At 68.5% G+C, this 54,588-nt stretch carries 46 protein-coding genes, 1 pseudogene and 1 riboswitch; of the genes and pseudogenes, 26 read left to right on the top strand and 21 right to left on the bottom strand.

The window, feature by feature from the left end; all coding sequences use genetic code 11:
- The 3 genes from A5712_RS12545 to pks2 all read right to left on the bottom strand — a co-directional run.
- Nucleotides 1-117 (bottom strand): glycosyltransferase (locus A5712_RS12545; protein WP_156766532.1); only part of this gene is annotated, 117 nt, incomplete at its 3' end.
- A 49-nt stretch (nt 118-166) separates the two neighbouring features.
- On the bottom strand, nt 167-1,612 hold the full coding sequence (locus A5712_RS12540; RefSeq protein WP_082973410.1) for a condensation domain-containing protein: 1,446 nt from the start codon (nt 1,610-1,612) through the stop codon (nt 167-169).
- 58 nt (nt 1,613-1,670) lie between these two features.
- Entirely contained in the window at nt 1,671-7,913 is a 6,243-nt protein-coding gene (gene pks2 / locus A5712_RS12535; RefSeq protein WP_231982114.1) for a type I polyketide synthase, read from the bottom strand.
- A 1,037-nt stretch (nt 7,914-8,950) separates the two neighbouring features.
- Between pks2 and A5712_RS12530 the strand changes: the two genes are divergently transcribed.
- The 6 genes from A5712_RS12530 to A5712_RS12505 all read left to right on the top strand — a co-directional run bounded on the left by A5712_RS12530 (nt 8,951) and on the right by A5712_RS12505 (nt 16,589).
- A complete protein-coding gene (locus tag A5712_RS12530) occupies nt 8,951-9,514 on the top strand; it encodes a carboxymuconolactone decarboxylase family protein (protein ID WP_156766535.1) in 564 nt (187 codons plus the stop codon).
- 39 nt (nt 9,515-9,553) lie between these two features.
- A complete protein-coding gene (locus tag A5712_RS12525) occupies nt 9,554-10,678 on the top strand; it encodes a nitronate monooxygenase family protein (protein ID WP_068104995.1) in 1,125 nt (374 codons plus the stop codon).
- A complete protein-coding gene (locus A5712_RS12520; protein WP_068104992.1) occupies nt 10,675-11,316 on the top strand; it encodes a TetR/AcrR family transcriptional regulator in 642 nt (213 codons plus the stop codon). The genes A5712_RS12525 and A5712_RS12520 overlap by 4 nt, the downstream gene beginning before the upstream one ends.
- 94 nt (nt 11,317-11,410) lie before the next feature.
- Nucleotides 11,411-11,580: riboswitch (M-box (ykoK) riboswitch) on the top strand.
- Between the two features lie 285 nt (nt 11,581-11,865).
- Nucleotides 11,866-12,096 carry an Rv1535 family protein gene (locus A5712_RS12515; RefSeq protein ID WP_068104990.1) on the top strand — a complete coding sequence of 77 codons (231 nt, stop codon included), beginning with the start codon at nt 11,866-11,868 and terminating at the stop codon, nt 12,094-12,096.
- Between the two features lie 342 nt (nt 12,097-12,438).
- Nucleotides 12,439-15,564, top strand: a complete 3,126-nt coding sequence (ileS, locus tag A5712_RS12510; protein ID WP_068104988.1) for an isoleucine--tRNA ligase — start codon at nt 12,439-12,441, stop codon at nt 15,562-15,564.
- 125 nt (nt 15,565-15,689) lie between these two features.
- Nucleotides 15,690-16,589, top strand: a complete 900-nt coding sequence (locus A5712_RS12505) for a hypothetical protein (RefSeq protein WP_068104987.1) — start codon at nt 15,690-15,692, stop codon at nt 16,587-16,589.
- Between the two features lie 61 nt (nt 16,590-16,650).
- On the opposite strand, the gene A5712_RS12500 is transcribed toward A5712_RS12505, so the two are convergent.
- Nucleotides 16,651-17,133, bottom strand: coding sequence for a hypothetical protein (locus A5712_RS12500; protein ID WP_068104985.1), 483 nt, complete (start codon nt 17,131-17,133; stop codon nt 16,651-16,653).
- Entirely contained in the window at nt 17,133-17,702 is a 570-nt protein-coding gene (locus A5712_RS12495) for a class I SAM-dependent methyltransferase (protein WP_068104983.1), read from the bottom strand. Before A5712_RS12495 ends, A5712_RS12500 begins: the two co-directional genes overlap by 1 nt.
- Before the next feature lie 49 nt (nt 17,703-17,751).
- Here A5712_RS12495 and A5712_RS12490 point away from each other — a divergent pair, with 49 nt between their 5' ends.
- Complete coding sequence (locus A5712_RS12490; protein WP_197519374.1) at nt 17,752-19,140, top strand: DNA polymerase IV; 1,389 nt, start codon at nt 17,752-17,754, stop codon at nt 19,138-19,140.
- Here the strand turns inward: A5712_RS12490 and A5712_RS12485 are convergent.
- Nucleotides 19,105-20,076: an asparaginase gene (locus tag A5712_RS12485; protein ID WP_068104980.1), complete on the bottom strand. Its 972-nt coding sequence runs from the start codon at nt 20,074-20,076 to the stop codon at nt 19,105-19,107. The genes A5712_RS12490 and A5712_RS12485 overlap by 36 nt on opposite strands.
- Before the next feature lie 26 nt (nt 20,077-20,102).
- Here A5712_RS12485 and lspA point away from each other — a divergent pair, with 26 nt between their 5' ends.
- Nucleotides 20,103-20,693, top strand: coding sequence for a signal peptidase II (lspA, locus tag A5712_RS12480; RefSeq protein WP_369830388.1), 591 nt, complete (start codon nt 20,103-20,105; stop codon nt 20,691-20,693).
- Complete coding sequence (locus A5712_RS12475) at nt 20,693-21,619, top strand: RluA family pseudouridine synthase (RefSeq protein ID WP_068104978.1); 927 nt, start codon at nt 20,693-20,695, stop codon at nt 21,617-21,619. Before lspA ends, A5712_RS12475 begins: the two co-directional genes overlap by 1 nt.
- A 90-nt stretch (nt 21,620-21,709) precedes the next feature.
- Here the strand turns inward: A5712_RS12475 and A5712_RS12470 are convergent, their stop codons facing one another.
- Nucleotides 21,710-22,468 (bottom strand): class I SAM-dependent methyltransferase, encoded by a 759-nt coding sequence (locus tag A5712_RS12470; protein WP_068104975.1) that lies wholly within the window; start codon nt 22,466-22,468, stop codon nt 21,710-21,712.
- 78 nt (nt 22,469-22,546) lie between these two features.
- Between A5712_RS12470 and A5712_RS12465 the strand changes: the two genes are divergently transcribed.
- Nucleotides 22,547-22,927, top strand: coding sequence for a YciI family protein (locus tag A5712_RS12465; RefSeq protein WP_068104973.1), 381 nt, complete (start codon nt 22,547-22,549; stop codon nt 22,925-22,927).
- 13 nt (nt 22,928-22,940) lie between these two features.
- Entirely contained in the window at nt 22,941-24,146 is a 1,206-nt protein-coding gene (locus A5712_RS12460; protein ID WP_231982113.1) for an RNA polymerase sigma factor, read from the top strand.
- Here A5712_RS12460 and A5712_RS12455 read toward each other — a convergent pair.
- Nucleotides 24,143-24,547: a group 1 truncated hemoglobin gene (locus tag A5712_RS12455; RefSeq protein ID WP_068104970.1), complete on the bottom strand. Its 405-nt coding sequence runs from the start codon at nt 24,545-24,547 to the stop codon at nt 24,143-24,145. The two genes, A5712_RS12460 and A5712_RS12455, sit on opposite strands and share 4 nt — an antisense overlap.
- A gap of 222 nt (nt 24,548-24,769) precedes the next feature.
- Here A5712_RS12455 and A5712_RS12450 point away from each other — a divergent pair, with 222 nt between their 5' ends.
- From A5712_RS12450 to A5712_RS12440, 3 genes are all read left to right on the top strand, one after another.
- The gene (locus A5712_RS12450; protein ID WP_068104965.1) at nt 24,770-25,789 is read left to right on the top strand and encodes an SDR family NAD(P)-dependent oxidoreductase; all 1,020 of its coding nucleotides are present in this window, start codon (nt 24,770-24,772) and stop codon (nt 25,787-25,789) included.
- Between the two features lie 4 nt (nt 25,790-25,793).
- Nucleotides 25,794-26,597 carry an SDR family oxidoreductase gene (locus A5712_RS12445; RefSeq protein WP_068104963.1) on the top strand — a complete coding sequence of 268 codons (804 nt, stop codon included), beginning with the start codon at nt 25,794-25,796 and terminating at the stop codon, nt 26,595-26,597.
- A 141-nt stretch (nt 26,598-26,738) separates the two neighbouring features.
- Nucleotides 26,739-27,170: an SRPBCC family protein gene (locus tag A5712_RS12440; RefSeq protein ID WP_068104961.1), complete on the top strand. Its 432-nt coding sequence runs from the start codon at nt 26,739-26,741 to the stop codon at nt 27,168-27,170.
- Here A5712_RS12440 and A5712_RS12435 read toward each other — a convergent pair.
- The 3 genes from A5712_RS12435 to A5712_RS12425 all read right to left on the bottom strand — a co-directional run bounded on the left by A5712_RS12435 (nt 27,118) and on the right by A5712_RS12425 (nt 31,224).
- Entirely contained in the window at nt 27,118-30,054 is a 2,937-nt protein-coding gene (locus tag A5712_RS12435) for an RND family transporter (protein ID WP_068104958.1), read from the bottom strand. The two genes, A5712_RS12440 and A5712_RS12435, sit on opposite strands and share 53 nt — an antisense overlap.
- A complete protein-coding gene (locus A5712_RS12430) occupies nt 30,051-30,479 on the bottom strand; it encodes an MmpS family transport accessory protein (RefSeq protein WP_255404405.1) in 429 nt (142 codons plus the stop codon). The genes A5712_RS12435 and A5712_RS12430 overlap by 4 nt, the downstream gene beginning before the upstream one ends.
- A gap of 136 nt (nt 30,480-30,615) precedes the next feature.
- Complete coding sequence (locus A5712_RS12425) at nt 30,616-31,224, bottom strand: TetR/AcrR family transcriptional regulator (protein ID WP_068104955.1); 609 nt, start codon at nt 31,222-31,224, stop codon at nt 30,616-30,618.
- A gap of 100 nt (nt 31,225-31,324) precedes the next feature.
- On the opposite strand from A5712_RS12425, the gene dnaE reads away from it, so the two are divergent.
- Nucleotides 31,325-34,870, top strand: a complete 3,546-nt coding sequence (gene dnaE / locus A5712_RS12420) for a DNA polymerase III subunit alpha (protein ID WP_068104953.1) — start codon at nt 31,325-31,327, stop codon at nt 34,868-34,870.
- Between the two features lie 106 nt (nt 34,871-34,976).
- On the top strand, nt 34,977-38,156 hold the full coding sequence (locus tag A5712_RS12415) for an adenylate/guanylate cyclase domain-containing protein (protein ID WP_068104951.1): 3,180 nt from the start codon (nt 34,977-34,979) through the stop codon (nt 38,154-38,156).
- Nucleotides 38,157-38,185: 29 nt separating this feature from the next.
- Here the strand turns inward: A5712_RS12415 and A5712_RS12410 are convergent, their stop codons facing one another.
- On the bottom strand, nt 38,186-39,133 hold the full coding sequence (locus tag A5712_RS12410) for an MBL fold metallo-hydrolase (RefSeq protein ID WP_068104949.1): 948 nt from the start codon (nt 39,131-39,133) through the stop codon (nt 38,186-38,188).
- A complete protein-coding gene (locus tag A5712_RS12405; RefSeq protein ID WP_068104946.1) occupies nt 39,130-39,576 on the bottom strand; it encodes a PPOX class F420-dependent oxidoreductase in 447 nt (148 codons plus the stop codon). The genes A5712_RS12410 and A5712_RS12405 overlap by 4 nt, the downstream gene beginning before the upstream one ends.
- Nucleotides 39,577-39,636: 60 nt before the next feature.
- Between A5712_RS12405 and A5712_RS12400 the strand changes: the two genes are divergently transcribed.
- Genes A5712_RS12400 through ilvA form a run of 6 tightly spaced genes read left to right on the top strand, consistent with a single transcriptional unit; the run spans nt 39,637 to nt 46,066 of the window.
- A complete protein-coding gene (locus A5712_RS12400) occupies nt 39,637-40,038 on the top strand; it encodes a helix-turn-helix domain-containing protein (RefSeq protein ID WP_068104944.1) in 402 nt (133 codons plus the stop codon).
- 17 nt (nt 40,039-40,055) lie between these two features.
- A complete protein-coding gene (locus tag A5712_RS12395; protein WP_068104942.1) occupies nt 40,056-40,529 on the top strand; it encodes a VOC family protein in 474 nt (157 codons plus the stop codon).
- Between the two features lie 39 nt (nt 40,530-40,568).
- Nucleotides 40,569-42,395 (top strand): fatty acid--CoA ligase FadD11, encoded by a 1,827-nt coding sequence (fadD11, locus tag A5712_RS12390; protein ID WP_068104939.1) that lies wholly within the window; start codon nt 40,569-40,571, stop codon nt 42,393-42,395.
- 14 nt (nt 42,396-42,409) lie between these two features.
- Nucleotides 42,410-44,293 (top strand): lysophospholipid acyltransferase, encoded by a 1,884-nt coding sequence (locus A5712_RS12385; protein WP_156766534.1) that lies wholly within the window; start codon nt 42,410-42,412, stop codon nt 44,291-44,293.
- 31 nt (nt 44,294-44,324) lie between these two features.
- On the top strand, nt 44,325-44,762 hold the full coding sequence (locus A5712_RS12380; RefSeq protein ID WP_068104933.1) for a nitroreductase family deazaflavin-dependent oxidoreductase: 438 nt from the start codon (nt 44,325-44,327) through the stop codon (nt 44,760-44,762).
- 23 nt (nt 44,763-44,785) lie between these two features.
- Entirely contained in the window at nt 44,786-46,066 is a 1,281-nt protein-coding gene (ilvA, locus tag A5712_RS12375; RefSeq protein WP_068104930.1) for a threonine ammonia-lyase, read from the top strand.
- A 43-nt stretch (nt 46,067-46,109) separates the two neighbouring features.
- Here ilvA and A5712_RS12370 read toward each other — a convergent pair whose 3' ends face one another.
- Nucleotides 46,110-46,799 (bottom strand): pyridoxamine 5'-phosphate oxidase family protein, encoded by a 690-nt coding sequence (locus tag A5712_RS12370; RefSeq protein ID WP_068104927.1) that lies wholly within the window; start codon nt 46,797-46,799, stop codon nt 46,110-46,112.
- 40 nt (nt 46,800-46,839) lie between these two features.
- Between A5712_RS12370 and A5712_RS12365 the strand changes: the two genes are divergently transcribed.
- The gene (locus A5712_RS12365; protein WP_068104924.1) at nt 46,840-48,153 is read left to right on the top strand and encodes an aminotransferase class I/II-fold pyridoxal phosphate-dependent enzyme; all 1,314 of its coding nucleotides are present in this window, start codon (nt 46,840-46,842) and stop codon (nt 48,151-48,153) included.
- Here the strand turns inward: A5712_RS12365 and A5712_RS12360 are convergent.
- From A5712_RS12360 to A5712_RS31335, 4 genes are all read right to left on the bottom strand, one after another.
- The gene (locus tag A5712_RS12360; protein ID WP_068104920.1) at nt 48,131-48,736 is read right to left on the bottom strand and encodes a mismatch-specific DNA-glycosylase; all 606 of its coding nucleotides are present in this window, start codon (nt 48,734-48,736) and stop codon (nt 48,131-48,133) included. The two genes, A5712_RS12365 and A5712_RS12360, sit on opposite strands and share 23 nt — an antisense overlap.
- 56 nt (nt 48,737-48,792) lie before the next feature.
- Entirely contained in the window at nt 48,793-49,326 is a 534-nt protein-coding gene (locus A5712_RS12355) for a hypothetical protein (RefSeq protein ID WP_068104917.1), read from the bottom strand.
- Complete coding sequence (locus A5712_RS12350) at nt 49,323-49,898, bottom strand: hypothetical protein (RefSeq protein ID WP_068104915.1); 576 nt, start codon at nt 49,896-49,898, stop codon at nt 49,323-49,325. Before A5712_RS12350 ends, A5712_RS12355 begins: the two co-directional genes overlap by 4 nt.
- A gap of 74 nt (nt 49,899-49,972) precedes the next feature.
- Nucleotides 49,973-50,128, bottom strand: coding sequence for a DUF6131 family protein (locus tag A5712_RS31335; protein ID WP_173817425.1), 156 nt, complete (start codon nt 50,126-50,128; stop codon nt 49,973-49,975).
- A 103-nt stretch (nt 50,129-50,231) separates the two neighbouring features.
- Between A5712_RS31335 and A5712_RS12345 the strand changes: the two genes are divergently transcribed.
- Nucleotides 50,232-50,882 carry a response regulator transcription factor gene (locus A5712_RS12345; protein WP_068104914.1) on the top strand — a complete coding sequence of 217 codons (651 nt, stop codon included), beginning with the start codon at nt 50,232-50,234 and terminating at the stop codon, nt 50,880-50,882.
- Here A5712_RS12345 and A5712_RS12340 read toward each other — a convergent pair.
- Nucleotides 50,879-51,781: a class I SAM-dependent methyltransferase gene (locus tag A5712_RS12340; protein ID WP_068104908.1), complete on the bottom strand. Its 903-nt coding sequence runs from the start codon at nt 51,779-51,781 to the stop codon at nt 50,879-50,881. The two genes, A5712_RS12345 and A5712_RS12340, sit on opposite strands and share 4 nt — an antisense overlap.
- A gap of 87 nt (nt 51,782-51,868) precedes the next feature.
- Between A5712_RS12340 and A5712_RS12335 the strand changes: the two genes are divergently transcribed.
- Both A5712_RS12335 and A5712_RS12330 read left to right on the top strand, forming a co-directional pair.
- Nucleotides 51,869-52,078: a type II toxin-antitoxin system VapB family antitoxin gene (locus A5712_RS12335; RefSeq protein ID WP_068104905.1), complete on the top strand. Its 210-nt coding sequence runs from the start codon at nt 51,869-51,871 to the stop codon at nt 52,076-52,078.
- Nucleotides 52,078-52,482, top strand: coding sequence for a PIN domain nuclease (locus tag A5712_RS12330; RefSeq protein ID WP_068104902.1), 405 nt, complete (start codon nt 52,078-52,080; stop codon nt 52,480-52,482). The genes A5712_RS12335 and A5712_RS12330 overlap by 1 nt, the downstream gene beginning before the upstream one ends.
- 6 nt (nt 52,483-52,488) lie before the next feature.
- Here the strand turns inward: A5712_RS12330 and treZ are convergent, their stop codons facing one another.
- Both treZ and A5712_RS12320 read right to left on the bottom strand, forming a co-directional pair.
- Nucleotides 52,489-54,222, bottom strand: a complete 1,734-nt coding sequence (treZ, locus tag A5712_RS12325; RefSeq protein ID WP_068104899.1) for a malto-oligosyltrehalose trehalohydrolase — start codon at nt 54,220-54,222, stop codon at nt 52,489-52,491.
- Nucleotides 54,215-54,588: pseudogene (locus A5712_RS12320) on the bottom strand (malto-oligosyltrehalose synthase); the annotation flags it as partial. The pseudogene A5712_RS12320 and the gene treZ, both read right to left, overlap by 8 nt.

The raw sequence follows: 54,588 nt of genomic DNA, 5'->3' as shown, positions 1-54,588 counted from the left end.
CAGGTTGGGCGGCACCGCCATTCGGACATCGTGGCCCCGGCGCCGGAGTTCCACGCCGACCGTGGCACCGGGCTCGATGTCGCCGCGGGTACCGTGGGCCGCCAAGACAAACTTCATCGACGGAGCTCAGCCTTCCACTTCGCTCGCGGGCGAAGCGCTTCGCAGCTTACCTGGCTACGCGAACCGGCAACTCGGCCAGCTTGCCCGCGACGACCCGGTCGAACACCGACTTCAAGGCCTCCGTGTAGCGAATCACGGATTCGCGGGCGACCGGGTTGTTCGGGTAGGACACCATGATCGAGACCTCGTCGAACAGCCGGAATACCGTCGAGTACATGTACGCCGGGCTGCGGCCATCGGTGAACGCGGTCGCGTTCACGCCGTCCAGGGCAGTGGCGACGATGCCGGACAGGGGAGGAAGGCCCGCGTCCATGTAGCTCATCATGGTGAACTGGGGTCCGTGCTTACGTAGCCAGGGCGCCAATTCCAGCACGCGGTCGAACGGCACGTTCGCCAGATCCATATTCGCGTCGAAGGAGGCCTGCGCGGCGCGGGCCGTTTCCTCGAACGAGTTCGGGTCGACGGGAACGGTGAATGGCACCACGCCGGTGAACCAGCCCACCGTCATGAAGTCCGCCGGGCTCTTCCGCTTGTCGGTGGGGGTAAGCCCGTAATACGTTTCCGCGCCGGTCAATTCGTATTGAGCCAGGGCGGCGCAGGCGAACAGGCCACCGCTGAACCGGGCCCCCGCCTGCCGGCACAGCGCCTCGAACTGGGCCGTTTGGTCGGGGCCGAGCAACCGCTCGACATGGGTGTCGCCGCCGCACGGAATCGACTGGTCGCCCAGCGGCAGCGGGAAGTCGGGCAGGGTCCCGCCGTTGGCTTCGGCGAACTCGATCCACTTGCGCACCTCCGGCGACTCCAGCGTCATCCCCGACACGATGTTGTGCTCCCGCATGCAGAAGTCGTCATAGCTGGCCGCCGGCGGCAGCGAGACCGGCGCCTTGCCCTCGATGAGCGCGGTGTAGTTCATCAAGATCTCGACGTACAGCCCGGCGAGCAACATCGGATCGCAGTGCAGGTGGTCGACGACCGCATACAGCGCGAAGTGGTCGTCGTGTTGGACGATGCCGAACCGGAAGCAGTCCCACTGCAGCGGATCGGGCGTGGCGAGCACGTGTTCACGCCACTCGATCTCCGTCATCACGCCGTATTCCTTCGCGACGAAGTTGATGTCGCGCGGGTTCTTCAGGGTGTGCCGGACGATGTTCTTGTCGTCGGTGTACTCGAACCAGCTGTGGTACGTCGCGTGGCGGCGCAGGTGGGCGTTGATGACGTAGGTCATCGCGCGGATGTCGCAGCGCCCGGGCACATCCCAGGACCCCATGATCGCTCGCGAATAATCCAGCCCACGCTCACCGAACTCGACGAACCCGCGAAGGTGACCCGCCTGCATGGAGCTGGGCGGCACCGGGCTCACCGGCGCCTGCCGAGCCTTCGCGATGCAGCCGGGCGTGGGCTGCCACGTCACGACCGAACCCGCACCCGGGTACCAGTCGTACGCGTTGCCCACTCGCAGGCTGTCGTGCTCAGAGCCTCCACCTATGAACACGTTTCCCTCCTTAAATACCGGCCTAAGCAGTGCAGTCGACTTTGACGTAGGACCTATCTCACGCGGGTGCCGCAGCGTCCTCCTTAGGGGCCAGCTTCGAAAACAGGTGATCCGCCAAGCCGCGCACCGTGGTGATGTCGGCCGAGGTGATGCGTACCCCCGTCTGCGCCTCGATGTGCGTGCGCAATTCGAGATTGCCCAGCGAGTCGAGGCCGTACTCGGAAAGCGGGTGGTCCACGTCGATGTTGCGGCGCAGGATCAGGCCGATCTGCTCGGAGAGCAGGCGCCGCAGCCGGGTGGGCCACTCGTCGAGCGGCAGGTCGGACAGCTCGGCGCGCAGTTTGCTTGAGCCCGAACGCTTTTCGCCGGCCGACTTGAACATCTCGAGGAACTTGCTGCGCTCCGCGAAGGACGCGATCCACGGCGTCCCGATGAGCGGGCTGTAGCCGGTGTACGCGCGGTCGTGGCGCAGCAGCGCCTCGAACGCGTAGGCGCCCTCGTCGGGAGCGATCGCGGCGCCACTGCCTTCGGCGAAGTCCGCGCCGCGGCCGATCTCGCCCCAGGCGCCCCAGGCGATCGCGGTGGCCGGCAGGCCCTGCGCGCGCCGCCAGTGGGTGAAGGCGTCCAGCCAGCTGTTGGCCGCGGCATAGGCGCCCTGGCCCGGCGAGCCCAGCAGGGCCGCCGCCGACGAGAACGAGCAGAACCAGTCCAGGTCCGCGGATGCGGTGGCCTCGTGCAGGTTCCACGCGCCGTACACCTTTGGCGCCCAGTCGCGGTCGATCAGCTCATCGGTGATGTTGGTCAGGGTGGCGTCCTCGACTACCGCGGCGGCGTGCAGCACGCCCCGCAACGGCAGCCCGGTGGCGGTCGCCGTGGCCACCAGCCGCTGTGCGACGTCGGCCTGGGCGATGTCACCGCACTCCACGATCACGTCAGAACCTATCGCTCGGACGAGCTCGATCGTTTCAAGCGCCTTCTGCGAGGGCTCGGAACGCGAGGTGAGCACGATTCGGCCCGCACCGGACGCGGCCATCTTCTCGGCCAGGAACAGCCCTAGGCCGCCCAGACCACCGGTGATGATGTACGAGCCGTCGCGCCGGAAGACAGGTGCCTGCTCGGGCGGCAGCACCACGCTGCTGCGGCCGGCCCGCGGGATGTCGAGGATGAGCTTGCCGGTGTGCTCGGCCGCGCTCATCACGCGAATGGCGGTGGCCGCCTCGGAGAGCGGGTAGTGCGTGCTCTCGGGCATCGGCAGCACGCCCTCGGCCGTCAGCCGGTAGACGGTGCTCAGCACCTGGCTGACCTGACTGGGGTGGCTGACCGACATCAGGCCCAGGTCCACGCCCCAGAACGCCAGGTTGCGGCGGAACGGGAAGAGACCCAGCTTGGTGTCGCCGTAGATGTCGCGCTTGCCGATCTCGACGAACCGTCCGCCCAGGGCGAGCAGCTTGATCCCGGCCAGTTGCGCGGCACCGGTCACCGAGTTGAGCACGATGTCCACGCCGTAGCCGTCGGTGTCGCGCCGGATCTGCTCGGCGAACTCGACCGTGCGCGAGTCGTAGACGTGGTCAATTCCCATGTCGCGCAACAGCTGTCGGCGCTGCTTGCTACCGGCCGTGGCGAAGATCTCCGCGCCCGCCGCGCGGGCGATGGCGATTGCCGCCTGCCCGACGCCGCCGGTGCCCGAGTGGATCAGCACCTTGTCGCCGGCCTTGATCCGGGCCAGTTCGTTCAGCCCGTACCAGGCGGTGGCGTGCGCGGTGGTCACCGCGGCCGCCTGCGCGTCGCTCAGCCCCTCGGGCAGCGTGGTGGCCAGGCGCGCGTCACACGTGACGAACGTGGCCCAGCAGCCGTTGGGGGACATGCCGCCGACGTGGTCGCCGACCTTGTGGTTGGTGACGTCGGGTCCGACGGCCGTGACCACGCCCGCGAAGTCCGTGCCCAGCTGGGGCAGGATGTTGTCCAGGCTCTGGTAGCGGCCGAACGCGTTCAGCACGTCGGCGAAGTTGATGCTCGAGGCGGTGACCGCCACCTCGATCTGCCCCGGTCCCGGCGGAACCCGGTCGAACGCGGCGAACTCCATCGTCTGCAGGTCGCCCGGTGTGCGGATCTGCATCCGCATGCCGTCGGTCTCGTGGTCGACGACGGTGGACAGCCGCTCTTCGGGACGCAGCGGGGTGGGGCACAGGCGCGCGCTGTACCACTCGTCGTTGCGCCAGGCCGTCTCGTCCTCGCCGGGGCCCGTCATCAGCAGCTGGCGCACCACCTGCTCGGCGCCGGTCTGCTCGTCGACGTCGATGTGGGTGGTGTGCAGGTGCGGGTGCTCGGCACCGATCACCCGCAGCAGGCCGCGCAGGCCGCCCTGGTCGAGGTTGGGAACGTCCTCCGACAGCACCTTTTGGGCGTTCCGGGTGACGACGAACAACCGGGGCGACTCGCCCTGCAGTTCCGGGAGCTCGCGGGCGATGCGCACCACGTGGTGCACCAAATCACCGCCACGCACGGCGCTTTCGTCGTCCGGGTTGCCGTTCTTCGGCTCCGTCACCACGACCACGCCGGCGAACTCGCCCTTCTCGACCTCGTCGCGCAGCCGTGCGGCCATGGCCTGGTGGTCGGCCTGGTGCGGCCAGGACAGGGTCTTGCATTCCGCGTCGTGCAGCTTCATCGCATCGGTGAACGCCGCGGCCACCAGGTCGGCGGCGTCGGAGGTGCTGATCAGCAGCCAGGCGCCGGTCTCGGCGGCGGCGGCCTCGGGCAGCTGGCGTTGCTGCCATTCCACCGTCAGCAGGCGCTCCGCCATCACCTTGGCCCGCTCGCCGCTCGGCGAGATTCCGGTGCCCATCTGCAGCCCGCGCACGGTCAGCAGCACGGTGCCGTGCTTGTCCAGCACGTCGAGGTCGGCCTCGACCGCTCCGCCGCTCGCCGAGGTCACCCGCGAGTAGCAGTAGCGGGCGGTGCTGACGGGCCCGTGGACCCGAAGCCGGCGAACACCGAGCGGCAACAGCAGGCCACCCAGGCTGGCGTTCGCGACGCTGGGGTGCGCGGCGACCGACTGGAAGCAGGCGTCGAGCAGCGCCGGGTGGACCCCGTAATTCGTCTGCTGGGTCCGGATCACGCTGGGCAGCCCGATCTCGGCCAGCACCGTGGTGCCGGTTCCGTCGGCGGTGTGCGCGCCTGCCAGGCCGGTGAAGGCGGGACCGTACTGGATGCCGCACAGGTCCATGGCGTCGCGGAGGTCGGCGCCCTCCAGGCGGCTCGGGTGGGCGTCGAGCAGCTCGTCGATGTCCTGCGCGGCCGGCTGGTCTTCGTCGTCGACGTCGTGCAGGACCGCGGAGGCGCGGCGGGCCTGCACGCCGTCCTCGTTGGTTTCCACCACGAAGGTGAGCGCGCCGGGCGTCTCAGCCGTGGCGGTGAGGCTGATGTGGGTTTCCTCGTCGAGCATCAGCATCTGCTCGAAGCGGACGTCGCGAACCTCGGATGCCTCGCCGAAGACGGTGCGCGCGGCGGCCAGCGCCATCTCGCAGTAGGCCGCACCCGGCAGCGTGGCCGTGCCGTGGACCTGGTGGTCGGCCAGCCAGGGCAGCGTCGCCGTGCCGATGTCGGCCTGCCAGACGTGGCGTTCCGGCTCCTCGGGCAGGCGGACGTGCTGTCCCATCAGCGGGTGCACCGCGACGCTGGAGGCCAGCGCGCGCGAGCTGTGGCCCTCGCGGCTCAACAGCAGCGACCGGTGCGTCCACGCGGGCAGCGGCGCGTCCACCAGGTGGCCGCCCGGGTACAGCACGGAGAAGTCGACCGTGGCGCCGGTGGCGTACAGGTCACCCAGCAAGCCGCGCAGGCCGTGGGGCAGCGGCTGCTCGCGCCGCATCGCGGCGAGCGCGGCCACCGTCATGTCGAGGCTGCGGGCGGTCTGGTCGACCGCGTGGGTCAGCAGCGGGTGGGGCGACAGCTCGCCGAAGACGCGGTAGCCGTCTTCCAGCGCCGCCTGCACCGCGGCCGAGAAACGGACCGTGTGACGCAGGTTGTCGACCCAGTAGTTGGCGTCGCAGTAGGGCTCCTCGCGCGGGTCGAACGAGGTGGCCGAGTAGTAGGGGACCTCCGGGGTCAACGGTTCGATCTCGGCCAGCACGTCGTAGAGCTCGTCGAGGATGGGGTCGACCTGCGGCGAGTGCGACGCCACGTCGACGGCCACCTCGCGGGCCATCACCTCACGCTGCTCCCACACCGCCACCAGTTCGCGGACCGTCTCGGTCGCGCCGCCGATGACGGTGGACTGCGGGGAGGCCACCACCGCCACCACGGCGTCGTTGACGCCGCGCGCCATCAGCTCCGAAAGCACTTGCTGGGCAGGCAGTTCCACGGACGCCATGGCGCCCGAGCCGGCGATCTTGGTCATCAGTCGCGAGCGGCGGCAGATGACCCGCACCCCGTCCTCGAGCGACAGCGCCCCGGCGACGACGGCCGCCGCGGACTCGCCCATCGAGTGGCCGATCACCGCGCCGGGCCGGACCCCGTAGGACTTCATCGTGGCCGCCAGCGCGACCTGCATGGCGAAGATCGTCGGCTGCACCCGGTCGATGCCCGTGACCTTCTCGGGCGCGGTCAGCGCTTCGGTCACGGAGAACCCGGACTCGTGGGCGATCAGCGGCTCGATCTCGGCGATGGCCGCCGCGAAGGCGGGCTCGTTCGCGAGCAGGTCGGTGCCCATGGTGGCCCACTGCGACCCCTGCCCGGAGAACACCCAGACCGGGCCGCGTTCCTCCTGGCCGACGACTTCCTGGAACAGGGCGTCACCGTTGGCGACGTCCCGCAGGGCCGTCAGCAGCTCCGCGGTGTCGCTGGCCAGCACGGTGGTGCGCACGGAGCGGTGCCCCCGCTTGCGGGCCAGCGTGTAGGCCAGGTCCGGCGCCGCCAGCTCGGTGGCGTGGGCCTCGACCCAGTCCGCGAGCCGTGCCGCGGTTTCGCGCAGGCTGTCGTCCGAGGTGGCCGACAGCGGGAACAGCAGCGTGCCGTCGCGGCCGGCCCGGGTCGCGGCGCCGTTGCGCGACAACGGTTCTGGGGCTTCCTCGACGATGGCGTGCACGTTGGTGCCGGAGATCCCGTACGCCGAAACCGCCGCGCGCCGCGGTTGATCGCCATTCAGCGGCCACGGCGTATTCTCTTGCGGCACAAACAATCCGGTGTCGATCCGGGCCATTTCGTCGGGCAGGCTTTCGAAGTGCAGGTTCTTGGGAACCACGCCGTGCTGGACGGAGAGAACCGCCTTCATCATCCCCAGCGCGCCCGCGGCCGCCTGGGTGTGCCCGAAGTTCGTCTTCGAGGCGCCGAGCACGCAGGGGTTGCCGATGCCGTATACCTCGGCCAGGCTGCCGTATTCGATCGGGTCGCCGACCGGGGTGCCCGTGCCGTGCGCCTCGACCATGCCGACGGTGCTGGCGTCGACGCCGGCCGCCGCGAGCGCGGTGCGGTAGACCGCCGCCTGCGCCTCGCCGGACGGCATCGCGATGTTCATGGTGTGGCCGTCCTGGTTGGCGGCCGTGGCACGGATCACACCGAGGATCCGGTCGCCGTCGCGCTGCGCGTCGGTCAGGCGCTTGAGCAGCAGCACCACGCAGCCCTCGCCGGAGACGAAGCCGTCGGCCTTGACGTCGAACGCGAAGCAGTGCCCGGTGCCCGACAGCATGCCCCCCGCCGAAGCGGAAGCGGACCTGCGCGGCTCCATCATCACGTTCACGCCACCGGCGAACGCGAGGTTGCTCTCTCCGTCGTTGAGGCTGCGGCAGGCCTGGTGGATGGCGAACAGGCCGGAAGAGCACGCGGTGTCGATGGTGACGGCGGGACCGTGCAGGCCGAGCGCGTAGGCGATGCGCCCGGAGGCCATGCAGGAGATGGTGCCCGGGTTTCCGTAGGGACCGTCAAAGGCGTCGGTGGCGGCGTGGACGAATTGGTAGTCGCCGTAGTTCAATCCGACGAAAACGCCCGTTTCCTCGGCCATGGTGTCCTTGGTGAGGCCGGCATGTTCCATGGCCTCCCACGCGGTTTCCATGAGCAACCGGTGCTGGGGGTCCATCGCGGTGGCTTCTTTTTCGGTGATGCCGAAGAACTCGGGGTCGAAGTCACCGACGTTGTCCAGGAACGAGCCCCACTTGCAGACCGACCGGCCCGGGACGCCCGGCTCGGGGTCGTAGTAGTAGTCGACGTCCCAGCGTTCGGCGGGAATTTCCTTGACAAGGTCGTCGCCACGGAGCAACGCTTCCCAAAAGAGGTCAGGTGAGTTGATACCCCCTGGCAGCCGGCATGCCATCCCGATGACGGCAACCGGAGTCACGCCTGCCTTATCCACTGTCCTTCACCTCTCCTTGCCTATCCACAAGTTCCTATCACTGCTGCTCGCTCTTATCTGGGCTTCGAGAAATCTCGTCGAATTTTTTTGTGCGAGCTGGCAACTCCGCCGCAACGCGCAAAAAACCCACCGACCCCCGGATCGAAGCCCACCCGTAAGAACATGGCGCGATCAGCAGCGTAGCGGCTTCGCTTCTCACGCGTGGAAAAATCGTGCGAACGTACAAAAATTTAACAATGCCCTGGCCAGGGCCGGTCTACGTCGGGCTTGGTCGAAGGCCCAGACGCATACTTTTGGGACGGTATTTGGCCATAACGGCGTACCGCCGTCGCCCCCAGAGGCGCTGTCCGCCAAGGTGTCCGGCGTTTACCAGCCCGAACGGGCATGACCAGGGGCGTTGTCAGCGCGAGGCGCCGAGGGCGGGCTGAGGCAGCCCGACCCGCGTGGGTCGAGACGGAGACCAAATTGGGCGCACCGATGACCTGCATCGAGGATGCGTAATCACGCCATGCTAGGGGCTATTGCGAAACTCCGCAGGGAAATCGCTGAAATCTTTAAGATTGCAAGTTAAGTCCCAACTGAATTGTGGCGAGATTCATACTTTGTCGTGATTGGCGTGTCCGGTTCGGGACCGAACCGTGGCGGCTGGAGGAGGGCGTGGGCGCCGTCCAGGGGGACCGATCACGGTCCGATCACGGCAGCCCGCGGCTTTGAATTCATTCGCTGGCGAGGGACGGGCCGGGCCCGCGCGGCGAGCCGGCCCGAAGCCGTCGGCGTCGGGGTATCCACGTGGGCGTCAACGGCATTCGCGCGCGCGGCCCCGGCGCAGCTCGCGCCGGAACCGCGGTTTTCACCGCCCGGTTCCGCGTTGCGGCGTTGGGGCTCCGGGCTTTTCGTTCATGATTGTTCGCCTCCGACGGCTGCTGCCGCTGGCTACCATTGCCGGTGAACGCGAGGTGTCCACCAGTGGACGGAGTGCTCACACCATGACCCCACCTATTGGGCAAGCTCGGGTCCCCCGACTGCCGCTTGACGTGGCCAAAGCCGCCGCCGACGAGGCCGCGGTACCCGACTACATGGCGGAGCTCAGCATCTTCCAGGTTCTGCTCAACCATCCGCCGCTGGCGCGCGGCATCAACGACTTGCTGGCCACAATGCTCTGGCACGGCGCCCTGGACCCGCGGCTGCGCGAGCTGGTCATCATGCGGATCGGCTGGCTCACCGCGTGCGATTACGAGTGGACGCAGCACTGGCGGGTCGCGTCGGGGTTGGGCGTGAGCGCCGACGACCTCGTCGGCGTGCGCGATTGGCGCGGGTATGAGGGCTTCGGGCCGGCCGAGCGCGCGGTGCTGGCGGCCACCGACGACGTGGTGCGCGACGGCGCGGTGAGCGCCGAGAGCTGGGCCGCCTGCGAGCGCGAATTGCACGGCGATACAACGGTTCTCATCGAGCTGACCACCGCCATCGGGGCGTGGCGAATGGTTTCGTCGATCCTGCGCAGCCTCCAGGTCCCCTTGGAAGAGGGCGTGGCCAGCTGGCCGCCGGACGGCCGGTCGCCCTAACCGATTGACTTATCAGTCAGTAACTCTTAGCGTCGGGCGATGCGAACCAGGGTCGCCGAGATGCTCGGCGTTGAGTTTCCGATCTGCGCCTTCAGCCACTGTCGCGACGTGGTGGCCGCGGTAACCAACGCCGGCGGGTTCGGGATCCTCGGCGCCGTCGCGCACAGTCCGCAGCGCCTGCGCACCGAGCTCACCTGGATCGAGGAGCAGACGGGCGGCAAGCCCTACGGCGTCGACCTGCTGTTGCCGCCCAAGTACGTCGGTGCCGAGCAGGGCGGGATCGACGCCAAACAGGCGCGCGAGCTGCTGCCCGAGGAGCACCGCGCGTTCGTCGAGGACATCCTGTCCCGTTACGGCGTCGTGGTCCCCGCCGAGGAGCCGAGGGCGTCGGCCGGGGGCCTGAACATCTCGCCCAAGGGCTACGAGCCGCTGCTCGACGTGGCGTTCGAGCACGACATCCGCCTGATCGCCAGCGCGCTCGGGCCGCCGCCCGCCGACCTCGTCCAGCGTGCCCATGACCGGGGCGTCGTGGTGGCCGCGCTCGCGGGCACCACGCAACACGCGCGGCGGCACGCTGCCGCGGGCGTGGACCTGATCGTCGCGCAGGGCACCGAGGCGGGCGGCCACACCGGCGAGGTCGCGACCATGGTGCTGGTCCCCGAGGTGGTGGACGCCGTGTCGCCGGTCCCGGTTCTCGCGGCCGGCGGGATCGCGCGGGGCCGCCAGGTCGCCGCCGCCCTGGCGCTGGGGGCCGAAGGGGTGTGGTGCGGCTCGGTGTGGCTGACCACCGAAGAGGCCGAGACGGTCCCCGTGGTCACGGAGAAGTTCTTGGCGGCGAGCTCCTCGGACACGGTGCGCTCCCGGTCGATGACCGGGAAGCCGGCGCGGATGCTACGCACGGCCTGGACCGACGAGTGGGAGCGGCCCGACACCCCCGATCCGCTCGGCATGCCGCTGCAGACCGCGCTGGTCACCGGCTCTCAGGTGCGCATCAACCAGGCCGCGACCAATCCGGACTCCAAGGCGCGTGAGCTGGCGACGTACTTCGTCGGCCAGGTGGTCGGTTCGCTCGACCGGGTCCGCCCGGTCCGCTCGGTGGTGCTCGACATGGTGGAGGAGTTCATCGACACCATCGGCCGGCTCGATGGCCTGGTCGGTCCGTGACCAGCGCAACCCGCCGGCGCCGCGCGGTCAGCGACGAGGACAAGTCGCAGCGGCGCGAGCAGATCATGTCGGCCGCCAAAGAAGTGTTCGCGCGCAAGGGTTTTCATGCGACGACGATTGCCGACATCGCGAAGCGGGCCGGTCTGGCCTACGGCTCGGTCTATTGGTACTTCGACTCCAAGGACGAGCTCTTCCACGCGTTGATGGCGGCCGAGGAGGGCGCGCTGCGCGCCCATGTCGCTGCGGCGTTGGGGGCGCCGGGCGGGAACGCCGGGCAGGAGGAGTCGCTTCGGGTCGCGGTGCGGGCGACGCTGGAGTTCTTCGAGTCCGACAAGGCGACGGTCAAGCTGTTGTTGCGGGATCCTTGCGCGCTGGGCGAGCGCTTCGAAAAACATCTCGGCGGGATCTACGAGCGGTTCATCGACGACATCGAAAGCTTCATCGTCGCCGCCCAGGAGCGCGGCGAGGTGGTCACCGCCCCGCCGCGCATGGTGGCGTACACCCTTGCCGCGCTGGTGGGCCAGCTGGCGCAACGGCGGCTGAGCACCGACGACGACGTCACCGCTGCTCAGGTGGCCGATTTTGTGGTGGCGCTGGTGCTCGACGGGCTACGCCCGCGCGGCGGTGCAGCTTGTTAAATCCTGTGTGCCCGCGTAATGACTGCATAAAGATTCGGGCACACGGACGAGATCACATTGACCGTGTCGTGGCGGTCATGCATGATCGGTCGCGTATGCACCTCGTTAGGTGAGGCGTCTACACGAATACAGGCCACTGACCCCGAACGTCGAAAGACGCCCCGGGTCAGGACAGCTCCTCCCGGCTTAAGGGTTGAGCCCAGGTGGCTTCCGAGGAATCGGACACGTCGTGTAGTGCCAAAGCTCTGACGAGAGGGGTGCGGTTCTCCGGCGGTTCGCCGGTTTCTGTACTCCTTTTGGTGCGCGTGGATCGCGCGGGCAACCGCACGCGTCGTGACGTCGAGGAGGTGAGGGACGTATGAGTTCCAGCGATAGTCCGGATCGAAGTCCGGGCTGTGTTCCGTCCCGATCCGACCTGAAGCGCGACGTTCTCGGTTGAGTCGCCAACGCTAATCGGCTTACCCGCCAAGCGTTCTCGGATCGGAACCACAACGGGATGGGACACGTCAGTCCAGTCAACGTTCGTTTGAGTTCCGTCAGGAGACGATCATGACCGCAGTTCTGCACGACGAAGTCGTAACCGTCGCGCCCGCCCGCAAGCTGACCGTGGTGCGCGACACGACCCCGGCCCCCGCGCCCAAGAAGGCCACGCGTCGTGAGGGCACGACCATCGTCATCAGCGACCCGCTGGTGGACGGCGCCGCCCACTTCTTGGCCATCGGCGTGCGTCACGTGTACGCCGCGCTGTGGCGCGTTGGCGTGCTCGATGTCCGGGCCTAAGTGGCGATCACAAGCGCGGCGGAGCCGGGCGCAGTGGGTCGCCACCATCGGCACAACGCCTCCAAGGGGCTACCCGGTCGCAGGTCTTCCCTGAGACCAGGTAACCCCTTGGAGTGCAGGGTTTGAGTAGAATCGAGACACTGGCATCGATCCGGCGATCACCGGGGAGCCTTCGGAAGAACGGCCGGCAGGCTCAGTAGAACCGAACGGGTAGGCCCGTCACAGCCCTCATCGAGCGGTCGCGTGAGAGCGCGGCAAGCGGGGTGGTACCGCGGCGCTCGCGCACCTTGCGCGTCGTCGTCCCCGGCCTGAGCATGATGGCCACAGGAGACGACACAGATCGTGACCGAGAACGCTGACGTCAAGGCGTACCCGAAGCTGGCCGGCGGTGCGCCCGATTTTCCGGCGCTCGAAGTCGAGGTTCTCGACTACTGGGCGCGCGACGACACCTTCCGCGCCAGCATCGCCCGCCGCGACGGCGCCCCGGAGTACGTGTTCTACGACGGGCCGCCGTTCGCCAACGGGCTGCCCCACTACGGTCACCTGCTCACCGGGTATGTCAAGGACATCGTGCCGCGGTATCGCACCATGCGCGGCTACAAAGTGGAGCGCCGGTTCGGCTGGGACACGCACGGGCTGCCCGCCGAACTGGAAGTCGAACGCCAGCTAGGCATCAACGACAAGTCCCAGATCGACGACATGGGAATCGCCGCGTTCAACGATGCCTGCCGCGAATCGGTGCTGCGCTACACCGACGAGTGGCAGGCCTACGTGACGCGCCAGGCCCGCTGGGTCGACTTCGACAACGACTACAAGACGCTGGATCCCAGCTACATGGAGTCGGTGATCTGGGCGTTCAAACAGCTGTGGGACAAGGGCCTGGCGTATGAGGGCTATCGGGTGCTGCCGTACTGCTGGCGCGACGAAACCCCGCTGTCCAACCACGAATTGCGGATGGACGACGACGTCTACCAGAGCCGCCAGGACCCGGCCCTGACCGTCGGTTTCAAGGTAACCGGGGGTGAGCTCGACGGTGCCTATCTGTTGGTGTGGACGACGACACCGTGGACGCTGCCGTCGAACCTCGCGGTGGCCGTGAACCCCGAGGTGACCTATGTGGCGGTCGAGGCGGACGGCCGCCGCTTCGTGCTGGCGGAGGCGCGGCTGGCCGCGTACGCGCGCGAGTTGGGTGAAGAGCCGGACGTGCTGGGTACCTATCGGGGCGCGGACCTGCTGGGTCTGCGCTACGTTCCGCCGTTCCCGTATTTCATGGACACCCCCCACGCATTCCGGGTGCTGCCCGGAGACTTCGTGACCACCGAGGACGGCACCGGCATCGTGCACATGGCGCCGGCCTACGGCGAGGACGACATGGCGACCTGTGATGCGGCCGGCATCGTGCCCGTCACCCCGGTCGATTCGAAGGGCCGGTTCGACGCAAGCGTCCCGGATTACCAGGGGCAGCGCGTTTTTGACGCGAATCCGCACATCATCCGCGACCTGAAGAACGGCAGCGGTCCGGCGGCGGCCAACGGCGCCGTGCTGGTCCGCCACGAGACCTACGAGCACCCCTACCCGCACTGCTGGCGGTGCCGCAATCCGCTGATCTACCGGGCGGTGTCGTCGTGGTTCGTCGCGGTCACCGAATTCCGCGACCGCATGGTCGAACTCAACCAGCAGATCACCTGGTACCCCGAACACGTCAAGGACGGGCAGTTCGGAAAGTGGCTGCAGGGCGCGCGGGACTGGTCGATCTCGCGAAACCGCTACTGGGGCACGCCGATTCCGGTGTGGAAGTCCGATGATCCGGCCTACCCGCGGGTCGACGTGTACGGCAGCCTCGACGAGCTGGAACGCGACTTCGGGGTGCGTCCCACCAACTTGCACCGGCCCTACATCGACGAGCTGACTCGGCCCAACCCCGACGATTCCACGGGGCGCAGCACGATGCGGCGCATCCCCGACGTGCTCGACGTGTGGTTCGATTCGGGCTCGATGCCGTATGCGCAGGTGCATTACCCGTTCGAAAACCGCGACTGGTTCGACGGGCACTACCCGGGCGACTTCATCGTCGAGTACATCGGCCAGACACGCGGCTGGTTCTACACCCTGCACGTCCTGGCCACCGCGCTGTTCGACCGTCCGGCGTTCAAAACATGTGTCGCGCACGGCATCGTGCTCGGCTCCGACGGCCAGAAGATGAGCAAGTCGCTGCGCAACTACCCCGACGTCTCGGAGGTGTTCGATCGCGACGGCTCCGACGCGATGCGGTGGTTCCTGATGGCCTCGCCGATCCTGCGCGGGGGCAACCTGATCGTCACCGAACAGGGCATCCGCGAAGGCGTCCGTCAGGTGCTGCTGCCGATGTGGAACGCCTACAGCTTCTTGGCCCTTTACGCGCCGAAAGTCGGCAACTGGCGCACGGATTCGGCCAACGTGCTGGATCGCTACATCCTGGCCAAGCTGGCGGAGCTGCGCGACGACCTCACCGAGTCGATGGATGTCTGCGACATCTCGGGGGCCTGCGAACAGCTGCGCCAGTTCACCGAGGCGCTGACGAATTGGTATGTGCGACGGTCGCGTTCGCGGTTCTGGGAGGAAGACGCCGACGCCATCGACACGTTGCACACCGTGCTGGAGGTGACCGCCCGCCTGGCCGCCCCGCTGTTGCCGTCGGTGACGGAGATCATCTGGCGCGGTCTGACGTTCGAGCGCTCGGTGCATTTGACCGATTGGCCGGACGCGGACGCGCTGCCCGCGGATGCCGGCCTGGTCGCCGCCATGGATCAGGTCCGGGAAGTCTGCTCAGCGGCGTCGTCGTTGCGCAAGGCGAAGAAGCTGCGGGTGCGTCTGCCGTTGCCGAAACTGACCGTGGCCGTTGAGAATCCGCAGCGGCTCGAGCCGTTCGTCGACCTGATCGCCGACGAGCTCAACGTCAAGCGGGTCGAACTGACCGACGCGATCGACACGTACGGCCGGTTCGAGCTCACCGTCAACGCGCGGGTGGCCGGGCCGCGGCTGGGCAAGGATGTGCAGGCGGCGATCAAGGCCGTCAAGGCCGGCGAGGGCGTCGTCAACCCCGACGGCACCCTGACGGCGGGTCCCGCGGTGCTGCAGCCCGACGAGTACAGCTCCCGACTGGTGGCCGCCGATCCCGATTACACCGCGGCGCTTCCCGACGGGTCCGGTCTGGTGGTTCTCGACGGCACGGTGACCCCGGAACTGGAGGCGGAGGGCTGGGCGAAGGACCGGATCCGGGAGCTGCAGGAACTGCGCAAGTCGACCGGGCTGGACGTGTCCGACCGCATCAGCGTGGTGATGTCGGTGCCCGGCGAGCGGGCCGACTGGGCGCAGACGCACCGCGACCTGATCGCGGGGGAGATCCTCGCCACCAGCTTCGAGTTCGGCGAGCCCGCCGATGGCTCGGAGATCGGCGACGGCGTGCGGGTGAGCATCACGAAAGCCTGAGCCGACGCGGGCGCAAAAAACTTCTGAAAAAAGTTCCGAAAAAACTGTCCGGTGTGGCGGGGCTAGCTGCTCCTACCTGTGACGGCGGCCCAACGGGGGCCGCAACCACAGTTAAGGAACGCACCATGAGCACCATCGAAGACTTCCAGTCCGCTACCTTCGCCGCCATCCCGCACGAGGACCTCACGGTCGCCGAGGCGTGGGCGTCGAGCCCGTTGGGTGACCCCTCGATCGAAGACGGATCCCTGTCGGAACCCGCAAACTTCGAGGACTTCCCGCCCACTACGGTGACCGAGCAGCCGCGCTCGCGGGCCACGACCGTCCTGATCGCCGCGGCCGTGATCGCCGGGCTCGGAGTGGTCGGCGGGCTGGGCATGATGCTCATCAACGGGACGGGCTCGAAGCAAGAGAAGCCGGCCGTCGTCGTGCCGAACTCAAATGTGAGTCCGATTTCGCCCCAGTCCGCCGCCGCGGTCGCGCCGCCGCCCGTGGCGCCGGCCCCGCCAGCCCTCGCCACGCCGCCCGACGCCGCGCAATTGCCGAGCGGCCCGGTCAGCGGTGGCGGCGCGCCGGTGTGGAACGCCCCCGCGCCGGTCGTCGCGGCGCCGCCCGCCGACCCGGGCACCCCGCCGGACGCGCCGGTCGACCCGGGCACCCCGCCGCCACCGCCGAACGTGACGGTGAACATCCCGCCGGTCGTGGTGCCCGTGCCCATACCCGTTCCGGTGCCGTCGGACCATGACGGCGGTCAGCAGCAAGGTGGCGGCCAACAGCAGGGCGGCGGTCAGCAGCAGGGCGGTGGTCAGCAGCAAGGGGGCGGCCAGCAGCAGGGCGGTGGTCAGCAGCAAGGTGGCGGTCAGCAGCAAGGTGGTGGCAAGCAGCAAGGTGGCGGCCACGGACCGATCGAATGCCTGGCCTGCCAGCAGCATCCGATCCAGCAGCAACCGATTCACCCGCAGCCGGTCCAGCAACAGCCGGTCCAGCAACAGCCGCTCCACCCGCAGGTGATCCCGGGCAAGAAGTGACGGTGGGCGTAGGGCGAGGCCGGAGGGGAGCCGGTCTCGCCCTTTCGCTTGCCGCGAATCGCTAGCGGGCTCGGAGCGCGCGGTGGGCGTGCGGCCAGAACGGCATGCCGGCCACGACGGTCGCGCCGGTGGCGATGACCCCGACCGCGACGTCCACGCTCTCGCGGCCCTCCCTCGCCCAGTAAACGTCCTTGAGGTCCAGCAGCAGGGCCAGCTCGTCGACGATCATCGCGTTCGCGGCACCATAGGCGACCGCCGCCGCGGGGTGTCGTCGCTGCCTTTCGGTCCCGCGCAGACCCACGCCGGCCACCGTCGCCAGCATCGCGATACCGATGTTGTAGTGGTGAAAGTGCTTGCCGCCCAAGTTCATACCGCCACCCGACGGTCCGTGGCCGGCACGGATCCAGTGGGTGAGTCCGCGCAGTCCGGCGAACGTGAGCGTGAACGACGACCAGGCCAGAACGGTGGCCTGCTCACCGGGTTCCAGCCGCTCGTCCCATTGGCGGCGTAACCGCGCCCATCGTGATGGCGCCGCGTCAACCATCAGGCGCCCTTGACCGCCCGCCAACGCTGCCTGCCGCCGCGGACCTCGACCTCCACATCGCGAAAACCCGCCGCCCGCAAGCGATCCGGCAAGGTTTCCGGAGAGACCGTGTTGCACGTGTCGCGGAAGTGCAGGAGGCGGAACCGCAGCGACGTCACACTGTCGCTGCCGGCGAAGACGCCGCCGGGCCGGAGCACTCGGAACGCCTCGGCGAACAGCCGGTCCTGCAGGTCCGCGGTCGGGACGTGATGCAGCATCGTGAACGACACCACCGAGCTGAACTCGTTGTCCGGCAACCCGGTATCCGTGCCGTCGGCGTTGATGATGCGGGCCCGATCGCCGTAGAGCTGCTGCAATCGCTGCGCCATCGGGGTGTCGATCTCCACCGAGGTCAGTCTCGGCGTCTTGTCGACCAGCACCCGCAGGATCGCGCCGTAACCGGGTCCGATCTCGAGCGTGTTGTCGCCCAGCTCCACACCGGCCAGCGCCCACGGCAGCAGGTCGTCTTCCACCTGCTTCGCCCAGCGATCCGAGCTGCAAATCCGTCGGTGCGCGAGGTTCATTGCCATACCCAAAGACGTTATCCCAATAGCATTTGCAGTTGTGGAGTCCCGGTGGGTGCTGCACCTGGACATGGACGCGTTTTTCGCCTCCGTCGAACAACTCACCCGACCGACCCTGCGGGGGCGGCCGGTGCTGGTCGGCGGCCTGGGCGGGCGGGGCGTCGTGGCCGGGGCCAGCTACGAGGCGCGCGTGTTCGGCGCGCGGTCGGCCATGCCTATGCATCAGGCCCGCCGACTGATCGGCGTGACCGCCGTGGTGCTGCCGCCGCGCGGCGTGGTGTACGGGGTGGCCAGCCGCCGGGTCTTCGACACCGTGCGCCGGTTGATACCTGTCGTCGAGCAGCTGTCCGTCGACGAGGGTTTCGGGGAGCCGACGCAGCTCGCCGGGGCGGCGGCCGAGGACGTCAAGGCGTTCTGCGAGGAGTTGCGGCGGCGCATTCGCGACGAGACCGGCCTGGTCGCGTCGGTCGGTGCGGGCTCGGGCAAGCAGATCGCCAAGATCGCGTCCGGACTGGCCAAACCCGATGGCGTGCGGGTGGTCGGGCGCGCGGAGGAGCAGGCGCTGCTGGGCGGGTTGCCGGTGCGGCGGCTATGGGGCATCGGCCCGGTCGCCGAGGAGAAGCTGAACCGGCTGGGCATCGAGACCATCGGGCAGCTGGCCGCGCTGACCGACGCCGAGGTGGCCAACATCCTGGGCGCGACGGTCGGGCCCGCGCTGCACCGCCTCGCCCGCGGCATCGACGACCGCCCCGTCGCCGAGCGCGCGGTGGCCAAGCAGATCAGCGCCGAGTCCACCTTCGCCGCGGACCTGACCAGCCTCGAGCAGCTGCGCGACGCGATCGACCCCATCGCCGAGCACGCCCACCAGCGCCTGCTGCGCGACGGCCGCGGCGCCCGCACCGTCACGGTGAAGCTGAAGAAGTCCGACATGAGCACGCTGACCCGCTCGGCGACGTTGCCCTACGCGACCACCGAGGCCGGCGCCCTTACCGCGGTGGCCCGCCGGCTGCTGCTCGACCCGCGCGAAATCGGGCCGATTCGCCTTCTCGGCGTGGGGTTTTCGGGATTGAGCGACGTCCGCCAGGAATCGCTGTTCCCCGACCTCGAATTGTCGGGGGAGACTTCCGACCAGCAGCACATCGAGACCGCGGCCGAGGCCATGTTCGCACCGGCGACCGAGGAGGCGTCGCCATGGCGGATCGGCGACGATGTGGCGCACCGCGAATTCGGTCACGGCTGGGTGCAGGGCGCCGGCCATGGCGTGGTGACTGTGCGCTTCGAGACCCGCGGTTCGGGCCCGGGGCAGGCGCGCACCTTTCCCGCTGACACCGCCGACCTCGCCGGCGCCAACCCGGTCGACTCGCTGGACTGGCCGGATTATCTCGGCGCGCTGCAGGCCGACGCGCTGCTAACCCCAACGGTCGATGACGTCGGCGACGGGTAGCCCCGCGGCCAGCGCTGCCATCATCAGCACCCGCGCCTGCGGCGGCCGCAGCCGCGGCACCATCACCGCGCCCGCGGTGGCCATGTCGTGGCCGGGACCGTAACTCGCGCCGACCCGCCCGCCCGGGACCCGGGTGGACACCGCGATGTTCACTCCGTCGCGGCAGTGCCGGCGCACCGCGTCGACGACCGCCGCTCCCGCGTTGCCCGAACCCAGCGCCTCGAGCACCACGCCCCGCGCACCGGCGGCCACGCAGGCGTCCAGCGCCACCGAGTCGCTCCCGAGGTACGCCGCCACGATGTCGACCCGGGGAGCGCTGGCGGCGTCGAGATCGCCCACATACGGGCGCGTCTTGGGCCCGGTCAGGGTCACGCCGCCGGTGTCCACCCTGCCGACCAGTTCGCCGGTGAACCCGCTGAGGTCCTCGGTGGCCACCTTGTGCATGCCCAGCGGTTGCAGCACCCGGCCGGCAAAACACACCAGCACCCCCAGGTCGCGGGCGGCCGGGCTGGCCGCGACCGCCAGCGCGTCGCGCAGATTGGCGGGGCCGTCGGCGTCGGGGGCGTCGGCGCTGCGCATGGCGCCGGTGAGCACCACCGGGACGTTCCCCGCGTGGGTGAGATCCAGCCAGAGCGCACTCTCTTCCATCGTGTCGGTGCCATGGGTGACGACTACGCCGTCGGCGCCGCCGTCGATCGCGGCCCGCACGGCGCCGCGGATGCGGTCCCAATCGGCGGGCGTCAGCTCGGAGCTGTCAAGGGCCATCAGGTCGACGACGTCGACGTCGAGGCCTTTGCTGACGGGAGCAGCGAGATCCGCCCCGCTGTACGCCGGTCGCCGCACCCCGTCGGCCCCCTTGCCGGTCGATATCGTGCCGCCGGTGGCGATGACGGTGAGCCGGGCCTTCGAGGAAGTCACGGTGGCATCATCGCGCATGTGCGGGTTAGGGGATGATGGGTGACGTGTCCGACGAACCAGCAGGACCGGCCCCGGAGGTGGCCGAACCCGAACCCGCACCCGCCAGGCCGCCGAGGCGGCTGCGCCTGCTGCTGTCGGTCGCGGCGGTGGTGCTGAGCCTGGACATCGTGACCAAGGTGCTGGCCGTCAAACTGCTGCCGCCCGGCCAGCCGGTGTCGATCATCGGTGACACCGTTACGTGGACGTTGGTGCGCAATTCGGGCGCCGCGTTCTCGATGGCCACCGGATACACCTGGGTGCTGACGCTGATCGCGACGGGTGTGGTGGTCGGCATCTTCTGGATGGGGCGGCGGCTGGTGTCGCCGTGGTGGGCGGTCGGGCTCGGCATGATCCTCGGCGGCGCGATGGGCAACCTGGTCGACCGGTTCTTCCGGTCGCCCGGGCCGCTGCGCGGCCATGTCGTGGATTTCCTGTCGGTCGGCTGGTGGCCGGTGTTCAACGTCGCCGACCCCTCCGTGGTCGGCGGGGCCATCCTGTTGGTGGTGCTGTCGGTCTTCGGCTACGACTTCGATGCCGTGGGCCGCCGCAAGCCCAACGGGGATGCCGTGGCCCGCCGCAAGGCCGATCAGCACTGATGACCGAACGTTCGATGCCCGTCCCGGAGGGATTGGCGGGCATGCGTGTTGACGCCGGGCTGTCGCGGCTGTTGGGGCTGTCACGAACCGCGGCCGCGGCGCTGGCCGAGGACGGCGGCGTGGAATTGGACGGTGTGCAGGCCGGCAAGTCCGACCGCCTGACGAGCGGCGCCTGGCTACACGTGCGGCTGCCCGACGCGCCGGCGCCGCCGGAGAACACGCCCGTCGACATCGAGGGCATGACCATCCTGTATTCCGACGACGACATCGTCGCGGTCGACAAACCCGCGGCGGTGGCCGCGCACGCGTCGGTCGGGTGGACCGGACCCACGGTGCTCGGCGGCCTGGCTGCCGCCGGTTACCGGATCACCACATCCGGCGTGCCGGAGCGCCAGGGCATCGTGCATCGTCTCGACGTCGGGACCTCCGGGGTGATGGTGGTGGCGCTCTCCGAGCGCGCCTACACGGTGCTCAAGCGGGCGTTCAAGCAGCGCACCGTCGACAAGCGCTACCACGCGCTGGTGCAGGGCCACCCGGACCCGTCCAGCGGGACGATCGACGCGCCGATCGGGCGGCACCGCGGCGGCGAATGGAAATTCGCGGTCACCAAGGACGGCCGGCACAGCCTCACCCACTACGACACGCTGGAAGCCCACGTCGCCGCCAGCCTGCTCGATGTGCACCTGGAAACCGGACGTACGCATCAGATCCGGGTGCACTTCTCCGCGCTGCACCACCCCTGCTGCGGCGACCTCGTCTATGGCGCCGACCCGAAACTCGCGAAAAGGCTTGGGCTGGAACGGCAATGGTTGCACGCGCGTTCGCTTGCCTTTGCCCACCCGGCCGACGGCCGGCGAATCGAAATCGTCAGCCCCTACCCGCCGGATCTGCAGCACGCGCTGGACGTGCTGCGCGACGAGGGCTGATCAGTTCGTCGACCCTGTAATTTTGCAGGCCGTCTCTCGCACTTCTTCTGCAGATTTACAGGCTCGGCGATATCGGACGGATCACCGGGTTCAGCCGGGCTTGCGCGCCTCGACGAGCACCCGCGTGGGGTGCGCGACGAACCGCCCGTCGGCCTCGATCCGCTCGTGCAGTTCCCGCAGCCGGTCCCGATAGCGCTCGACGGTGAAGTCCGGCACCGTCCACACCACCTTGCGCAGGAAGTAGACGACGGCGCCGATGTCGAAGAACTCGGCGCGCAGCCGCTCCATGCGCACGTCGACGACCTCCAGCCCCGCGGCCTGCGCCTGCGCGCGCACGGCGTCCGGGTGAAATTCGGCCCATTTCTCGGGCTGCGGTCCGATGAAGTACTCGACCAGCTCGCCCATGGTGGCGGGACCGATGTGCTGCGCGAAGTACGTGCCGCCCGGCCGGAGCACCCGAAGGATCTCCTTCCACCACACCGAGATCGGGTGGCGGGTGGTCACCAGGTCGAACGCCTCGTCGGCGAACGGCAACGGAGGCTCGTCGCGCATCGCCACGAGCACCACGCCGAGCGGATGCAGGCGCTTGGTCGCCAGGGCCGCGTTGGGCGGCCAGGTCTCGATCGCCGCCATGGTAGGCGGGAACGGCCCCGCCCCGGCCAACACCTCGCCTCCTCCGGTGTGGATGTCCAGCGCGGCCGACACCGTCGCCAAGCGGCCGCTCAACAGCCGCTGGAAGCCCCAGGACGGTCGTTCCTCGGTCGCGCGGCCGTCGAGCCAGGAGAAGTCCCAGCCGTCAACGTTGACCGAGTCGGCTTCGGCCACCAGATCTTCGAATGTGCGGGGCATGCATTGCATTGTGGTGTCGATCGGACGTGGCCTCAATCGTCATAGCGGTGAAACCATTGAGAAGAAAGGGGCGTCATCATGCAGTACTGCCTGCTCATGCACTACCAGGAGGGCGGCGAGCTCGGGCTGACCGACGAAGACATGGCGCCCGCGCGGGCGGCGTTCGCCAAGTACGCCGACGACCTAGACGCGGCCGGCGTGCTGATCGGCACCCAGGTCCTGCAATCGGCCGTCGCGTCGACCACTTACACGGCGCGCGACGGCGAACCAAGGATTCAGGACGGGCCGTTCGCCGACACCAAGGAACGCCTCGGCGGGATCTTCATCATCGATGTTCCGGACCTGGACGCCGCCCTGTCGTGGGCCAAGCGGTGCCCGGCCGCTGGGTGGGGGTCGATTGAAATCCGACCTGTCGCAGTCACTTACGCGAGCGGGAAGGGATGGTACAGCCCTGAATGAGGCGCAGGCCCGGGTGGCCGAGCTGGTCCGGGAATCCTACGGCCGATTGCTTGCGGTGCTGGCCGCGCCGAGTGCCGACATCGCCACGGCCGAAGATGCCATTGGTGACGCGCTGGAGCGCGCGCTCGCCCGTTGGCCGGACGAGGGGATACCGGAGAACCCCGAAGCCTGGGTCCTTACTGTCGCCCGCAATCGGCAGCGCGACCGGTGGAAGTCGCACGCCCACCGGAAGACCGGCCCTCTGCCCGAAACATGGGATATCGGTGGCGATTTCCCGAGCCCGGAGGCGATCCCCGAACGTCGCCTGGAGCTGATGCTGGTCTGTGCGCATCCCGCGATCGCCGCCAATTGCCGAACCGCGTTGATGCTGCAGACGGTGTTGGGCATCGACTCGGCGGCGATCGCGCGGGCGTTCTCGTTGCCACCGGCGACGCTGGCCCAGCGGCTGGTCCGCGCCAAACGCAGGATTCGCGACGCGCGCATCCCGTTCGCGGTCCCGGAGGACTTCGACGAGCGGCTGCCGGCCGTGCTTGAGGCCGTCTACGGTGCGTGGGCGATCGATTGGCAGCTGGAGCCGCAGGGTCCGCCGATCGAGTCGTTGGCCGCCGAGGCTCTGCATCTGGCGCTGGTGCTGGCCGACCTGTTGCCCGAGGAGCCCGAGGCGCTCGGGCTAGCGGCGCTGATCTGCCTGTCCGAGTCGCGCCGGCCGGCGCGGCGCACCAAGGGCGGCGAGTTCGTGTCGCTGGACGACCAGGACACCCGGCTGTGGGATTCGCCGATGATCGCGCGCGGCGAAGCACTGCTGCGTCGGGCCCACGCACTCGGCCGCCCCGGGCGGTACCAATACGAGGCGGCCATCCAGTCGACGCACTGCGCGCGGGCGCACGGCGGGCGAACAGATTGGTCGGCGCTGCGCAAACTGCATCGGGCGCTGCTGCAGGTCGCGCCGTCTTTGGGTGCGGCGGTTTCCCTGGCGGTCGTCGACGCCCGGCTCGACGGACCGGAGGCCGGGTTGGTCGCGCTCAAGGGAATCACCGACCCGGCGATGGCGCGCTTCCAGCCGGCCTGGACGGCGCGTGCGCATTTGCTGGCCGAGGCGGGAAAGCCCGCGGCGGCGGCAGAGGCCTACCGCAGGGCCATCGATCTCACCGCCGACGCCGGCGTTATTCGGTATCTGCGTCGAAGGCTCGCCGAGGTCGCGGGGGAGCGCCGCGCCTAGACTTTGGTGGTTTCCGGCGACGCGATCTCGGGCGCCAGCGGCGCGATGGCGCTGAGGATTTCGGTGACCGTCGCGGCGGGAACCCCCGCGGCGGCGAGCGCGTCGGCCAGGTGCCCGGCCACCAGGTTGAAGTGATGCATGGTGATGCCGCGGCCCTGGTGCACTTGTTTCATCGGCGCTCCGGTGTACGGCTCGGGGCCGCCGAGCGCGGCCGCGAAGAACTCGGCCTGTTTGCCCTTGAGGCGGTTCATGTTGGTGCCGGTGAAAAAGCCCGCCAGTTGGCTGTCCGCGAGCACGCGAACGTAGAAGTCCTCGACGACCACTTCGATGGCCTCGTGTCCGCCGATCCGGTCGTAGATGGTGTGCGGCTCCGGTTTGCGGAAGTGCGCCAGCATTTTCATAACACCGATTGGAACATTTGGGCGTTGCCCGTCAGTTAGTCCGCGGTCACACTCGGATTACCCTGTGTAACAAGCCGATTGCCCCCGGATGGCCGTGGTGTGGCCGCCCGGGTGAGCTGCCGGACCGGAGTTCGGATGGCGGCAATCCGCCGCTGCCGGCCGGCCGATGCCCTAGGTTGGTTTTATGACCCACGTCACATTGCCCCTCAGGAGCGACAGCCGATGAATTTGCTTGGCGACTTGACCCACATGGTGGAAAAGCCGTTTGCGGCGGTCTCCAACATCATCAACACCCCCAACTCGGCCGGGCGATATCGACCGTTCTACTTACGGAACCTGCTGGACGCGGTGCAGGGCCGTACGCTGCGCGACGCCGTGGAAGGCTGCACCGTCCTCATCACGGGAGGGTCGTCGGGTATCGGCGCAGCCGCCGCCAAGAAGATCGCGGAGGCCGGCGGCGTGGTGGTGCTGGTGGCGCGAACCCGGGAGAACCTCGAGAAGGTCGCCTCGGAGATCGAGGGCGAGGGCGGCACCGCCCACATCTACCCGTGCGACCTGACCGACATGGAAGCCATCGCCACGATGGCCGATCAGGTGCTCGACGACCTCGGCGGCGTTGACATCCTCATCAACAACGCGGGGCGCTCGATCCGGCGATCGCTGGAGCTGTCGTACGACCGCATCCACGACTACCAGCGGACCATGCAACTGAACTACCTCGGCGCGGTCCAGCTCATCCTCAAGTTCATCCCGGGCATGCGGGAGCGCGGCTTCGGCCAGATCATCAACGTTTCCTCGGTCGGCGTGCAGACCCGCGCGCCGCGCTTCGGCGCCTACATCGCCAGCAAGGCCGCCCTCGACAGCCTGTGCGACGCGCTGCAGGCCGAAGTGGTCAACGACGACGTCAAGTTCACCACCGTGCACATGGCGCTGGTGCGCACGCCGATGATCAGCCCGACCACGATGTACGACAAGTTCCCGGCGCTGACGCCCGACCAGGCCGCCGGCGTGATCACGGACGCGATCGTGCACCGCCCCCGCCGCGCGAGCTCGCCGTTCGGCCAGTTCGCTGCCGTCGCCGACGCCGTCAACCCCGCGGTGATGGACCGCGTCCGCAACCGCGCGTTCGCCATGTTCAAAGATTCAGACGCGGCCAAGGGCGGCGAATCATCCAGTGACGCAGAGCCTTTCGACAAGCGGAGCGAGACGTTTGTCCGCGCGACCCGAGGGATACATTGGTGAAACCATGAGTCTTCCGAAACCCGACACCGACACCACCGTCGTCATCACCGGCGCCTCCTCCGGTATCGGCGCCGAACTGGCCCGCGGCCTGGCCCGCCGCGGCTTTCCGCTGTTGCTGGTCGCGCGGCGCCGCGACCGCCTCGACGACCTCGCCAACGAGGTGGGCCAGGAGTACTCCGTGGCCGTCGAGGTCCTGCCGCTGGACCTCAGCGACGCCAAGGGTCGCGCAAAGCTGTCGGACCGGCTCCGCACCGAGCCGATCGCCGGCCTGTGCAACAGCGCCGGTTTCGGCACCAGCGGGATCTTCCACGAATTGCCGCTCGAGCGCGAAAGCGAAGAGGTGACCCTCAACGCGCTCGCCCTGATGGAGCTCACCCACGCCGCGCTGCCGGGCATGGTGGAGCGCGGCGCGGGCGCCGTGATGAACATCGCCTCGATCGCCGGGTTCCAGCCGTTGCCGTACATGGCGGTGTACTCGGCCACCAAGGCGTTCGTGCAGACGTTTTCCGAAGCCATTCACGAGGAGCTGCATGGGACGGGGGTGTCGGTGACCGTCCTGTGTCCGGGCCCGGTGCCCACGGAGTGGGCCGAGATCGCCAACGCCGAGCGGTTCAGCATCCCGGTGGCGCAGGTCTCGCCCCACGACGTCGCCGAGGCGGCGATCGGCGGGATGCTGGCCGGCAAGCGCAGCGTGGTGCCGGGCATCGTGCCCAAGGTCGTCAGTACCGGCGGCCGGTTCGTGCCGCGCACGTTGCTGCTGCCCGGGCTGCGGATCGGCAACCGATTCCGCGGCGGGCCCAGCCGCTAGTACTCGGCGGTGGGGCCGCGCTAGCGAGTGTGAATCTTGGGCGCTGTGTGTGAGTCCACGGCGACTAAACCGCGACATCCGCGCCATGGGCTCACACGGAAAGCCGTGGGCTCACACTGTGCCGGCAGCTACGTTTGATTAGTGGCCGCCGTTGAGATGACCGCCGACATGCCGATGGCCCCGCAGGTGATGTGGGACCACGTCTCGGACCCGTCGGAGCTGGGGGAATGGCTGGTGCTTCACGAGGGCTGGCGCAGCGAGCTGCCAGACGAGATCACCGAGGGCACCCAGATCGTCGGCGTCGCGCGTTCCAAGGGCCTGCGCAACCGGGTGACCTGGACGGTGACCAAGTGGGACCCGCCGCACGAGGTGGCGATGTCGGGATCGGGCAAGGGCGGGGCGAAATACGCCGTCACGCTCTCCGTGCGGCCCGCCGACGGCGGGTCGACCCTGGGCCTGCGTCTCGAGCTGGGCGGGCGCGCGTTGTTCGGCCCGGTGGGCTCGGCCGCGGCCCGCGCGGTCAAGGGAGACGTGCAGAAGTCGCTGAAGCAGTTTGTCGATCTGTACGGGTAGGCATCACCGCGGTGTCGTCGTCGTCCCACAGCAGCAACTGACGCACCGAGGCGCGCGACCCATACGGCTGCAGCATCGTGCTGGCCGGGCGCGGGCGCACCCGTTGGGGCCACCAGAACCAGCGCCCGAGAAGCGTTGCGACGGAGGGCGTCATGAAGGAACGCACGATCAGCGTGTCGAACAACAAACCAAGGCCGATGGTCGTCCCGATTTGGCCGAGCACCTGAAAACCGCTGAACACGAACGCGCACATGGTGACCGCGAAGACCAGCCCGGCCGAGGTGACCACCGAACCGGAACCGGCCATCGAGCGAATGATGCCGGTCTTGAGACCGGCGTGGATCTCCTCCTTGAACCGGGAGATCAGCAGCAGGTTGTAGTCGGATCCGACCGCCAAGAGCAGGATCACCGCCAGCGCCAGCACGACCCAATACAGCTTGATGCCGAACAGGTACTGCCACACCAGCACCGACAGCCCGAACGAGGCCCCCAGCGACAGGGCCACCGTCCCGACGATGACGAGCGCGGCGATGAGGCTGCGCGTGATGATCATCATGATCAGCAGGATGAGGGCCAGCGCGGCGAATCCCACGATCAGCAGGTCGTAGTTGGCGCCCTCTTTGATGTCCTTATACGTGGCCGCCGTGCCGCCGACATAGATCTTGGCGTCGGCCATCGGGGTGCCCTTCAGGGCCTCGTGCGCGGCGTTGACGATCGGGTCGATGTGTGAGATGCCTTGCGGCGTCGCGGGATCGCCGTCATGGGTGACGATCATCCGGGCCGCCTGGCCGTCGGGGGAGAGGAACAGCTTGAGCCCCCGTTTGAAGTCGGGGTTGTTGAACACCTCGGGGGGCAGGTAGAAGCTGTCGTCGTTCTTCGCGGTGTCGAAGGCCTGCCCCAGCGCCGTCGCGTTGTCGATCGCGGCCTGCGTCTGGGCGTTGATGCCGGCCTGGGTGGCGTGGCTCGCCAGCGCCAGCTCGCGGTTGGTCTCCTGGCTGTCGATCTGGGGCGGTATCAGCGCCACCAGTTTCGGCTGCAGCGCGTCGAGCTTGTCCAGGGTGGCCGTGAGGTTCTCAAACTTCTCCGTGAGCTGGTCGACGCCGTCGAGCGCGTCCAGGACCGAGCGGATGGCCCAGCAGGCGGGGATGTCGAAGCAATGCCTCTCCCAATAGAAATAGCTGCGAATCGGCCGGAAGAAGTCGTCGAAGTTGGCGATCTTGTCCCGCAGGTCCCGGATCGTGTCGACCGTGTCGTGAAAGCTCTGCGTCTCGCTGTGGGTGGCGTCGGCCAGCTGCTGCTGCAGGGCGTACTGCTGCTTGAGGATGTTGATGGTCTTCGCCAGCTCGCCGGCCTGCTTGAGCAGGTCGTCCGCTCGATCCCGTTGGTAGGTCAGGTTTTCCTGCTGGGCGGCGCTCTGATTGCTGATCACGAACGCGAGCGAGCTGTGAATGAGCGGGGTTCCCAACGGCCGGGTGATGGTCTGCACCTGCGCGATGCCGGGGACGTGGAACACCGCCTTGGCCACCCGGTCCAGGATGAGCATGTCGGCCGGGTTGCGCATGTCGTGATCCGTTTCGACCATGAGCAATTCGGGCTCCAGGCGGGCGCGGGAGAAGTGCCGCTCGGCCGCGGTGTAACCGATGTTGGCCGGGGCGCTGGCGGGCATATACGGCCGGGTGTCATAGCTCGTCTTGTATCCGGGCAGCGCCAGCAGGCCCACGAGGGCGAGGGCGCACGCGGCGGTGAGCACGGGGGCGGGCCAGCGCACGATGGCGGTGCCGATCCGTCGCCAACCGCGCGTCCGCATAACGCGTTTCGGCTCGAACACGCCCAGGGCAGCACCCAGGGTGAGCACCGCCGGCCCCAGCGTGAGCGAGGCGATGAGCGCGACGACGATGCCGAGAGCGGCTGGGATGCCCAGGCTTTGGAAGTAGGGCAACCGGGTGAAGCTCAGACAGAAGACCGCGCCGGCCACGGTCAGCCCCGAGCCCAGGACAATATGGGCCGTTCCGCGGTACATGGTGTGGTAGGCGGTTTCCTTGTCCTCGCCGGTCCCGCGCGCCTCCTGATAGCGGCCGACGAAAAATATCGCGTAGTCCGTGCCGGCGGCGATCACCAGCAAAGTGAGGATGTTCGTCGCGTACGTGGACAACCCGATGATGCCGGCGTTGCCAAGGAAGGCGACGATTCCCCGGGCGGCGGACATTTCGATGAGGACGGTGAAAAGCACGAGCAGCATCGTGAAGACGGAACGGTAGACGAACAGCAACATCACCGCGATCACCCCGACGGTGATCGCCGTGACCTTCGCGGTGCCCTTGCTGCCGACGTCGAACTGATCGGAGATCAGCGGCGCCGCGCCGGTCACGTAGACCTTGACGCCGGGCGGGGGCTGCATGTGCTCGATAATGTCGCGGACGGCGCCGACGCCCTCGTTGGCCAGCGCCGAGCCCTGGTTACCGGCCAGGAACAGCTGAACATAGGCCGCCTTGCCGTCGTTGCTCTGCGACCCCGCCGCGGTCAGGGTGTCGCCCCAGAAGTCTTGAACGTGCTCGACGTGCTTCTTGTCCTGCTCGAGCTTGCGGATCATCGCGTCGTAGAACTTGTGCGCTTCCGCGCCGAGCGGCTTGTCGCCTTCCAGGACGATCATCGCCTGGCTGTCGGTGTCGAATTCCTGAAACTTCTGGCCGATGCGCTTGATCGCCTTCAGCGACGGCGCGTCGGGGGAGTTCAGCGCCACATTATGGGTCTTTCCCACCTCTTCCAGCTGCGGCACCGCGATGTTGGTGATCGCGGCGAGCGCGATCCAGAACAGCAGGATCGGCAGCGCGAGCCGGCGGATGATGTGCGGCACGCGGGGCCGTCTCTCTTCGTGGTTGCTCATCCCGACTTATCCAGGCAGAAGGTATAGGCGTCGACTTGGTTCACTGTGCGTTCGTCCTTGACCTCACCGTTGACGGTGATCCGGCAGCCGAGGGTGTCCCCGGTGCCTTGCGCCACCACGTTGCCGATCACTGCGGGCTCGGTCGAGGTGATGGTGTACGACCAGGGGAGTGGCGCGTTCTTGACTTGCTGCGGTTGAGCGTTGACATCCAGGTAGTTGATGGTCGCCACCGCGCCCGGCGCGCCGAAGACCTCGAGGACCACCTTTTTGGGGTTGAACGGGACGATTTCTTGGGCCAGGCCGCTGTTGGCCGAGACGTTGGAGTGGGAGCCGAAGATTCCGTGCAGGCGGTAGATGGCGAACCCCGTGAGCGCGATTACGAGCACCGCGACGAGCGGAATCCATCCCCGTCTGACGAGGGACATGATCGAAATCCCTTTCACCCGTTGGATATTCGATGCGCGGGCGCGACGGTCACGCGGCTCTTGCGAGCGTGGCCGTCGGATACGACCCTACGGTACTGACCAGTACTGCACAAGAGACGTGACCGTACACTTTGTATCAATTTTCCTGATATCCCCCGGATCGGGTGAGTCCCGGCAGGATGAAGCCGTCGACCAGGGCTTGCACCGTGCGACGGTCGGGTGCCTGCCCGGGGATGATCGAGCGGAATATCAGGTAGCCGGGCAACAGGTCCCACAGCTCGTCGGCGACCGCGCCCTCGGATATCTCGCCGCGGTCGATCGCCCGCCGCAGCACGTGCTGCAGCAGCGCCTTGCGCTGATCGAGGAACTGGTGCTGCAACGCATCGCCCAGGGCGGGATGGCGCGACGCCTCCACGAGCACCGCGCGGATGGTGCTGGCGAGCTGGGGGCCCTGCTGACAGATCTTGTCCCCGATATGCAGCAAATCGCCCCGCAACGTGCCGGTTTCCGGCGGGACCGCGATCTGGCAGATGCCCTCGATGAAGGCGGCCAACACCAATTCGGCCTTCGAGGGCCAGCGCCGGTACACCGTTGCCTTGCTGGCCCGGGCCTCACTGGCCACGGCGTCCACCGTCAACCCGTCGTAACCGTGCTCCTGCAAGAGCCGCAAGGTCACCGCCAGCAGTTCGGCCTCTCGCGGCGACCACGGTGACGACACCGCGTACGGGTCTGCAATCTGGGTCATAGCGCCACCTTAAATCCGCCCCGCCCAAACAGCGGAGTAAGAGACACACGACGCGACACGCCGGGGAAGCGTCGGTGGTCGGTCATACACTGGCGTCCCTATGAGCGGTTCATTTTCCGGGTCCTTCGTGCACCTGCATAACCACACCGAGTACTCGATGCTGGACGGTGCCGCGAAGATCGCGCCGATGCTCGCCGAGGTCGAGCGGCTGCAGATGCCCGCGGTCGGGATGACCGACCACGGCAACATGTTTGGCGCCAGCGAGTTCTACAACGAGGCGACCAGGGCCGGGATCAAGCCCATCATCGGTGTCGAGGCGTACATCGCGCCCGGTTCCCGCTTCGACACCCGCCGCGTCACCTGGGGCGATCCCAGCCAGAAGGCCGACGACGTCTCCGGCAGCGGCTCCTACACGCACCTGACCATGCTGGCCGAGAACGCCGCCGGCCTGCGCAACCTGTTCAAGCTGTCCTCGCTGGCCTCCTTCGAGGGTCAGTTGAGCAAATGGTCGCGCATGGACGCCGAGCTGATCGCCGAACACGCCGAGGGCATCATCATCACCACCGGCTGTCCGTCCGGGGAGGTGCAGACGCGGCTACGGCTGGGACACGACCGCGAGGCGCTGGAGTCGGCCGCCAAGTGGCGCGAGATCGTCGGGCCGGACAACTACTTCCTCGAGCTGATGGACCACGGGCTGACCATCGAGCGGCGGGTCCGCGAGGGCCTGCTCGAGATCGGCCGGGCGCTCAACATTCGCCCGCTGGCCACCAACGACTGCCACTATGTCACCCGCGACGCCGCCCACAACCACGAGGCGCTGCTGTGCGTGCAGACGGGCAAGACGCTGTCGGATCCCAACCGCTTCAAGTTCGACGGCGACGGCTACTACCTGAAGTCGGCCGCCGAGATGCGCCAGATCTGGGACGACGAGGTGCCCGGCGCCTGCGACTCGACGCTGTTGATCGCCGAGCGGGTGCAGTCCTACGCGGAGGTGTGGGCGCCGCGCGACCGGATGCCGGTCTTCCCGGTGCCCGACGGGCACGACCAGGCGTCCTGGCTGCGCCACGAGGTGGACGCCGGGCTGGCCCGGCGGTTTCCCGCGGGCCCGCCCGAGGGCTATGAGCAGCGGGCGGCCTACGAGATCGGGGTCATCTGCGACAAGGGCTTCCCGTCCTACTTCCTGATCGTCGCCGACCTGATCAACTACGCGCGGTCGGTGGGCATCCGGGTCGGGCCCGGCCGCGGTTCGGCCGCCGGATCCCTGGTGGCCTACGCGCTGGGCATCACCGACATCGACCCGATCCCGCACGGGCTGCTCTTCGAGCGGTTCCTCAACCCCGAGCGCACGTCGATGCCCGACATCGACATCGACTTCGACGACCGTCGCCGCGGTGAGATGGTGCGCTACGCCGCCGACAAGTGGGGCTCGGACCGGGTGGCCCAGGTCATCACCTTCGGCACCATCAAAACCAAAGCGGCGCTGAAGGATTCGGCGCGGATCCACTACGGCCAGCCGGGCTTCGCCATCGCGGACCGGATCACCAAGGCGCTGCCGCCGGCGATCATGGCCAAGGACATCCCGCTGTCGGGCATCACCGACCCGAACCACGAGCGCTACAAGGAGGCCGCCGAGGTCCGCGGCCTGATCGAAACCGACCCCGACGTCCGCACCATCTACCAGACCGCGCGCGGCCTGGAGGGCCTGATCCGTAACGCGGGCGTGCACGCCTGCGCGGTGATCATGAGCAGCGAGCCGCTGACGGAGGCGATCCCGCTGTGGAAGCGGCCGCAGGACGGCGCCATCATCACCGGCTGGGACTACCCGTCCTGCGAGGCCATCGGCCTGCTGAAGATGGACTTCCTGGGGCTGCGCAACCTGACGATCATCGGCGACGCGATCGAGAATATCAAGGCCAACAAGGGAATTGATCTCGACCTGGAGTCGGTGCCGCTGGACGACAAGGCCACCTACGAGCTGCTGGGCCGCGGCGACACGCTCGGGGTGTTCCAGCTCGACGGCGGGCCCATGCGCGACCTGCTGCGCCGCATGCAGCCGACCGGCTTCGAAGACGTCGTCGCCGTCATCGCGCTGTACCGGCCGGGCCCGATGGGCATGAACGCCCACAACGACTACGCCGACCGCAAGAACGGGCGCCAGGCGATCAAACCCATCCACCCCGAGCTCGAGGAACCGCTGCGCGAGATCCTCGCCGAGACCTACGGCCTGATCGTGTATCAGGAGCAGATCATGCGCATCGCGCAGAAGGTGGCCAGCTACTCGCTCGCCCGAGCCGACATCCTGCGCAAGGCGATGGGCAAGAAGAAGCGCGAGGTCCTGGAGAAGGAGTTCGAGGGTTTCTCCGACGGCATGAAGGCCAACGGCTTCTCCGCGGGTGCCATCAAGGCGTTGTGGGACACCATCCTTCCGTTCGCCGACTATGCGTTCAACAAGTCGCACGCCGCGGGCTACGGCATGGTCTCCTACTGGACGGCCTACCTCAAAGCCAACTATCCGGCCGAGTACATGGCCGGGCTGCTGACGTCGGTCGGCGACGACAAGGACAAGGCGGCCGTCTATCTCGCCGACTGCCGCAAGCTGGGCATCACGGTGCTGCCGCCGGACGTCAACGAGTCCGGGCTGAACTTCGCGTCGGTGGGCGCCGACATCCGCTACGGGCTGGGCGCGGTGCGCAACGTGGGCGCCAACGTGGTGAGCTCGCTGATCAGCACCCGCGGCGAGAAGGGCAAGTTCACCGACTTCTCGGACTACCTCAACAAGATCGACGTCTCGGCGTGCAACAAGAAGGTCACCGAGTCGCTGATCAAGGCCGGCGCGTTCGATTCGCTCGGCCACGCCCGCAAGGGCCTGTTCCTGGTCCACACCGACGCCGTCGACTCCGTGCTGGGCACCAAGAAGGCCGAGGCGATGGGCCAGTTCGACCTGTTCGGCGGCGGCGAGGCCGGCACCACCGACTCGGTGTTCACCATCAAGGTGCCCGACGACGAGTGGGAGGACAAGCACAAGCTGGCTCTCGAGCGGGAGATGCTGGGGCTGTACGTGTCCGGGCATCCGCTCAACCGGGTGGCGCATCTGCTGGCCGCGCAGGTCGACACCGCGATCCCGGCGATCCTCGACGGCGACGTCCCCAACGACACCCAGGTGCGGGTGGGCGGCATCCTGGCTTCGGTGAACCGGCGGGTCAACAAGAACGGAATGCCCTGGGCCTCGGCGCAATTGGAGGACCTCACCGGTGGCATCGAGGTGATGTTCTTCCCGCACGCGTACTCCACGTACGGCGCCGAGATCGTCGACGACGCCGTGGTGTTGATCAACGCCAAGGTCGCGATCCGCGACGACCGGATCGCGCTGATCGCCAACGAGCTTGTGGTGCCGGACTTTTCCAACGCCCAGCCGGACCGGCCGCTGGCGGTCAGCATGCCGACGCGCCAGTGCACCTTCGACAAGGTCAGCGCGCTCAAGCAGGTGCTGGCCCGTCACCCCGGGACGTCGCAGGTGCACCTGCGGCTGATCAGCGGGGACCGGATCACCACGCTCGAACTGGACGCATCACTGCGGGTGACGCCGTCGCCGGCCCTGATGGGCGACCTCAAGGAGCTGCTGGGTCCGGGCTGCCTGGGCGTTTAGCGGGTCGCCGCAATCGACCATTTCAACTAGGGCCATTCGTGCCGTTAAGCCCTATTGTTAGCGAATCGGGTGGGTGTACTGGTGTACTCGAGAACTAGGGGCCCGAATGGCGGCGGCAGCATCCACGTGCGCGACGTGCGAAATCGAACTTCGCGAGGGGGCCCGTTTCTGCGACAGCTGCGGTTCGCCGATAACGCCGCAGCAATCCGCGGAGTACAAGCAGGTGACGGTGTTATTCGCCGACGTGGTGGGTTCGATGGACATCGCAGAGGCCGTCGGTGCCGAGCGCTTGCGCGAGATCATGGCGGACCTGTTCGACCGCTGCGCCGCGATCGTTGACCGTTACGCCGGAACCGTGGACAAATTCACCGGCGACGGCATCATGGCCGTTTTCGGGGCACCGATCGCGCTGGAGGATCACGCATTGTGCTCCTGCCTGGCAGCCCTGGATATTCAGGAGGCGGTGCAAGAGCTGGCCGGGCAGGTGCAGCGCCGAGACGGCATCCACCTTCAATTGCGGGTGGGGCTGAACTCGGGTGAGGTTATTGCCGGCGATGTCGGCTCGAACCCGTGGAATTACACGGCCGTCGGTGTTCAGGTCGGCATGGCCCAGCGGATGGAATCGGTGGCGCCGCCCGGCGGAGTCATGCTCAGCGAGTCGACCGCGCGCCTCGTCGACGACGTCGCCGCGCTTGGCACCCCCGAAAATGTTCTCCTCAAGGGCGTGGAGGACCCGGTGGTCGCCTGGCCCTTGCTGTCCATGCGGACGGGGCGCTTTCATTACAGCCGGCGGGTGTCGAAGCTGGTTGGGCGCACTTGGGAGCTCGCCACCTTGACGGCGTTGCTTGATCGGTCGGCGGCGGGCCGTGGCTGTGTGGTGGGCGTGGTCGGTCCCGTCGGGATCGGCAAGAGCCGCGTTGTCGACGAGATTGTGGCCGTAGCGATCCCCCGTTTGATTCGGGTTTTCTCGACATACTGCGAATCCCACACCGGCGAAGTCCCCTTCCTGGTGGTGGAGCGGCTGATGCGGGCGGCGTTTGGGGTGGAAGACATGAGTGACGACCAGGCCAGGGCGCTGCTGCGCGAGAGAGTGCCCGCCGCCGATCAAGCGGATCAGGTGCTCCTCGAGGACACCCTGGGAATTCGCGACCCCGACGACGAACTGCCCGATATCGCCCCCGACGCCCGGCGGCGGCGTCTGACGGCGCTGGTCTGCGATGCGGCCCTCGCCAGCACGGCGCCCACCGTCTATGTCATCGAAGACGCTCACTGGATCGATCCGTCCAGCGAAACACTGTTGGCCGACTTCATCAGCATCGTCCCTCGGACCCATTCGTTGGTGCTGATCACCTATCGTCCCGAGTACACCGGCGCGCTGAGTCAGCTGGCTGGCGCACAGAGGATTTCCCTTACGCCGCTTAGTTTTTCGGACACCAAAGCGCTGGTCGCCCAGCTGCTGGGTACCGACCCGTCGGTTGCCGGGCTGGTCGAGCGGATCGCCGAGCGCGCGGCCGGCAACCCGTTTTTCGTCGAGGAAATCGTGCGCGACTTGACCGATCGAAATGTGCTCCAAGGCGCCCCCGGCGCATACCTGAACGCAAGTGGATCAACCGATGTCGCCGTCCCGGCCACGCTTCAGGCAGCCATCGCCGCGCGCATCGACCGACTCGACGGCGCGACCAAAGCGACATTGAACGCGGCGGCAGTGATCGGTGTCCGCTTCCGCGCCGACCTGCTGGCTGCGCTGGCGGATTGCTCGACGTTGGACCACCTGGTGCACGCCCAGCTGATCGAGCAGGTGAATTTCACGCCGGTCGCGGAGTACGCATTCCGCCAGCCGCTGATCCAGACGGTGGCCTATCGATCACAGCTCAAGGCTGGTCGCGCAGCGCTGCATACGCGGCTGGCGGCAGCGCTTGCGGAGCGCGACCCCGGATCGGCGGACGAGAACGCGGCGCTGATCGCCGAACATCTGGAGGCGGCCGGTGACCTGGCGGCAGCGTTCGGGTGGCACATGCGGGCCGGGACGTGGTTGACGCGACGCGACATCCGTGCCGCGCGCATGAGCTGGCAACGCGCGTGTCATGTTGCCGACCGGCTGCCGGGCGACCAGCCGGGGCGCGCCGCAATGCAAATCGCGCCGCGCGCGCTGCTTTGCCTCAGCGCTTGGCGGTTCGGCGGCCGTGTGGACGACACCATCTTCGACGAATTGCACGAGCTGGCGACCGCCGCCGATGACAAAGCCTCGCTCGCCATGGGTATGGCCGGACAGATCATGGCACTCAACACCTACGGTCGCTACCGCCAAGCCGCGGCAATGGTGACGGAATTTGTGAATCTTCTTGATTCGCTGGGCGATCCGGTTCTCTCCGTCACTTTGCGTCCAGGTGCCCTCACCGCGAAGTTCGGGGCCGGTGAGCTCGCCGAGGTGGTGCGTTTGGCCGACAGGATCATCGACGAGGCCCGCGCGGATCCGCAGAACGCGGACACCATCGTCGGGTCGTCCTTGGGAATCGCCACAATGATGCGCGCGGCCGCCCGGATGTGCTGGGGCGCCCCGAATTGGCGGCAGGAGGTCGACCGTGCGGTCGCTCTGGGTGACGAGATCGAACCCGGTACGCGTTCGATCATGCTCCTGCACATCTACGGCATCGGGGTAGTAAACGGGCTCCTGGTTCCCGACGCGGCGATGCTGAGCGCATCGCAACAAGCCCTTCGCGCTGCCGAGGAGCGGGGCGACCAATTCGCGTTGGCGTGGGCCAGGTTTCTGCGCGGCCTCATCCTGGTGCAACTCGACGACGCGCACCGCGTCCAAGGTTTCGATCTCCTTGCCCAATCCCAGGTGACCGGCTCACAGGACCGGCTCAATCAGGCGGCTCTGCAGCAGCTCAAGGTCGAGCGCGCCAAGGAGCAGGCACGTGCCGGTGACCTCGACAATGCGATAGCGCAGCTGCGGGCGGTTGTGGAGGCGCATTCCGCAACCGACCCGACGACGTTCCACGCGGCCGCCACTGCCGCTTTCGTGGAAACGCTGCTGCAACGCGGCCGGCCAGAGGATCTGGATGAGGCTGCCGGAGCGGTCGAACGGCTGGGCGCCCTGCCGACCGAACCCGGATTTGTATTGTTCGACGTTGCGCTGCTGCGGTTGCGGGCATTGCTGGCGCGGGCTCGCGGTGAAGACGCCGCGCATCACGACTTCGCCGAGCGCTACCGGGCGATGTCATCATCCTTCGGCTTCGAAGGACACATGGCGGCGGCGCAGGTCCTCCGGGAGCAAAACGCGTAGTTGCAAAGACGCGCTCCGCGCGCGAGTTGCTAGGCCGGCAGCTGCTGCGCCGCCTGGTGGTCGTGGGTCGGGATGATCGTCACTGCGTGCCGCGCCAGGTGCAGCCGGTGCAGCGTCCGGAAGGTCTGGTCGCGGTCCACGTCGACCAAAGCCCCTGGGTAGCTGGACTTTTGGCGGACCTTCTCGATCTGCAGCCGGTGCCAGGCGGCGTCGCCGGCGATCAGGATCCAGCCGCGGGCGGTGTGGGCGAGCACCCCGACGCTGCCCGGGGTGTGGCCGGCCAGGTCCACCAGCAGGACGGAGCCGTCGCCGAAGAGGTCGTGGCTTGCGGTGAAGGTCAGCACCGCCGGACCGTCCAGGTCGTATTCGGTGAGGGTCCGATCGCGCAGCGAATCGCGGACACCGCCCACGGGCGCCACCGGGCCGGCACCGATCCACTCGTTTTCCTTGCGGTGCAAGAGCACCGGCAGCTCGGGCAGGTCCAGCAGTCCCGACACGTGATCCCAGTGCGCGTGGGTGGGCAGGGCGAAATCCAACCGCGGCGTTTCCGGCAGCCGCGCCAATGCCGCGACGGTGGGGATGGTGTCCGCGGGGGGCCGGACCACGCCACGCAGCACCGCGGGCAGTTGGGCGATCGCCCGCCGATCGACGTCGGTGCACACGGCGGGGTCGACGATGAATGTGGCGTCCGGGTGCGTGACGATGAACGACGTCAGTGAGTTCTCCACGCGCGCAGGGCGGAACGTGCCCTCAACGATGGCGGCCGTCGGCACCGAGCGGGGCACCTGCGGCAGCGCGGTCACCGCGACGGTGCCGCGCGGATCGGGCAATCCGGCGTCGGCGATGCTGCGGATGAGCCGCCCGTCCAGCCGCCGGGGCCACACCAGACCGCGAACGAGTCCGGTTGCCGCGCCGCAGCATTGGAGGATGGTGGGGGAGCGGACGGGGTCGGGCAGTCCGGCCTTGGTCGCGGTCATGGCAGCTCCACCCGCACGATGGCGCTGTCGGCCCAGACGCGACGGTCGCGGGCGCGCCGCAGCTTTTCGCCGACACACAAGTCCCCGTGGACGTTGGTCACGCCCGGAACCTTGATCAGCGGCACGATGTTCCACTGCCAGCCATAGCGCCGGTGCAGCAGGCGGTTGGCCCGCTCGGCGTCGGCGCCGGACAGGATCGTCGCTCGGCCCGCCAGCGTCGTGGCGCCCGGGCGCACCCGCCCCCGGTAGTCGCAGGCGGCCAGTTCGACATCGCGACGCGCCGCCAGCCGCCTGGTCTTCGGCCCCACCTTGGTTCGGAACACCAGCGCGTCGCCGTCGAGGCCGAACCAGATCGGGGTGTCGACCGGGGTGCCGTCGCGGCGAAAGGACCGGAGCAGGGCGTAGCGGGCGTGGCTCAATTCGTCGAGCGCTGGAGTGTGCATGCTCCCAGTCAACGACTTAGAGTTAGCTCTAAGTCAAGCATCGAGTTTCGGGAGGCGGCGATGGCCCAAGGCCTGACGATCGGGGAGGTGGCGCGCCGGTCCGGGGTCGCGGCCACGACGCTGCGGTACTACGAGCAGATCGGCCTGGTTTCGGCGCCGGCGCGGCTGGGCGGCCAGCGCCGCTACGACGATTCGGTGCTCGCGCGGCTCGAGGTGATCCGCCTGTGCAAGTCGGCCGGCTTCGCGCTGGAGGAGATCCAGTTGCTGTTCGCCGACGACGCGCCCGGACGGCCCACCAGCCGGGCGCTGGCCGAGGCCAAGCTGGCGGAGATCGACGCGCAGCTGGAGTCGCTGGCCCGGGCGCGCGCCGTCATCGAGTGGGGGATGCGCTGCACGTGTCCGTCGATCGACGCGTGCACCTGCGGGATTCACACCGCGCCGTCGGTGCCCTACGCCGTCTAGCAACTTGAGGAGCAGCGATGACCCACCCGATCGCCGTGCAGAACTTCTCGCACATCTGCATCGGCGTCTCCGACATCGAGGCGTCCCTGGCGTTCTACACCGCGGTGCTGGGCATGGATGTCGTGTTCGACGTCGAGCTGGCCGGGGCCGGGTTGGAGTCGGTGACCGGCGGGGCGGCGCAACAGGGCCGCATGGTGGGCGGGCTGATCGGCGCCGCCATGGTCGAGCTGCTGTCGTTGGGCGCGGTCCCGGGGTCCCCAAGTGGCCCGCACCTGGGCTACACCAACATGTCGTTCCGGGTCGACGATCTCGACGCGGCCTACGACACCGTCCGGCGCCAGCACCCCGACGTCCGGGCCGAGCCGCCCGTCGACATCGGCGGCGTGCGGATGTTCTTCATCCACGATCCCGACGGCACCCCCGTCGAACTGCTCGAATTGCCGGGCGGCGCGTCGAGCACGGTGCAGCTCTGGCGACCGGATGCCCGGTGATGTGTTCCGCGCCACAACCCGCCGACGTACGCTCACCGAATGACGACAACCGAAGGCCCTGCCACCCTCTGTGAGGCGTTCCAGCGCACCGCGTCGATCGAGCCGGACGCCGTCGCGCTGCGGACTCCCGGCGGCACCCAGACGCTGACCTGGCGCGAGCTCGCGGAGCAGGTGCGCAAGGTCGCCGCCGGCCTGGTGGGGCTCGGGGTGGGGCGGGGCGACACGGTGTCGCTGATGATGGCCAACCGGATCGAGTTCTACCCGTTGGAGATCGGCGCCCAACACGTTGGTGCCGTTTCGTTTTCGGTTTACAACACGCTGCCCGCCGAGCAGCTGACCTACCTGTTCGAGAACGCCGGCACCAAGGTTGCGATCTGCGAGGAGCAGTACGTCGACCGCATTCGCGCCAGCGGCGCGTCGATCGAGCACATCGTCTGCATCGACGGCTCGCCGCCGGGCACCATCTCGGTCGACGACCTCTATGCCGCCGCGCCCGCGGACTTCGACTTCGAATCCGCCTGGCGGGCGGTGCAACCCGAGGACGTCGCCACCCTCATCTACACGTCCGGGACCACCGGGAACCCCAAGGGCGTGGAGATGACGCATGCCAATCTGCTGTTCGAGATGTTCGCCCTCAACTCGGTCCTGCCGGCCCAGTTCGGTGACCGGGGCACGTCGTTCCTGCCGACGGCGCACATCGCCGACCGGGTGATGGCGCTCTACGGCCTGGAGGTGTTCGGCACCCAGGTCACGGTGGTCTCGGACGCGCGCGCCATCGCCGCCGCGCTGCCCGACGTGCGGCCGACGGTGTGGGGGGCGGTGCCGCGGGTGTGGGAAAAGCTGAAGGCCGCAATCGAATTCGCCGTGACTCACGAGGAGGACGAGGTCAAGCGGCAGGCGCTGCAGTGGGCGATGTCGGTGGCCGCCCGGCGCGCCGCGGCCCTGGTCGCCGGCGAGGAGATGTCGGAGGAGCTGGCCGCCGAGTGGGCCAAGGCAGACGAACTGGTGTTGTCGAAGCTGCGGGAGCGACTCGGCTTCGGCGAACTGCGCTGGGCGGTCTCCGGTGCGGCGCCGATTCCCATCGAGACGCTGGCCTTCTTCCTCAGCATCGGCATCCCGATCGCCGAGGTCTGGGGCATGTCGGAGCTGAGTTGCGTGGCGACCGTGAGCCATCCGGGCCAAGCCCGCCTCGGCACCGTCGGCAAGTTGCTGCCCGGTCTGGAGGGCAAGATCGCCGACGACGGCGAGTTGCTGGTCCGCGGTCCGCTGGTGATGAAGGGCTACCGCAGGGAACCCGCCAAGACCGCCGAGGCGATCGACGAGGACGGCTGGCTGCACACCGGCGACATCTTCGAGGCCGACGCCGAGGGCTATCTGCGGGTGGTGGACCGCAAGAAGGAGCTGATCATCAACGCGGCCGGAAAGAACATGTCGCCGGCCAACATTGAGAACACCGTCCTGGCCGCCTGCCCGATGGTCGGCGTGATGATCACGATCGGCGACGGCCGGCCGTACAACGCCGCCCTGATGGTCTTCGACGCCGACTCGGTCGGCCCCTTCGCGAGCCAGCACGGGCTGGCGGAATCGTCTCCGGCGGCCCTGGCGAGCCACCCTGACGTCATCGCTCAGATCGCCGCGGGTGTGGCCGAGGGCAACGCCAAACTGTCTCGGGTCGAGCAGATCAAGCGCTTCCGGGTGTTGCCCACCGTGTGGGAGCCGGGCGGGGACGAGATCACGCTCACGATGAAGCTCAAGCGCAAGCCGATCATGGCGAAGTACGCGGCCGAGATCGAGGAACTGTATTCTCCCGACCTTCATCCCGACGTCCACGAGCCTGCCGAAGCCGCGACGGTGCAGCCGGCGTGAGCGGGGGACCGGTGGTGTCGGCGCGCGAAATGGGTCGTACGGGGGTGCGAAAGCTGCTGCAGCGCAGCGGGATTGTCGACGAGTCGACGACGCCGTTGCCGACCGATCCCGACGAGGTGGTCGAGCTGCTGGCGGCCCCGTGGTACAACGAGCGGCTGGCCAAGCTGGCCGAAGAGCTCGGGCGCGATCGCGACGACGTGCGCGCCGAGGCGGCCGGCTACCTGCGTGAGATGGCGCCGTCCCTCGACGAGCGGGCGGTCAGGGCCTGGCGCAGCTTCAGTTGCTGGCTGATGCGGGCCTACGACATCCTCGTCGACGAGGATCAGATCGCCCAGCTGCGCAAGCTGGACCGCAAAGCGACTCTGGCGTTTGCCTTTTCGCATCGCTCCTACCTGGACGGGCTGCTGCTGCCCGAGTCGATCCAGGCCAACCGGCTCTCGCCCGCGCTCACCTTCGGCGGCGCGAACCTGAACTTCTTCCCGATGGGCGCCTGGGCCAAGCGCACGGGCACGATCTTCATCCGCCGTCAAACCAAGGACATTCCGGTGTACCGGTTCGTGTTGCGCGCCTACGCCGCACAGCTGGTGCAAAACCACGCCAACCTGACCTGGTCGATCGAAGGGGGCCGCACCCGGACCGGCAAGCTGCGACCTCCCGTGTACGGCATCCTGCGCTACATCAGCGACGCCGTCGACGAAATCGACGGCCCCGAGGTCTATTTGGTGCCGACCTCGATCGTCTACGACCAGTTGCACGAGGTGGAGGCGATGACCGCCGAAGCCTACGGTGCGGCGAAACGGCCGGAGGACTTCCGGTTCCTGGTCCGGCTGGCGCGACAGCAGGGCGAGCGGCTCGGGCGCGCCTACCTGGACTTCGGCGAACCGCTGCCGCTGCGCAAGCGCCTGGAGGAGTTGCGCGCCTTGGACACCTCGGCGTCCGGGACCGGCACCGAAATCGAGCGGATCGCACTGGACGTCGAGCACCGGATCAACCGCGCGACCCCCGTCACCCCCACCGCGGTGGTCAGCCTCGCGCTGCTGGGCGCGGACCGGTCATTGTCCGTCAGCGAGGTGCTGGCCACCGTGCGTCCGCTGGCGAGCTACATCGCAGCGCGGAACTGGACAGTGGCCGGCGCCGCCGACCTGACGAACCGCTCGACGATCCGCTGGACGCTGCACCAGCTCGTCGCCTCGGGCGTGGTGAGCGTCTACGACGCCGGCACCGAACCCGTCTGGGGCATCGGAGCCGACCAGCACCTGGTCGCGGCGTTCTACCGCAACACCGCCATCCACATCCTGGTCGATCGCGCCATCGCCGAGACGGCACTGCTTGCCGCGGTCGAAGACGCCGAGAATTCCGTGGACCGCCTGGTGTTACCGACGACCGTCCGCGACGAGGCGCTGCGCCTGCGCGAGCTGCTGAAGTTCGAGTTCTTGTTCTCGGCGCGGGCCCAGTTCGAGAAGGAACTGGCCGGCGAGGTGCGCCTGATCGGGCGGGTGGAGGACACCAGCAAGGCCGCCCCCGCGGCAGACGTGCGGGGGCTGCTGGAAAAGGCCGACCTGCTGCTGGCGCACCTGGTGCTGCGCCCGTTCCTGGACGCCTACCACATCGTCGCCGACCGGCTGGCCGCCTACGACGACGAATCTTTCGACGAGGACACGTTTCTCACCGAATGTCTCGAGGTGGGCAAGCAGTGGGAACTGCAGCGCCGGATCGCCAACGCCGAGTCGCGGTCGATGGAGCTGTTCAAGACCGCGCTGCGCCTGGCGCGGCACCGCGAGCTGGTGGACGCGTTCGAGGACCCCCAACTCGCCCAGCGACGGCGCGAGTTCGCCGACGAGATCGCCACCGCCGTGCGGCGCGTCAACGCGATCGCGGAGCTCGCGAGGGCCCAGTGAGCCGGTCGGCGCCGAGCCTAGAGTTGGTGACATGCCACTTTCTGGTGAATACGCACCCAGCCCGCTCGATTGGTCCCGGGAACAAGCCGACAAGTACGCCGAATCCGGCGGGACCGAAGGCGCCGAGCTCAAGGGCAAGCCCGTCATCCTGCTGACCACCGTCGGGGCCAAGACCGGCAAGATCCGCAAGACCCCGCTGATGCGCGTCGAGCACAACGGCGAGTACGCCGTCGTCGCCTCGCTCGGCGGGGCCCCGAAGCACCCCGTCTGGTACTACAACATCAAGAAGAACCCGCGCGTCGAGCTGCAGGACGGCGCCGTCACCCGCGATTACGACGCCCGCGAGGTGTTCGGCGACGAGAAGGCCGCCTGGTGGGAGCGTGCCGTGCAGGCGTGGCCGGACTACGCCGAGTACCAGAAGAAGACCGACCGTCAGATCCCGGTGTTCGTGCTGAGCCCAGTCGGCTGAACGCGGCATGGGACCATTGATCGGTGTCCGCTGAACTGAGCCAGACCCCGCGTGAGTCGCCGCTGTGCGCGGCAGACATCGATGCGGCGGCCCAGCGGATCGCCCCCGTGGTCACGCCCACCCCGCTGCAGCTGAGCGATCGGCTGTCGGCGATCACCGGCGCGCAGGTCTTCCTCAAGCGCGAAGACCTTCAGGTGGTGCGCTCCTACAAGCTGCGCGGCGCGTACAACCTGCTGGTGCAGCTCTCCCAGGAAGAGCTGGCCGCGGGCGTCGTGTGCTCGTCGGCGGGCAACCACGCGCAGGGGTTCGCCTACGCCTGCCGCGCGCTCGGCGTGCACGGCCGCGTCTATGTGCCGGCCAAGACGCCCAAACAAAAGCGCGACCGGATCCGCTACCACGGCGGGGACTTCATCGAGCTGATCGTGGGCGGGTCGACCTACGACCTCGCCGCCGAGGCGGCGCTCGACGACGTCCAACGCACCGGCGCCACGCTGGTGCCGCCCTACGACGACCCGCGCACCATGGCCGGGCAGGGCACCATCGCCCTGGAGCTGCTCGATCAACTCGAGGTGGAGCCGGACCTGGTCGTCGTCCCGGTGGGCGGCGGCGGCTGCATCTCCGGCATCACCACCTACCTGGCCGAACGGACGACGAACACCGCGGTGCTCGGCGTCGAGCCCGCCGGCGCCGCGGCCATGATGGCGGCGCTGGCCGCCGGTGAGCCGGTGACGCTCGACCACGTCGACCAGTTCGTCGACGGCGCCGCGGTGAAACGGGCCGGGACGCTGACCTATGCGGCGCTGGCCGCCGCCGGCGACATGGTGTCGATCACCACGGTCGACGAGGGCGCGGTGTGCACCGCGATGCTGGACCTGTATCAGAACGAGGGCATCATCGCCGAGCCGGCGGGTGCGCTGGCGGTCGCCGGGCTGCTGGAGGCGAACGTCGAGCCCGGGTCCACGGTGGTGTGCCTCATCTCGGGCGGCAACAACGACGTGTCGCGCTACGGCGAGGTGCTGGAGCGCTCGCTGGTGCATCTCGGTCTCAAGCACTACTTCCTGGTGGACTTCCCGCAGGAGCCGGGCGCCCTGCGCCGGTTCCTCGACGAGGTGCTCGGGCCCAACGACGACATCACCCTGTTCGAGTACGTGAAGCGCAACAACCGGGAAACCGGTGAGGCGCTGGTCGGGATCGAGCTGGGCTCGGCCGCGGGCCTGGACGGGCTGATGGCGCGGATGCGGGCGACGGAAATCCACGTCGAGGCCCTCGAGCCCGGTTCGCCGGCCTACCGCTACCTCCTGTAGCCGCTTTGCTTTCGCGCCGCGAGGGTGCGCATTTGTACACGGTTTACGGCGTGTCGCCGTACGGACACGCGCCCTCGCGGGATGCGGCGAGGTACGACGGCGTCGGCGTGCCGGGTACCAGGTCGTCGGCCGGCACCGGGGTTCCGGCCGTCAGGCTCAGCGGCACCACGCCGGCCCAGTGCGGCAACACACTGTCCTCCGGATCGTCGACCGGGCCGCCGGCGCGCACCTTGGCCGAGACCTCGGCCAGGTCCAGCGCGAGCACCCCGGTCGCGGCGAGTTCGCGCGCGTTGGGATTGCGGCAGTCGTCCGCGCGGCCGGGCCGGATGTGGTCGAGCAGGCCGCGCAGCGCGCGCAGCTTCTCCGCGGGATCGTCGACCACCCGAGCGGCGCCCAGCACGACCACCGAGCGGAAGTTCACCGAATGATGCATGGCCGATCGGGCCAGCACCAGCCCGTCGACGAGCGTTACGGTGACGCAGACCGGCAGGCCATCCGGCGCCGCCTTGGCGGCCAGGAGCGGGCCGCCGCCGGTGGAACCGTGCAGGTAGAGGGTCTCGCCGAGGCGAGCATGAGTCGTCGGCAATACCACCGGCCCACCGGCGCCCTGGTAGCCGAGGTGACAGATCAGGGCCTCGTCCAGGATCGCGTGGACGGTGGGTCGGTCGTAGCGCGCGCGTTCGCGATACCGGGTGGGCGTGGTTCTTGGTGTTTGGCGATATGCGGTGTCCAAGGGATTGCCTTTAATTTCGTACTAATACATAATTACTCTCGTGCCAGTACAATATATGGGGACGGGCGCCCAGTCCATAGCCGCCAACGTCGAGGAGGCCATCTCCCACGGCGCGCTGGCGCCGGGGGACGCGCTGCCGCCGATCCGCGACCTGGCGGGCCGACTCGGCGTGAACCCCAACACCGTGGCCGCGGCCTACCGCCTGCTGCGTGATCGCGGTGCCATCGAGACCGCGGGGCGCCGTGGCACCCGGGTGCGGCACCGCCCCGCGACGACGCCACGTTCGCGGCTGGGGCTCGACGTGCCCGACGGCGTGCGCGACCTGTCGAGCGGGAACCCCGACCCGGCGCTGCTGCCGATCGCCTTCGCGCGGGTCCCGCGCCCCAGGCCGCTGGTCTACGGTGAGCCGGCGATGTCACCCGCCTTGGTCGATCACGCCCGCGCGGCGTTCGCCGCGGACGGCGTCCCGGCCGATCACCTGGCGGTGACGAGCGGCGCGCTGGACGGCATCGAGCGCGCGCTGACCGCGCACCTGCGCCCGGGTGACCGGGTGGCGGTGGAGGACCCGGGATGGGCCAACCTGTTGGATCTGCTTGCTGCCCTGGGTCTTTCGGCGGAGCCGGTACGAGTCGACGACGACGGCCCGCTGGTCGCCGACCTGGCCCGGGCCCTCGGGCGCGGGGTGCGGGCGGTGGTCGTCACCTCCCGCGCGCACAACCCGACCGGTGCGGCGCTGTCCGCGGACCGCGCGGACGCGCTGCGCGGATTGCTGGCCGCGCGCGCAGACGAGGTGCTGCTCATCGAGGACGACCACTGCGCCGGCATCGCCGGGGCGCCCCTGCACACGCTGGCCGGATCGACCGGCCACTGGGCGTTCGTGCGATCGGCGTCCAAGGCCTACGGTCCGGACCTGCGCGTCGCCGTCCTGGCCGGGGATCGCCGCACCGTCGAGCGCGTGCACGGCCGCCTGCGTCTCGGCCCCGGCTGGGTGAGCCACCTGTTGCAGGATCTCGCCGCCGGCCTGTGGTCCGACGACGCGGCGGCGCGCCTCGTCGGCGAGGCCGAGAAACAGTACGCCGCCAACCGGACGCGGCTTCACACCGCGCTGGCCGAGCGCGGCGTCGCCGCCCACGGGCGCTCCGGGCTCAACGTGTGGGTCCCGGTGCCCGACGAGACGGTAGCGATCACCCGGCTGCTCGGCGCGGGTTGGGCCGCGGCGCCGGGGGCGCGGTTCCGGATTCGCACCCCACCCGGGATCCGGGTCACCGTCGCCGATTTGGGCGCGCGCGAGATCGAGCCGCTGGCCGACGCGATCGCCGAGGCGGTGCTGGCTACCGGCCGTCCGAGCGTGTAGGGATGCTGGCGGCGCGGGCGACCTCGCCGTAGGCGGCCGCGAGGTTGGGCAGCGAGGCGTGGGCGTTGCGCCCGCTCGGATTGGGGAGCACCCACAGCTCGGTTCCGGGGTAAGGCGACACTTGGATGCCGGTCCTCGCCAGGCGGTCGCCGAAGGCGTCGCGGTAGGCGGTGACCCCCAGGACGGCGACCACCCGGGGAGAGTACCGCCGGACGGTTTTGTCCAGCCGGTTCCGGCCCTCGATAAACTCCGCGACCGTGAGCTCGTCCGCGCCCGCGGTCGCCCGCTCGACCAGGCTGGTGATGCCGATTCCGAGGTCCAACAAATACTTCCGGTCGGCGGGTGTAAACCCGGCCGAGGCGTCGATCAGATGATCGGTGACGCCGGCACGGAACAGCGCCGGCCAGAACCGATTGCCCCGGGGAGCGAAATGGGCTTGCACGGCAACGCTTCTCAGGCCCGGGTTGATCCCGACGAACAGCAGCCGAACCCGGTCAGAAATCAGGTCGGGCAAGGTCCTGCCCGCGAACCGCTTCAGCTGCTCGCGGGTGAACCGGGCCTCGTCGTGCGGGGCGTCATCCACAACGCAGTATTACAGCCCCTGCGCCGACGGGTCACATTGCAGTGCGCGCCGCCCGCTCAGACCGCGAGCAACCGCTCGAAGAATTCGCGGTAGTGCATCAGCGCCACCCGCAGGTCTTCGGTGGAAGCTTCCTCGCCGCGAGCCCACTGCTCTTCGAGCCGGGAGCGAGCATGCGCGAAGCCACTGGTGAGCTGGTCGACGAGATCCGAGACCAGCACGTCGGCCTTCTGCACGCAGTCCCTGGGATCGTCGACGAACGCCGCCTGCACGCCCGCCCATCGCGCCCGCAGGTCCGCGAGTTCGTCATCGGCGAAGAGGTTTTCCTCCGCTGAGGACTCACGGTGCGCCTCGGATGTGTGGGAAACGTCCGCGGCGGTTTCGCGGCCGCGTCCCGCCTCGGCGTCGACATTCGGGGATCCGCCCGACATCCCCGACGGCGTGCCAGTCAACGGTTGCGACGGTTGCGTCGAAGCCGTCGGCGGGTCGTTCGACACCGGCGACGCCGAGCCCTGGCCCGCCGATGGCGTTGGAACACCAGAAGGTTCGTCGAACGTCTGAGTCGTCTCGGTCGGGTGCTCGTGCGTGGTCATGCGCTTCTCTCCCTTGATGTGTCGTTGTCTGCTGTCTCGCCGAGCAACTTCTCAAACAGCGCCCGGTAGTGGACGAAGGCTTCCCGCTGCTGCTCGGTGCTCACATCACCGCGCTGCTGCGCGAGGTGAATGCCATGCGCGGCGCGGTAGTCGTCGACGATTTGCGGGTGGTCGACCGAAATGTCAGCCGCCCGCTGATCGAAATCATCGATCGGGTAACCCCGTTCGCACATGACCTCCGTCACCAGACGATCGGCGACGCCGACTGCCGTCGCCGGATCGTCGACGAACGTGGTCTGCACCTGCTGCCAGCGGATGTTGAAATCCGATCGGGCCGCCGGCTTCAGGGGAACGATGTTGAGTTTCTCTCGCTTTCGTTCCCGGGCGATCAGTTCTTTCTCGGCGGCCTGTTCGCCTCCGGCCTGCGACACCAGGCGCTCGTATTCTGAGCCGTAGTGCTGCCTGAGTCGCTGCGATTTCCGACGTCTGTTCCCCACGATCGCCGCGACAACCACCACGGCGACCACGACGACGACACAGGCAGCGATCAAAATCCATTGCCAGACGGGCATTTCGCGCTCCTCTCGTACTCATGTCGAATAACCCGGGCGCCGCCGGGGCAAACGCGATTCCGCGGCGGACCCTGCTAGAAGTAGTGCCGGCGGCCGGCGACGGCGTGTCCGGTATGACCGACGATCGCCAGGATGGCGCCGATGACCAGCAGAATGATTCCGATGGTCCACAGGATGGAAATCTTGAGCAGGAACCCCGCGACGAGCAGGACGATGCCGAGAATGATCATGACGAAACCTCTCTCTATGAAGGCTGTTTCCCCCGACGCTGAGTCCAGTCGACCACCCGTAAGGGCGGTAGCAATACACCCCTAGGTAGGTAATGTTCGGGACGTGCCCATCACGGTTGCGCTCGTCGACGACTACGACGTCGTCGTCAAGGGCGTGGCCAACATGCTCGATCCCTACCGCGACCGCGTCGTGATCGCGGAGCTCGACTCCACCATGCCCGTCGAGGACACCGTCGACATCGTCCTGTACGACTCGTTTGCCCAGCCGGAATCCGACCACGAGGAGATCGCCGTCCTGGTGGCCAATCCCCGGGCGCACCGAGTTGTGGTCTACACCTGGAACTTTCATCCAGATCTCGTCGAGAGCGCGCGGCGACAGGGCGCGCACGGGTACCTGTCCAAGACGCTGCCCGCGCGCGAGCTGGTCGCCGCGCTGGAGGCCGTGCATTCCGGCGAGGAGGTCATCAGCGACGTGGCCTTGCGCGCCCGCAGCGCACCCGGCCTGGACTGGCCCGGCCGCGGCGAGGGGCTCAGCGACCGGGAGGCGGAGATTCTGGCGCTGATCACCCAGGGAAAGAGCAATGCCGACGTCGCGCGGTTGACCTACCTGAGCCCCAACACCGTGAAGTCCTACATTCGGACGATCTACCGCAAGCTAGGCGTCGCCAGCCGCACCCAGGCCGTGCTGTGGGGCGTCGACCACGGGTTCACGCCGGATCATCACCGCATCGAGCATTGGCGCGGCGGGCCCTAGGCCAGGGTCGCCGTCAGGTAGCCCGAGTCGCGGCCGAAGGGGCTCAGCTCGTCGTTGGGCAACTGGAACCCGTTGGCGGCGTAGCACTGCTCGGTGGTGCGGATGTCCACTCGCCAACCGTGCCCGGCGAGGTATTCCGCGGCGGTGTTGCGCTCGCCGGTGTAGAACAACTCGGCCAGGTTGATGTTGGAGCCGATGCGGCGCGATCGCTCGGTCAGCCGTTGCGCCCAGTCCGAGGGGACGTTGCGCATGTCCAGGTGCTCGGTCGCGATCCGGCTGCCCGGCGCCGAGAGGGCGGCGATGTTGTCGAACAGGCGGTCCTGGGCGTCGGGCGGCAGGTAGGGGAGCAGGCCCTCGGCGCTCCAGGCCGTCGGCCGTGCCGTGTCCAGCCCGGCCGCCACCAGCGCCGACGGCCAGTCGTCGCGCAGGTCGATGGCGACGGTGCGGCGCTGCGCGGCCGGTTCGGCGCCCAGGCCGGCCAGGGTGCGCGTCTTGAAGTCGATGACCTCGGGTTGGTCGATCTCGTAGACCACCGTGCCGTCCGGCCAGTTCAACCGGTAGGCCCGGGTGTCCAGGCCGGACGCCAGGATGACCGCCTGCCTGATGCCCGAGCCGGTCGCCTGGATGAAGAAGTCGTCGAAGAAGCGGGTACGCACGGCGATCTGCTCTTTCATGGTCCGGCGGCTCAACACCGGATCGTCCTCCGCGGGCCCGATCTCGCCGTCGACCAGCTTGACGAACGTGTCGATGCCGACCGCCCGCACCAGCGGGTCCGCCCACGGGTCGTCGAGCAGCGGATCCGGGCCCTGGGACGCCATGGCGCGCGACGCGGCGACGGCCGTCGCGGTCGCGCCGACGCTGGACGCCAGATCCCAGGTGTCGTTTTCGGTGCGGGTCATCCGCGAACCTCTTTCCACGCAGTCGTTACTTAGGCCGTTTAAGCGATATCCCGACTATACGCACGGTCCGATGTGTACGCTTGGTGTATGTCACGCACCAATATCGACATCGACGACGAGCTCGCCGCCGAGGTGATGCGAAGGTTCGGCCTCTCCACCAAAAAAGCGGCCGTTGACCTCGCTCTGCGGCGGCTGGTTGGTCTGCCGTTGACCCGCGAATTCCTGCTGGGGCTCGAAGGAGTCGGCTGGGATGGCGACCTCGAGGACGTGCGAAGCGAACGGCCCGCCACGTTCTGATGATCCTCGTTGACACGTCGGCCTGGATCGAATACTTCCGCGCTACCGGCTCGGCCGCCGCGGCCGAGGTGCGCCGACTGATCTCCGAGGAGGAGCGTCAAATCGCGATGTGCGAGCCCATCGCGATGGAAATCCTGAGCGGTGCGGCCGACGACAACGCCTACGTGATGCTCGAGCGGCTCGTGAACGGGTTGCCCTCGTTGGGCGTGGATAGCGCGATCGACTTTCGGGCCGCCGCCGACATCTATCGTGCGGCCCGGCGCGCGGGTAAAACGATTCGGAGCATCAACGACTGCCTCATCGCTTCGGTCGCGATCCGCCATGGTGCCCGCATCGTCCACCGCGATGCGGACTTCGATGTCATCGCGCAAATGACCAGCCTCGAGGCCACGTCGGTGCGCTGAGGGCGCTCAGCTCTGCTCGCGCACCGACAGGATCGCGAACGAATGCGCGGGCAGCTTGGCGCTGTCGGCGTCGACCTTCGGCTCGCCCCAGGCGAGCACGAGCTCGCCGGTCACGGGCACGGTCACCGGCTCGGTGCCCAGGTTGCAGGCGATGCGCAATCCGCCGCGGTGCAGCGTGATCCAACGCTCGGCCTCGTCGTATTCGACGACGAGGTGCTGCAGCCACGGGTCGGCCATGTCGGCGTCGTCGCGCCGCAGCGCGATCAGGCCCCGATAGATGCCCAGCAGGCGGGCGTGCTCACCGGCTCCGACCTCGCCCCAATCCAGTTTGGAGCGTTGAAATGTCTCCGGGTCCTGCGGATCGGGGATGTCGTCGGCGTTCCAGCCGTGTTCGGCGAACTCGGCCTTGCGTCCCTCGGCCGTGGCCCGCGCCAGCTCTGGTTCGGGATGCGAGCTGAAGAATTGGAACGGCGTCGACGCCCCCCATTCTTCTCCCATGAAAAGCATTGCGGTGTAGGGCGATCCGAGGACGAGGGCGGCCTTGACCGCCAGCTGGCCGGGGCTCAGGTTCTGCGAGGGGCGATCGCCGAGCGCCCGGTTGCCGACCTGATCATGCGTGCAGGTGTAGGTGACCAGCCGGGTGGCCGGGATGGTCGCGGTGTCCAGCGGTCGCCCGTGGCGGCGGTGGCGGAACGACGAGTAGGTGCCGGCGTGAAAGTAGCCGCGCCGCAACGTCTCCGCCAGGGTGGCGAGCGAACCGAAATCGGCGTAATAGCCCTGCCGCTCGCCGGACACGGCGGTGTGGATGGCGTGGTGGATGTCGTCGGCCCACTGCGCGGTCAGCCCGTAGCCGTTGCGATCGCGCGGAGTGATCAACCGCGGGTCGTTGAGGTCGCTTTCGGCGACGAGCGACAACGGGCGGCCCAGTTGGCGTGACAGCAAGTCGGTTTCGGTCGCGAGCTCCTCGAGGATGTGGATGGCCGTGGTGTCCACCAGCGCGTGGACGGCGTCGAGCCGCAGGCCGTCGGCGTGGAAGTCGCGCATCCAGCGCAGCGCGCAGCCGATGATGTAGCGGCGCACCTCGTCGGAGTCGGCGTCAGCGATGTTGATGCCCTCGCCCCACGGGTTGCTCGCCGACGACAGATAGGGGCCGAAGCGCGGCAGGTAGTTCCCCGACGGGCCGAGATGGTTGAACACCGCGTCGATCAGCACCCCCAGCCCGCGCGCGTGGCAGGCGTCGACGAACCGCACCAGGCCGTCGGGTCCGCCGTAGGGTTCGTGCACGCTGTACCACAGCACGCCGTCGTACCCCCAGCCGTGGGTGCCGGCGAAGGAGTTGACCGGCATCAGCTCGACGAAGTCGACCCCGAGATCGACCAAGTAGCCCAGCTTTTCGATGGCCGAATCGAAGGTGCCGCCGGTGGTGAACGTGCCGACGTGCATCTCGTAGATCACCGCCCCTTCGACCGACCGGCCGGCCCAGCCGTCGTCGGTCCAGGCGGCGTCGGCGGGGTCCCACAGCTGCGATCGCGCATGCACCCCCTCAGGCTGGCGGGGCGATCGGGGGTCGGGCAGTACCGTGGGGTCGTCGTCGAGCAGGTACCCGTATCGCGCCCCCGTCGACGCATCGACGTCCGCGTGCCACCAGCCGTCGTCGGACCGCGTCATCGGGTGCACAGCGCCGTTGACGTCGAGTCGCACCTGCGCGGGTTTGGGCGCCCAGACCCGGAATTCAGTCATGCCGGCGCTCCAACAGGACGACGGGCAGGTCCGAGAACAACTGGGCGGCCGAGGTCGCCCCGCTGGCCACGGCGCCGGACAAGGCGTCGGTCCAGGTGCCCTCGGGCAGCGGCACCACGGTGTTGCCCCAGCCCTTTTCGGCCAGCCGGACCGTCCAGCGGGTCACCGCGACCAGAACGTCGTCGCCGCGGCGAAACGCTACCACGTGGTCGGCGGCGTCGCCTTCGGCGAGCACCGGCCGGTGGCCGCCCCGCAGGAACGTCTCCGGGCGGGAGCGGCGCACCCGAAGCGCCGCGGCGACGACGCGAATCTTCGGGTGCTGCAGGTCTTTCAGCGCGGCGCGGCGGGCGGCATAGTCGACGGCGC

Source organism: Mycobacterium sp. E2327, assembly GCF_001672675.1.
Lineage (GTDB): Bacteria > Actinomycetota > Actinomycetes > Mycobacteriales > Mycobacteriaceae > Mycobacterium.
Note: the sequence above shows the minus strand (reverse complement) of the source record. Positions and strands in the feature narration are given on the sequence as shown.

Excerpts from the sequence above, each read along its gene's own strand:
- pks2 (WP_231982114.1), bottom strand. The coding sequence starts at position 7,913 with ATGGCATGCCGGCTGCCAGGGGGTATCAACTCACCTGACCTCTTTTGG.
- A5712_RS12525 (WP_068104995.1), top strand. The coding sequence starts at position 9,554 with ATGCGAACCAGGGTCGCCGAGATGCTCGGCGTTGAGTTTCCGATCTGC.
- A5712_RS12515 (WP_068104990.1), top strand. The coding sequence starts at position 11,866 with ATGACCGCAGTTCTGCACGACGAAGTCGTAACCGTCGCGCCCGCCCGC.
- A5712_RS12505 (WP_068104987.1), top strand. The coding sequence starts at position 15,690 with ATGAGCACCATCGAAGACTTCCAGTCCGCTACCTTCGCCGCCATCCCG.
- A5712_RS12500 (WP_068104985.1), bottom strand. The coding sequence starts at position 17,133 with ATGGTTGACGCGGCGCCATCACGATGGGCGCGGTTACGCCGCCAATGG.
- A5712_RS12495 (WP_068104983.1), bottom strand. The coding sequence starts at position 17,702 with ATGGCAATGAACCTCGCGCACCGACGGATTTGCAGCTCGGATCGCTGG.
- A5712_RS12485 (WP_068104980.1), bottom strand. The coding sequence starts at position 20,076 with ATGCGCGATGATGCCACCGTGACTTCCTCGAAGGCCCGGCTCACCGTC.
- A5712_RS12475 (WP_068104978.1), top strand. The coding sequence starts at position 20,693 with ATGACCGAACGTTCGATGCCCGTCCCGGAGGGATTGGCGGGCATGCGT.
- A5712_RS12470 (WP_068104975.1), bottom strand. The coding sequence starts at position 22,468 with ATGCCCCGCACATTCGAAGATCTGGTGGCCGAAGCCGACTCGGTCAAC.
- A5712_RS12465 (WP_068104973.1), top strand. The coding sequence starts at position 22,547 with ATGCAGTACTGCCTGCTCATGCACTACCAGGAGGGCGGCGAGCTCGGG.
- A5712_RS12455 (WP_068104970.1), bottom strand. The coding sequence starts at position 24,547 with ATGAAAATGCTGGCGCACTTCCGCAAACCGGAGCCGCACACCATCTAC.
- A5712_RS12450 (WP_068104965.1), top strand. The coding sequence starts at position 24,770 with ATGAATTTGCTTGGCGACTTGACCCACATGGTGGAAAAGCCGTTTGCG.
- A5712_RS12445 (WP_068104963.1), top strand. The coding sequence starts at position 25,794 with ATGAGTCTTCCGAAACCCGACACCGACACCACCGTCGTCATCACCGGC.
- A5712_RS12435 (WP_068104958.1), bottom strand. The coding sequence starts at position 30,054 with ATGAGCAACCACGAAGAGAGACGGCCCCGCGTGCCGCACATCATCCGC.
- A5712_RS12430 (WP_255404405.1), bottom strand. The coding sequence starts at position 30,479 with ATGTCCCTCGTCAGACGGGGATGGATTCCGCTCGTCGCGGTGCTCGTA.
- A5712_RS12425 (WP_068104955.1), bottom strand. The coding sequence starts at position 31,224 with ATGACCCAGATTGCAGACCCGTACGCGGTGTCGTCACCGTGGTCGCCG.
- dnaE (WP_068104953.1), top strand. The coding sequence starts at position 31,325 with ATGAGCGGTTCATTTTCCGGGTCCTTCGTGCACCTGCATAACCACACC.
- A5712_RS12415 (WP_068104951.1), top strand. The coding sequence starts at position 34,977 with ATGGCGGCGGCAGCATCCACGTGCGCGACGTGCGAAATCGAACTTCGC.
- A5712_RS12410 (WP_068104949.1), bottom strand. The coding sequence starts at position 39,133 with ATGACCGCGACCAAGGCCGGACTGCCCGACCCCGTCCGCTCCCCCACC.
- A5712_RS12405 (WP_068104946.1), bottom strand. The coding sequence starts at position 39,576 with ATGCACACTCCAGCGCTCGACGAATTGAGCCACGCCCGCTACGCCCTG.
- A5712_RS12400 (WP_068104944.1), top strand. The coding sequence starts at position 39,637 with ATGGCCCAAGGCCTGACGATCGGGGAGGTGGCGCGCCGGTCCGGGGTC.
- A5712_RS12395 (WP_068104942.1), top strand. The coding sequence starts at position 40,056 with ATGACCCACCCGATCGCCGTGCAGAACTTCTCGCACATCTGCATCGGC.
- fadD11 (WP_068104939.1), top strand. The coding sequence starts at position 40,569 with ATGACGACAACCGAAGGCCCTGCCACCCTCTGTGAGGCGTTCCAGCGC.
- A5712_RS12380 (WP_068104933.1), top strand. The coding sequence starts at position 44,325 with ATGCCACTTTCTGGTGAATACGCACCCAGCCCGCTCGATTGGTCCCGG.
- A5712_RS12355 (WP_068104917.1), bottom strand. The coding sequence starts at position 49,326 with ATGACCACGCACGAGCACCCGACCGAGACGACTCAGACGTTCGACGAA.
- A5712_RS12350 (WP_068104915.1), bottom strand. The coding sequence starts at position 49,898 with ATGCCCGTCTGGCAATGGATTTTGATCGCTGCCTGTGTCGTCGTCGTG.
- A5712_RS31335 (WP_173817425.1), bottom strand. The coding sequence starts at position 50,128 with ATGATCATTCTCGGCATCGTCCTGCTCGTCGCGGGGTTCCTGCTCAAG.
- A5712_RS12340 (WP_068104908.1), bottom strand. The coding sequence starts at position 51,781 with ATGACCCGCACCGAAAACGACACCTGGGATCTGGCGTCCAGCGTCGGC.
- A5712_RS12335 (WP_068104905.1), top strand. The coding sequence starts at position 51,869 with ATGTCACGCACCAATATCGACATCGACGACGAGCTCGCCGCCGAGGTG.
- A5712_RS12330 (WP_068104902.1), top strand. The coding sequence starts at position 52,078 with ATGATCCTCGTTGACACGTCGGCCTGGATCGAATACTTCCGCGCTACC.
- treZ (WP_068104899.1), bottom strand. The coding sequence starts at position 54,222 with ATGACTGAATTCCGGGTCTGGGCGCCCAAACCCGCGCAGGTGCGACTC.